Source organism: Sporocytophaga sp., assembly GCF_017745095.1.
Taxonomy (GTDB): domain Bacteria; phylum Bacteroidota; class Bacteroidia; order Cytophagales; family Cytophagaceae; genus Sporocytophaga.
The window spans coordinates 403,700-461,370 of sequence record NZ_JAGHZZ010000002.1; the positions used below are offsets into that span (position 1 = coordinate 403,700).

At 36.1% G+C, this 57,671-nt stretch carries 51 protein-coding genes (1 of these 51 cut by a window edge); 10 read left to right on the forward strand and 41 right to left on the reverse strand.

The features are described 5' to 3' along the window. Nucleotides 1-882: the 5' portion of a uroporphyrinogen decarboxylase gene (gene hemE, locus J7604_RS04500; RefSeq protein ID WP_293891688.1), read on the reverse strand. It extends 159 nt beyond the left edge of the window; only the first 882 of its 1,041 coding nucleotides appear in the window; its start codon is at nucleotides 880-882; its stop codon lies beyond the left edge, outside the window. A 54-nt stretch (nucleotides 883-936) separates the two neighbouring features. Beyond that, entirely contained in the window at nucleotides 937-1,263 is a 327-nt protein-coding gene (locus tag J7604_RS04505; protein ID WP_293891691.1) for a T9SS type A sorting domain-containing protein, read from the reverse strand. A 325-nt stretch (nucleotides 1,264-1,588) separates the two neighbouring features. On the opposite strand from J7604_RS04505, the gene J7604_RS04510 reads away from it, so the two are divergent. Then, nucleotides 1,589-3,049: a sugar MFS transporter gene (locus J7604_RS04510; RefSeq protein ID WP_293891694.1), complete on the forward strand. Its 1,461-nt coding sequence runs from the start codon at nucleotides 1,589-1,591 to the stop codon at nucleotides 3,047-3,049. 76 nt (nucleotides 3,050-3,125) lie between these two features. Here the strand turns inward: J7604_RS04510 and J7604_RS04515 are convergent, their stop codons facing one another. The 7 genes from J7604_RS04515 to J7604_RS04545 form a co-directional block, all read right to left on the reverse strand. Further along, nucleotides 3,126-4,304 (reverse strand): aminotransferase class I/II-fold pyridoxal phosphate-dependent enzyme, encoded by a 1,179-nt coding sequence (locus J7604_RS04515; protein ID WP_293891697.1) that lies wholly within the window; start codon nucleotides 4,302-4,304, stop codon nucleotides 3,126-3,128. Continuing rightward, nucleotides 4,276-5,124: a prephenate dehydratase gene (locus J7604_RS04520; protein ID WP_293891700.1), complete on the reverse strand. Its 849-nt coding sequence runs from the start codon at nucleotides 5,122-5,124 to the stop codon at nucleotides 4,276-4,278. Before J7604_RS04520 ends, J7604_RS04515 begins: the two co-directional genes overlap by 29 nt. Nucleotides 5,125-5,550: 426 nt before the next feature. Further along, nucleotides 5,551-6,072: a hypothetical protein gene (locus J7604_RS04525; protein WP_293891703.1), complete on the reverse strand. Its 522-nt coding sequence runs from the start codon at nucleotides 6,070-6,072 to the stop codon at nucleotides 5,551-5,553. 41 nt (nucleotides 6,073-6,113) lie between these two features. Then, entirely contained in the window at nucleotides 6,114-6,974 is an 861-nt protein-coding gene (locus J7604_RS04530; protein WP_293891705.1) for a ChaN family lipoprotein, read from the reverse strand. Continuing rightward, a complete protein-coding gene (gene folB, locus J7604_RS04535) occupies nucleotides 6,967-7,332 on the reverse strand; it encodes a dihydroneopterin aldolase (RefSeq protein ID WP_293891708.1) in 366 nt (121 codons plus the stop codon). The genes J7604_RS04530 and folB overlap by 8 nt, the downstream gene beginning before the upstream one ends. After that, nucleotides 7,332-8,048 (reverse strand): DivIVA domain-containing protein, encoded by a 717-nt coding sequence (locus tag J7604_RS04540; RefSeq protein WP_293891711.1) that lies wholly within the window; start codon nucleotides 8,046-8,048, stop codon nucleotides 7,332-7,334. Before J7604_RS04540 ends, folB begins: the two co-directional genes overlap by 1 nt. A 58-nt stretch (nucleotides 8,049-8,106) precedes the next feature. After that, nucleotides 8,107-9,015, reverse strand: a complete 909-nt coding sequence (locus J7604_RS04545) for a WD40 repeat domain-containing protein (RefSeq protein ID WP_293891714.1) — start codon at nucleotides 9,013-9,015, stop codon at nucleotides 8,107-8,109. A gap of 78 nt (nucleotides 9,016-9,093) precedes the next feature. Here J7604_RS04545 and J7604_RS04550 point away from each other — a divergent pair, with 78 nt between their 5' ends. Both J7604_RS04550 and J7604_RS04555 read left to right on the forward strand, forming a co-directional pair. Further along, entirely contained in the window at nucleotides 9,094-9,723 is a 630-nt protein-coding gene (locus J7604_RS04550; RefSeq protein ID WP_293891717.1) for a 4'-phosphopantetheinyl transferase superfamily protein, read from the forward strand. Nucleotides 9,724-9,749: 26 nt separating this feature from the next. Further along, the gene (locus J7604_RS04555; protein WP_293891720.1) at nucleotides 9,750-10,346 is read left to right on the forward strand and encodes a thioredoxin family protein; all 597 of its coding nucleotides are present in this window, start codon (nucleotides 9,750-9,752) and stop codon (nucleotides 10,344-10,346) included. Between the two features lie 11 nt (nucleotides 10,347-10,357). On the opposite strand, the gene J7604_RS04560 is transcribed toward J7604_RS04555, so the two are convergent. The 4 genes from J7604_RS04560 to J7604_RS04575 all read right to left on the reverse strand — a co-directional run bounded on the left by J7604_RS04560 (nucleotide 10,358) and on the right by J7604_RS04575 (nucleotide 14,913). Then, nucleotides 10,358-11,209 carry a transglutaminase-like domain-containing protein gene (locus tag J7604_RS04560; RefSeq protein WP_293891723.1) on the reverse strand — a complete coding sequence of 284 codons (852 nt, stop codon included), beginning with the start codon at nucleotides 11,207-11,209 and terminating at the stop codon, nucleotides 10,358-10,360. 71 nt (nucleotides 11,210-11,280) lie between these two features. Then, nucleotides 11,281-12,909: an acyl-CoA carboxylase subunit beta gene (locus J7604_RS04565; protein WP_293891726.1), complete on the reverse strand. Its 1,629-nt coding sequence runs from the start codon at nucleotides 12,907-12,909 to the stop codon at nucleotides 11,281-11,283. 283 nt (nucleotides 12,910-13,192) lie between these two features. Beyond that, complete coding sequence (locus J7604_RS04570; protein WP_293891729.1) at nucleotides 13,193-14,128, reverse strand: MlaD family protein; 936 nt, start codon at nucleotides 14,126-14,128, stop codon at nucleotides 13,193-13,195. 2 nt (nucleotides 14,129-14,130) lie between these two features. Next, nucleotides 14,131-14,913, reverse strand: coding sequence for an N-acetylmuramoyl-L-alanine amidase (locus tag J7604_RS04575; protein WP_293891732.1), 783 nt, complete (start codon nucleotides 14,911-14,913; stop codon nucleotides 14,131-14,133). Between the two features lie 158 nt (nucleotides 14,914-15,071). On the opposite strand from J7604_RS04575, the gene J7604_RS04580 reads away from it, so the two are divergent. Beyond that, nucleotides 15,072-17,663 carry a putative LPS assembly protein LptD gene (locus tag J7604_RS04580; protein WP_293891735.1) on the forward strand — a complete coding sequence of 864 codons (2,592 nt, stop codon included), beginning with the start codon at nucleotides 15,072-15,074 and terminating at the stop codon, nucleotides 17,661-17,663. 285 nt (nucleotides 17,664-17,948) lie between these two features. Then, a complete protein-coding gene (locus J7604_RS04585) occupies nucleotides 17,949-19,016 on the forward strand; it encodes a branched-chain amino acid aminotransferase (RefSeq protein ID WP_293891738.1) in 1,068 nt (355 codons plus the stop codon). A gap of 141 nt (nucleotides 19,017-19,157) precedes the next feature. Here the strand turns inward: J7604_RS04585 and J7604_RS04590 are convergent, their stop codons facing one another. The 3 genes from J7604_RS04590 to J7604_RS04600 all read right to left on the reverse strand — a co-directional run bounded on the left by J7604_RS04590 (nucleotide 19,158) and on the right by J7604_RS04600 (nucleotide 21,677). Further along, nucleotides 19,158-19,880 (reverse strand): 2-phosphosulfolactate phosphatase, encoded by a 723-nt coding sequence (locus J7604_RS04590; protein WP_293891741.1) that lies wholly within the window; start codon nucleotides 19,878-19,880, stop codon nucleotides 19,158-19,160. A gap of 10 nt (nucleotides 19,881-19,890) precedes the next feature. Then, entirely contained in the window at nucleotides 19,891-20,994 is a 1,104-nt protein-coding gene (gcvT, locus tag J7604_RS04595; protein ID WP_293891744.1) for a glycine cleavage system aminomethyltransferase GcvT, read from the reverse strand. Between the two features lie 74 nt (nucleotides 20,995-21,068). Then, nucleotides 21,069-21,677, reverse strand: coding sequence for a ribonuclease HII (locus J7604_RS04600; protein WP_293891747.1), 609 nt, complete (start codon nucleotides 21,675-21,677; stop codon nucleotides 21,069-21,071). Between the two features lie 106 nt (nucleotides 21,678-21,783). On the opposite strand from J7604_RS04600, the gene J7604_RS04605 reads away from it, so the two are divergent. After that, nucleotides 21,784-22,332, forward strand: a complete 549-nt coding sequence (locus J7604_RS04605) for an NUDIX hydrolase (RefSeq protein WP_293891750.1) — start codon at nucleotides 21,784-21,786, stop codon at nucleotides 22,330-22,332. Nucleotides 22,333-22,416: 84 nt separating this feature from the next. On the opposite strand, the gene J7604_RS04610 is transcribed toward J7604_RS04605, so the two are convergent. Genes J7604_RS04610 through J7604_RS04625 form a run of 4 tightly spaced genes read right to left on the reverse strand, consistent with a single transcriptional unit; the run spans nucleotide 22,417 to nucleotide 27,934 of the window. Continuing rightward, nucleotides 22,417-23,856 carry a LysM peptidoglycan-binding domain-containing protein gene (locus J7604_RS04610; RefSeq protein WP_293891753.1) on the reverse strand — a complete coding sequence of 480 codons (1,440 nt, stop codon included), beginning with the start codon at nucleotides 23,854-23,856 and terminating at the stop codon, nucleotides 22,417-22,419. Between the two features lie 16 nt (nucleotides 23,857-23,872). Beyond that, on the reverse strand, nucleotides 23,873-25,195 hold the full coding sequence (gene rseP, locus J7604_RS04615; RefSeq protein ID WP_293891756.1) for an RIP metalloprotease RseP: 1,323 nt from the start codon (nucleotides 25,193-25,195) through the stop codon (nucleotides 23,873-23,875). Between the two features lie 58 nt (nucleotides 25,196-25,253). Beyond that, on the reverse strand, nucleotides 25,254-26,420 hold the full coding sequence (locus J7604_RS04620; protein ID WP_293891759.1) for a 1-deoxy-D-xylulose-5-phosphate reductoisomerase: 1,167 nt from the start codon (nucleotides 26,418-26,420) through the stop codon (nucleotides 25,254-25,256). Between the two features lie 14 nt (nucleotides 26,421-26,434). After that, nucleotides 26,435-27,934, reverse strand: a complete 1,500-nt coding sequence (locus J7604_RS04625) for a GH3 auxin-responsive promoter family protein (RefSeq protein ID WP_293891762.1) — start codon at nucleotides 27,932-27,934, stop codon at nucleotides 26,435-26,437. A gap of 139 nt (nucleotides 27,935-28,073) precedes the next feature. Between J7604_RS04625 and J7604_RS04630 the strand changes: the two genes are divergently transcribed. Then, nucleotides 28,074-29,483, forward strand: a complete 1,410-nt coding sequence (locus J7604_RS04630; RefSeq protein WP_293891765.1) for a trypsin-like peptidase domain-containing protein — start codon at nucleotides 28,074-28,076, stop codon at nucleotides 29,481-29,483. A gap of 86 nt (nucleotides 29,484-29,569) precedes the next feature. Here J7604_RS04630 and J7604_RS04635 read toward each other — a convergent pair whose 3' ends face one another. The 20 genes from J7604_RS04635 to J7604_RS04730 form a co-directional block, all read right to left on the reverse strand. Continuing rightward, the gene (locus tag J7604_RS04635) at nucleotides 29,570-30,340 is read right to left on the reverse strand and encodes a hypothetical protein (protein ID WP_293891768.1); all 771 of its coding nucleotides are present in this window, start codon (nucleotides 30,338-30,340) and stop codon (nucleotides 29,570-29,572) included. Between the two features lie 9 nt (nucleotides 30,341-30,349). Next, a complete protein-coding gene (locus J7604_RS04640) occupies nucleotides 30,350-30,991 on the reverse strand; it encodes a hypothetical protein (protein ID WP_293891771.1) in 642 nt (213 codons plus the stop codon). A 7-nt stretch (nucleotides 30,992-30,998) separates the two neighbouring features. After that, a complete protein-coding gene (locus J7604_RS04645; protein WP_293891774.1) occupies nucleotides 30,999-31,577 on the reverse strand; it encodes a sigma-70 family RNA polymerase sigma factor in 579 nt (192 codons plus the stop codon). Between the two features lie 103 nt (nucleotides 31,578-31,680). Continuing rightward, nucleotides 31,681-32,355 carry a DNRLRE domain-containing protein gene (locus J7604_RS04650; RefSeq protein ID WP_293891777.1) on the reverse strand — a complete coding sequence of 225 codons (675 nt, stop codon included), beginning with the start codon at nucleotides 32,353-32,355 and terminating at the stop codon, nucleotides 31,681-31,683. A gap of 125 nt (nucleotides 32,356-32,480) precedes the next feature. After that, entirely contained in the window at nucleotides 32,481-32,825 is a 345-nt protein-coding gene (locus tag J7604_RS04655; RefSeq protein WP_293891780.1) for a hypothetical protein, read from the reverse strand. Beyond that, on the reverse strand, nucleotides 32,816-33,160 hold the full coding sequence (locus J7604_RS04660; RefSeq protein WP_293891783.1) for a hypothetical protein: 345 nt from the start codon (nucleotides 33,158-33,160) through the stop codon (nucleotides 32,816-32,818). Before J7604_RS04660 ends, J7604_RS04655 begins: the two co-directional genes overlap by 10 nt. Before the next feature lie 9 nt (nucleotides 33,161-33,169). Next, nucleotides 33,170-33,910, reverse strand: coding sequence for a DNRLRE domain-containing protein (locus tag J7604_RS04665; protein WP_293891786.1), 741 nt, complete (start codon nucleotides 33,908-33,910; stop codon nucleotides 33,170-33,172). Between the two features lie 115 nt (nucleotides 33,911-34,025). Then, on the reverse strand, nucleotides 34,026-34,769 hold the full coding sequence (locus J7604_RS04670) for a DNRLRE domain-containing protein (protein ID WP_293891789.1): 744 nt from the start codon (nucleotides 34,767-34,769) through the stop codon (nucleotides 34,026-34,028). A 32-nt stretch (nucleotides 34,770-34,801) separates the two neighbouring features. Further along, entirely contained in the window at nucleotides 34,802-35,482 is a 681-nt protein-coding gene (locus tag J7604_RS04675) for a DNRLRE domain-containing protein (protein WP_293891792.1), read from the reverse strand. Between the two features lie 25 nt (nucleotides 35,483-35,507). Further along, nucleotides 35,508-36,278, reverse strand: coding sequence for a DNRLRE domain-containing protein (locus J7604_RS04680; protein ID WP_293891795.1), 771 nt, complete (start codon nucleotides 36,276-36,278; stop codon nucleotides 35,508-35,510). Continuing rightward, on the reverse strand, nucleotides 36,275-36,964 hold the full coding sequence (locus J7604_RS04685; RefSeq protein ID WP_293891798.1) for a DNRLRE domain-containing protein: 690 nt from the start codon (nucleotides 36,962-36,964) through the stop codon (nucleotides 36,275-36,277). The genes J7604_RS04680 and J7604_RS04685 overlap by 4 nt, the downstream gene beginning before the upstream one ends. 117 nt (nucleotides 36,965-37,081) lie before the next feature. Further along, nucleotides 37,082-38,329, reverse strand: coding sequence for a T9SS type A sorting domain-containing protein (locus J7604_RS04690; RefSeq protein WP_293891801.1), 1,248 nt, complete (start codon nucleotides 38,327-38,329; stop codon nucleotides 37,082-37,084). Between the two features lie 66 nt (nucleotides 38,330-38,395). Beyond that, nucleotides 38,396-39,646 carry a T9SS type A sorting domain-containing protein gene (locus tag J7604_RS04695; RefSeq protein ID WP_293891804.1) on the reverse strand — a complete coding sequence of 417 codons (1,251 nt, stop codon included), beginning with the start codon at nucleotides 39,644-39,646 and terminating at the stop codon, nucleotides 38,396-38,398. A 450-nt stretch (nucleotides 39,647-40,096) separates the two neighbouring features. Continuing rightward, complete coding sequence (locus tag J7604_RS04700; protein WP_293891807.1) at nucleotides 40,097-41,185, reverse strand: alkene reductase; 1,089 nt, start codon at nucleotides 41,183-41,185, stop codon at nucleotides 40,097-40,099. 83 nt (nucleotides 41,186-41,268) lie between these two features. Then, the gene (locus J7604_RS04705; protein ID WP_293891810.1) at nucleotides 41,269-41,718 is read right to left on the reverse strand and encodes a MarR family transcriptional regulator; all 450 of its coding nucleotides are present in this window, start codon (nucleotides 41,716-41,718) and stop codon (nucleotides 41,269-41,271) included. 70 nt (nucleotides 41,719-41,788) lie between these two features. After that, the gene (locus J7604_RS04710) at nucleotides 41,789-42,190 is read right to left on the reverse strand and encodes a DUF2721 domain-containing protein (RefSeq protein ID WP_293891813.1); all 402 of its coding nucleotides are present in this window, start codon (nucleotides 42,188-42,190) and stop codon (nucleotides 41,789-41,791) included. Between the two features lie 271 nt (nucleotides 42,191-42,461). Further along, nucleotides 42,462-42,764: a hypothetical protein gene (locus tag J7604_RS04715; protein WP_293891816.1), complete on the reverse strand. Its 303-nt coding sequence runs from the start codon at nucleotides 42,762-42,764 to the stop codon at nucleotides 42,462-42,464. 212 nt (nucleotides 42,765-42,976) lie between these two features. Beyond that, nucleotides 42,977-45,535, reverse strand: coding sequence for a LysM peptidoglycan-binding domain-containing protein (locus J7604_RS04720; RefSeq protein WP_293891819.1), 2,559 nt, complete (start codon nucleotides 45,533-45,535; stop codon nucleotides 42,977-42,979). 71 nt (nucleotides 45,536-45,606) lie between these two features. Further along, entirely contained in the window at nucleotides 45,607-46,665 is a 1,059-nt protein-coding gene (locus tag J7604_RS04725; protein ID WP_293891822.1) for a PorP/SprF family type IX secretion system membrane protein, read from the reverse strand. Nucleotide 46,666: 1 nt separating this feature from the next. After that, complete coding sequence (locus J7604_RS04730; protein ID WP_293891825.1) at nucleotides 46,667-51,637, reverse strand: PKD domain-containing protein; 4,971 nt, start codon at nucleotides 51,635-51,637, stop codon at nucleotides 46,667-46,669. Nucleotides 51,638-51,788: 151 nt separating this feature from the next. Here J7604_RS04730 and J7604_RS04735 point away from each other — a divergent pair, with 151 nt between their 5' ends. The 3 genes from J7604_RS04735 (at nucleotide 51,789) to mgtE (ending at nucleotide 54,648) form a co-directional block, all read left to right on the forward strand. Continuing rightward, nucleotides 51,789-52,535, forward strand: coding sequence for a 1-acyl-sn-glycerol-3-phosphate acyltransferase (locus J7604_RS04735; RefSeq protein ID WP_293891828.1), 747 nt, complete (start codon nucleotides 51,789-51,791; stop codon nucleotides 52,533-52,535). Nucleotides 52,536-52,616: 81 nt separating this feature from the next. Beyond that, nucleotides 52,617-52,904: an Asp-tRNA(Asn)/Glu-tRNA(Gln) amidotransferase subunit GatC gene (gene gatC, locus J7604_RS04740; protein WP_045460892.1), complete on the forward strand. Its 288-nt coding sequence runs from the start codon at nucleotides 52,617-52,619 to the stop codon at nucleotides 52,902-52,904. 367 nt (nucleotides 52,905-53,271) lie between these two features. Then, the gene (mgtE, locus tag J7604_RS04745; RefSeq protein WP_293891836.1) at nucleotides 53,272-54,648 is read left to right on the forward strand and encodes a magnesium transporter; all 1,377 of its coding nucleotides are present in this window, start codon (nucleotides 53,272-53,274) and stop codon (nucleotides 54,646-54,648) included. Nucleotides 54,649-54,855: 207 nt separating this feature from the next. Here the strand turns inward: mgtE and J7604_RS04750 are convergent, their stop codons facing one another. Then, nucleotides 54,856-57,438: a TonB-dependent siderophore receptor gene (locus J7604_RS04750; RefSeq protein ID WP_293891839.1), complete on the reverse strand. Its 2,583-nt coding sequence runs from the start codon at nucleotides 57,436-57,438 to the stop codon at nucleotides 54,856-54,858. Between the last annotated feature and the right edge of the window lie 233 nt (nucleotides 57,439-57,671).

Here is a 57,671-nt window from a genome sequence, read left to right on the forward strand (position 1 = left end):
TGAGGCGTATAATACACAAGGGTCAAGATTTCCCTGAAGCGTTTTTGAATCTCCTATAATTGCCCTGGATTCTTTAATGTCCATATTCCAATCCAGACCAATTGTATTACACTTTAATGCCGCCATTTCCTTTCTTGCAAAGAAAGCACCTTTCGCAAATACTGTAATGGGCACTTCATTTATCGCATCGCAGATATCACTGATATACTTTAATGAAAATTCGTTATATACGTCTGGAGCGAGTATGCCCGCCCATGAGTCAAATATCTGGAGCATATCAGCTCCGGCAGCAACTTGTCTTTTCAGATAGGCAATTGTTGCAGAAGTAATTCTGCTCAATAATGCATGAGCCAGGGAAGGTTCTGCATAAAGCATCTTTTTGGTTTTGCTGAATGTCTTTGAGCCACCACCATCAACCATGTAAGCCATTATAGTAAAAGGTGCTCCCGCAAAACCAATCAAAGGCACTCTCCCATCTAGCTCCTTTTTGGTAATTTTTATCGCATCGTATACATACTGAAGCTCATCAGCTGCAGCCTCTTTTTCCTTCAATTGCTGAATGTCACTTTCAAATTGTATAGTTTTAGGAAACAGAGGGCCTTTTGCTTCAATCATCTCATAAGGAAGCCCCATCGCTTCGGGAATTACCAGAATATCTGAAAAAATGATTGCGGCATCTACCCCTAATATATCAACAGGCTGTATGGTAACTTCTGCTGCCAAAGCTGGATTTGTTACCAGTTCTTTAAATCCACTTAAACTTTCCCTTACTTTTCTGTATTCAGGAAGAATTCTACCTGCCTGCCTCATAAGCCATACAGGAGTTCTTTCTGTTTTTTCTCCTTTGGCTGTTCGCAGGATTAAATCATTTTTCAATTGCATGCCGCAAAGATATAAAAGAAAAATACAGATATCAGATTAAAAAACTAATAGCTTCTAATCCAATACCATTTTTTTCACAAAGGATTTTCCTTGAAATAGCAATTCGATAAAATAGACACCCCGTTCAAGCTTTTCAACACCAATATTGAAATTATTAAAGCCGGACTTAAAGTACTTTTTAGCATGAAAAACCGTTTTTCCTAAAACATTCAAAACTGAGAAGTTCATTTCACCCTCATTTTTTAAAGTAAGATCAAGGTTAACATTTCGGGTATTTTCCAGTTTTATCTTCTTCAAACAAAATGTTATCAAATCAGAATCATCAAGGGAAATACATTCCTGACCTGGTCTGGAAGTAATATATCTATATCTTTTATCCATTATTTAAGTAATTAGGCGTGTAATTTCATACAAAAGTTACCATAAAAAAGTTCGACAAAAACCTAATTATTCACATTTAACTAATTAAAAACTAAGATTAAATACAATTAAAAATGTTTCATAACTGTTTTTTTTCTTACCTTAGCTCTCGTAAAATTTTATCAATAATTAAATAAAACTGAAGTACTTATAAAGCTGATTTTTATAATTTATTTTGTATTTATTTGCATTTTTTCTCTTTGAGCTAAAGTGCAAAAATTGTAAGTTTGTAAAATTGGATTTGTAGAATCTAATCTTTTTCACCCAAAACGATCTAATAAATTTTATGGCCGGAATTAGTGCACCTGTGAGCAATGCTGTTAAAGACAATACCTCATCGTCCAATGTGCAGAAGGACAATAAAAACTATAAGGTACCACTTATAGTAATTACCTCGCTATTTTTCATGTGGGGGTTTATCACCTGCTTAAACGACATTTTGATTCCAAAATTCAAAAGTCATTTTGCTTTACAAGGTTGGGAAGCAATGCTTGTGCAGTCTGCCTTTTTCAGTGCCTATTTCTTAATATCATTTATTTATTTTATTGCCTCAGCAGGTGGATTCGATCTTATTTCTAAGATCGGTTACAAAAATGCTATAATCTTAGGTCTATCAATTTGCGGAGCCGGTTGTCTGCTTTTCATCCCTGCAGCGGACAATGAAAGTTTCTATCAGTTCCTTGGAGCTCTTTTCGTGTTAGCTTCAGGTATAACAATACTTCAAATGGGAGCTAACCCATACGTGGCACTTCTTGGCCCGGCGGAAGGAAGTTCTTCACGTCTAAACATGACACAAGCATTCAATGCCTTAGGAACAACTATCGCCCCTGTGATCGGTGGTATGCTTATATTTGGAGGTGGACTAGAAACAGTTAAAATGCCTTATGTTGGTCTTGCCTCTGCTCTTTTTGGTCTAGCTTTGATAATAGCTATTATCCCTCTACCTAAGGTAAGTGGAGAAGTTTCTTTGGAAAAAGGAATTGGCGCATGGAAATATTCTCACCTGATCTTGGGTGTGCTTTGTATATTCTTCTACGTTGGTGGTGAAGTTTCGATAGGCTCTGCAATAATCAATTTCCTTGAATTAGATAATATTGCTGGATTACCCGCTGAAAAAGCTGATAAATTCCTTTCATTCTATTGGGGCGGAGCTATGGTAGGTCGATTCTTCGGAGCTGTTTTCCTTGACGAAAAAACTGATATCAGTAAGCAAAAGGGAATTATCGTTTCTGTAATTATGCTTTCTTACGCCTTGGGAGTATTCCTGATGAACAAACACTTTATCATAGGCACACCTGAAGCTGGAGAAGTTCTTGATTTTACTACCCCAGTTATTTTCATGGGCGTTGCAGTTTTAAATTTAATTGCATTTTATATTGGCAAGAATAAGCCAGGATTCACATTAGGTCTTTTTGCTTCTATAGTTGTAGGGTTACTTTTAATAGGAATTGTTGGAAAAGGCAACATTGCAATGTGGTCAGTTCTTTCAATAGGGTTATTTAATTCTATCATGTTCCCTACTATCTTTACTCTTGCAATCAAAGACCTTGGAATTGATACATCTCAGGGAGCTTCACTACTTATCATGGCAATAGTTGGAGGAGCAATCATCCCTCCGATACAAGGATTACTTTATGGTGAAGCCAATAGTGGACTTCAGTTCTCATTTGTTATACCATTATTATGTTATCTGTATATTGCTTATTATGGCTTTGTTGGTTCAAAACCAAAAAGGGTTAGTCAATAGTAACAACTTACCAAAAATAAAAAGCGGCTCCTTTCTAATGAAGGGAGCCGCTTTTTATTTTAGACGATTTAAAATTCTAAGCCTTTGTCATCACTTTTTCCAGTCTTTCATAAGCTTCTTTCATTTTCTCAGCAGGTACGCAGAGAGATAGCCTCAGAAAGTTTTTTCCATTGGAACCAAATATTTCACCAGGAGTAAAGAATACATAAGAAGAGTACAGAATCTGATCCACAAAAGCTGCTATATCCGGAACAGCTACCGGATCCTTGGGCTTTGCCCAGATAAATAACCCTACCTGATCTTTGCTGTATTCGAAATTAAGTAAATCCAGAATTTTATAAACCCAATCTCTTCTTTCTCTATAAACGTCATTTCTTTTAGCATGCCAAGCATCATCATTATCCAAAGCTTTTATAGCAGCTTGCTGAATGCCAAGAAACATACCAGAATCAATATTGCTCTTAATTGCTAATGCGGCATCAAGATATTCCTTTTTTCCTAACATCATTCCAACTCTCCATCCCGCCATATTATGAGATTTACTGAAGGAATTCAACTCTACTGCAACTTCCTTAGCTCCTTCTATCTGCAAAATACTGAATGGTTCTTCTTTATTGAGAACAAGACTATAAGGATTATCATAACAGATGAGAATCTTTTTCTCTTTTGCAAATTCGATAAGCTTTTTCAGCATATCCTTATTCGCTACTGTCCCAGTTGGCATATGAGGATAGTTCACCCACATTATTTTAACTTTGGATAGGTCAGCCTTTTTTAATGTTTCAAAGTCAGGAAACCAGTTATTTTCTTCTTTCAAATCATAATAACGGATTGTACCTCCAGCAAGCATTGTCAGCGAGGAGTATCCGGGATATCCTGGATTCGGTACCAGTACCTCTTCGCCTGGATTCAAAAAAGCCATTGTAAGATGAAGAATCCCCTCTTTAGAGCCTAGCAAAGGCAATACTTCATCATTGGGGTTTAGCTCTATCTTATAGGTCTTTTTATACCATTCAGCAATTTTTTGTCTGAATTCTGGAATCCCTCTGTAGGGCTGGTATCCGTGGGTATTATCTTTTTCAGCAGTAGAAACAATTGCAAGTACAGTTTCTTTGGAAGGCGCTAGATCAGGACTGCCGATTCCAAAGCTGATTACATTTTTGCCCTCCTTGTTGAGTTTGGCAATTTCTTCTAATTTTCTTACGAAATAATATTCTTTTACAAGATTAAGCCTGTCTGCTTTTGGTATAATCATGAATAGTTTCTCCTTTTCTATACTCTCCCAGTATTCTGAGATTTTCTACGATATTTTTTATTTCAATTGACTTTTTGAAATCTTCATAATTGAAAAATTCACAGTCTACATAAAATGTGTATTCATTGGGTCTGCCGATAATGGGCAATGACTGAATTTTAGTCAGGTTAATATTATTCTCAACAATAACTCTAAGCACATCTGCCAAAGCTCCTACCCTATTCGGAAGATGAAAGCTAATAGTTGCTTTATTTTTATTTTCAGTTTTAAATCTTTTATCTCTGGAAAGAATAAGAAATCTTGTATAGTTTTTCTTTTCTGTTTCAATGCTTTCAGCCAGAATATCCAGATTATACAGCTCTGCGGCGTATCTTCCGGCTATAGCAGCAACATTCTTCTCCCCATTTAATCTGATATCACGAGCACTATCAGCTGTGTCATGGTACTCTTCCAGTTTTATATGAGGGTATTTCTGAAGAAAGTCCTGGCACTGAAGCAATGCCATATAATGAGATCTCGCCTTTTCAATTTTATCAATGGTAGTCCCAGGCAAGGCCATCAGATTTTGTTCAATCCTTAAATAAATCTCCCCAATTATTAAAAAATCAAATTTCTGCAACAGTGCATAGTTGGGCAGAATGCTTCCTGCAATCGAATTTTCAATTGCCATGACAGCATAATCTGCATCTTCGTTTTTTAAAGTCTCACATAAGATTGGGAAAGAGCCACATTCTATCATCTCCACCTCCTCTTTAAAATAATTTCGAGCCGCTATCTCATGAAATGATGCTCTGCCGCCTTGTATTGCAACTTTTACCATACTCTGTTTAAACCATATATAAAAAAAAAGTCCCTAACGGGACCATCAACAATAGCAATTCTGATCCCTCCGGTTAGGACTGATAGAAATAGTAAAATGCAAATAACATTAAACCCCGGACCATACTTTCAAATTTAATTTGTTCTTGTAAAGAAACCAAAATTTTCGTCTAAGATATAAGCTTATTTTTTTAAAACCTTTGAAATGAAATAGTCGATGAAAACGATTAGAATGAATGTAACCGGAACAAAAATCAACAAAAAAATATAAAATGACGCATAAGAAAAAAACGAATCTCCGGCAGTTTGAGAGTTTAAGAGGTCTCTTAGAAAGTCCATAGATATTGAAGTTTACTTGTTTAAAATTTTATAGGTGTAAATACATTATCACCTATAAAAAGTAAACTTCAATACTCCTATTTCTTATTTAAAATGCTTGTCTTATCTCATTTTTAAGGAATCTAAGAGCATTATTTACAGGATCTTCAGTTCTGGTAGATAGCAGCTCAAAAATATTTTTAGCAAGTTCAATGCTCCTCGATTGAGGATTGGTTTTATCTGCTGCCAAATTTATCGTTGAAATAATATCATCCATGGCTTTCTTCACATTGTCCCAAGCTTGATCGCTCATATACACCTGTTGAGAAAGGTTATGGCTGAATTCTTCACGGATTTCATGCAATAGTTGCTGATGGAAAGCCACAGAACTAAACGAAGCGTCATTAACCCTTACAACCAGATTTGCAGGCGAGATTCTTTCAAGGAATAGTGCCATTCTTTCATATGCCTGAAGTCTGATCGGCAGGACGGTCTCCGTATTTTTGATTTTTATATCAATAAGCTTTTTTTCAAACTCCTTATTCAAAAAAGCTTTAACGGTCAGGTACATACCATACAAAACAACTCCGGCAGGCAATAAAATTTTTAAAAGATCAACAAACTCTTGCATATTATTTACTTTAATTATCAATACTTAACCTAATATCTGATTTATTTAGTTCTGATCATGTCTTCAGGAAAACAAATTATATAATCTGCTATATTTAAATTCTCTTTATCCAGAACTGACAAATTTTTCTGTTCTTTAGAACTTACTGTAATTATTTTTTGAGAAGGATTTTTCTTTTTTAAATACCAATAAATTCCCTCAAAGCCGTCAGAATGGTAGCTCCCGTTGATATGGAAGAATATTTTTTCTGCTCTATTCAGATTGATAAAATGGGCCATCGTGGCATCCTTTATCGCTTGAGCTTCAATCATAAAAGGAAGACTAAATGCATGTCCTTGTGATGATGATTCTGCAAGCTGTTTGTATCCGGGTAAGTTTTTATCAATATCAAATGGCAAAGGAACAATCCATTTAAAAGCTTCACTTTGCAAGAGTTGAAGAGAATCTATCCCCTTTTTAGCTACCAGAGATGCATATCTTCTTGGGATATTCGTAGCAATAAAAGTTAGATGTTTTTCTTTAGAAAACTGAATGATCGGAAGATACGCCTGTTCAAAATTACTCCAGGTTTTTGCCTCATCTTTAAAATTGGTTAGAGAAAAATAACCCTTTAAATATTCATCAATGATGATCTGGTCATCTGCTTCAAAGAACTCTCCTCCCACAACTACCTTTCCTTTTTTAACTGCTTCAAGGCTCTTCAAAACCTGAAGTTGAAGCCAGTGACACAGGGCATTATCGTGAATCTCTCCAAACAAAATAATATCCGCGCTTTCCATCCCACTAAGAAATTTATCATAGGAAACCTTTTTACCCTGTTTATCAAACAAAGTATACGCATCCTGAGCAAATATATTTAATGGTAAAAGTGTAAAAAGTAAATAAAAAACTAACCTATTCATTGACTCTTCTGATAGTTACCTTTGACTTATTGCAAAGACTTCCAAATGGAGGATTCATTTTTGATACTGCTGCTTCTGCAGAGGTAATATTAGGATATAAATTAAAAATGGCATCTACGATTTTCTGAGCTACTATTTCAAGTAGCTTGCTTGGTATCTCCATTTCGCGTTTAACAATCTGAAAAAGCTTTACATAATCCACTACTTCACTTATATCATCCCTCAGATAATTGGTTTTAGGATAACTCACCTTCAGATCAACGATAAAACGATTACCCGTTCTGGTTTCTTCCTCATACAAGCCATGATAAGCATAGAACTCTAATCCTTCCAATGCTACCTCAATTTCTTCTTTCATCAGAGTGAATCAAAAAATGAACCGTCACCTTTTTTTCCCTGTTCCGGTGCATTATTAGCAGGTTTTGGAGGTTCCGCTTTCTTAACTGGATTTTCAATAGGTTTAATTTCAGGAAGAGGTATCTGATCCTGTTTCTTTTTCTCAAAACCTAAGCTTCTTCTGAATTCTTTCAGCTTTGTGTCAAGTCTTTCCTGAGAACCAGACTTGGCAATAGCTCTCGAAACCTTTTCATTAGTATCATTGACCAGACTTTTTAATTCGGAATGCAAGTTATCTCTCTGGTCAGCTATATAGTTGTATTCTCTTTCTACTGCTTTTACCTCATCCTGGAGTGAATCCATGATATCTTTGGCCTTCTCTTCTGCATCTTCCAAAATAGACTTAGCTTTAAAACTAGCATCATTCAGCAAAGCCTCAGCTTTCATCTGAGCTTCTCTCAAGTGTAGCTCTGCAGATTTATTAGCTGCATCTATCATATGAGCCCCTGTATCTTCGGCAGTCTTGAGTGTACGGAATAAAGAATGCTCAACCTCACGCAATCTGGAAACCTCTTTTTCAGAAGTGTCCAACCTTCTCTTCAGTTCTTTATTTTCTTCGAGCAGTCGCTCCCATTCCTGAGACAGAGAAAGTAAAAAAGCATCAACCTCTTCCTTTTCATACCCTCTGAAAGCTTTCTCAAATTCTTTCTGCCTGATTTCAATTGGGGTTATTTTCATTTTGGATACTTATTTAAAACTTAACTGTTCAGCCCTTCAACCTTTCGTCAGGGTATTTTTATAAATTTTTCACTTTCCAGACAGAGATTGATCTGTCATCACTACAAGAGACAATGGTATCTAAAGAAGACCAGAGTACTTTATTAACTGAAGTACCGTGTCCCGCATGTCTGGATTTATCAATAACTTTTATAAGGGAAAAAGTTCCAGCATCCCATACTTTCACTGACTTATCCATGCTGCAAGTAGCAAAATATTTTCCATCTTCCCTAAATGCGATATTGTTTATCGCAAACAAGTGAGCGGCTATTGATTCTACAAACTCCAGTTTTTTTTGCCTTATTGCCCATACTTTCAATTTGGCATCCCTACCTCCGCTTAGCAAATATATCCCATCAGGAGAAAATGCCAATGTAAAAACAGAATTTTCATGTGCTTCTTTCTGATCAGTCAATTGTAATGATGGAAGATCAAAAACGCTGATTGTAAAATCACTGGATCCTACCACAAGCAAATTATCAGCTTCATTAATGGCAATTGTTCTAAGGCTTTTATCAGAGACTTTAATCTTTGCAATGGTAGACAAATCTTCAGCATCCAAAACAACCAAAGTACCATCGCCACAAGCTAAGTAGACATTCTTTCCCGCAGATTTGACATCAAAAATCTGGGAACTGCTCACAGAAGTGGAGAATTCCTCTTTTTTAATGTCTGGATTTATGAGATGGATACCATTAAAATTATGCCCGACCAACAGTTTTCCCTGCAGATATCTGAGAGCGTAAACAGAGTTTTCTACCTTCGCTACCAACTTACCCAAATCTGGTTGATCAAGGTCCCACTTGACAACCATTCCATCTCCACCTGCAGAATAAATCACCTTATCTGATTCGCCCTTTTCAATTGTATAAATGCAGTCTTTATGACCAGTTAAGGAAGCTATCTTTTCTACCTCAATTTTTGTCATGGAATGTACTTTTGGAATTTTGTCTAAATTTAGCAATTAAATAAACGATTTTACACATATAAAAAATTCAACTTCCTGATGCCCTTAGTTTCTATTTCTTCTATTGATGATAATTCCTGCTGGGGAATCTGGAAAATTGAAGAAAATCTTGATGAACTCCTCCAAATGTATACTCCAGAAAATAAATGTGATGAAACCTGGAGTGAAAAAAGAAAAAAAGAATGGCTAGCTTCTAGAATACTTTTAGAGAAGTTATGCTCATTTAGCGGGATTGAATTCCATGATATTCATAAAGACGAGCTTGGAAAACCGGTTTTAGTACCGTTCAATGCGGAGGTTTCCTTAAGCCATTCAAAGTCAATGTGCTGTGCAATTTTAAACAAATCGGGAAAAGTTGGTATAGATATTGAACTTTCTTCAGAAAAAATTATACGAGTCAAGGATAAATTTCTGAGTGAAACAGAATTAGCAGAAGCAGGTGATAACCTTGATGTATTGTCTGCGTATTGGTGCGTGAAGGAAGCAGTATATAAAATGTTTTCCGAACTTAAGCTGAATTTTAAAGAGTCAATCAGAATTAAACCTTTTGATTTTTCTAATAAAGATGCGTATTGTTTATGTGAGATTAAAAGTAATGATGTTGTAGTCAACACAATTCCAATGAAAATTTCAAGATTTGGAAATTACATTTTAGCTTTTAATTATTAAATTAGTAGCACTAATCCGGGAAAAAGATGAAAATTATCGGGACTATTTTCTTTTCTTTTTTTACCTTAAATTTATTTGCTCAGACAGGTTACAATGTTGGAGACAAGGTAAAAAACTTTACTGCAAGTAATGTAACAAGTCAGAATAAGATCAGTTTGGCTGAGTATTCAGAAGACAAAGGTATAGTCATTGTTTTCACAAGTCAGGATTGTCCTTATTCTAAATTATATGAAGAAAGGATTATTCGTTTAGCAAGTGAATTTGAAATCAACAAAGTTAAATTCATATTGGTAAACCCTAACAATCCTGCAGCTTGTCCATCTGACGGAGTAAACGAGATGACTAACAGGGCTAAGGAAATGGCCTACAATTTTCCATATTTACCAGATAAAAATTTTGAAATTTCTAATGCATTCGGTGCCACAAAAACACCGGAGGTATTTGTCTTAAAAAACATCAACAAGTCCTTCGTACTATTTTATAAAGGAGCTATAGATGACAATCCTCAGGTCCCAAAAGATGTTCACTATCATTATCTGAGAGATGCTTTACTTGCATTGGTTCAGGATAATGCACTTAAGGTTTCAGAAAAAAGAGCTATCGGTTGTATTGTTAAAAGATAAATACTCAGAAATTAATCTATTATTTCTCTTCCATCAGAAATGGAATCTAATAACTGTTTAATTTCTTCCACTTTTACTGCGTCACCCAGTTTTTCGAAAGAAACTGATAGATTTCTTAACATTCTTCTAACAATATCCAGGTTTGAACATGGTTGGTAAAAAATATCCAATGGATTAATGTTAAGGTGAGACAAATAGTTGTCAATATCAGCTTTAGAAAAAATCAATCCCTTGTTAAATGCATTAATATAAAACTGAACAGATTCAGATTTATATGTGAGTATGAATAAATTAGGGAGATTTACCCCATATACTGGCATATTCAGTTTTTGTGCAATTAGAAGATAAATAACACAAAGCGTAATTGGATTTCCCTTTTTACTTTCTAAAACAATGTTAATCATTGAATTAGAGGGAGAATGAAAGTTTTTAGTATTAGCTGAAAACCTATATTGACTGAAAATTACATTGTTTAAAATTTTGACCTGATCAAACGGATGAATTTCATTTTTCATATTTGTCCAGGCTTCAAAGTATATCTGATCAAGCTCTGACTTTAGCTTGCCTATTTCAAGATCAGGATATTGGTAAGTAGCAATAATCCACATCCCTTCAAGCAAATCCTTACCTCCACCATCTTTCCAGGCAGCGAGTCTCACCTTCAACAAATCATAATGTACAGTATGAATCAGTTCTTCAATTCTTTTCTGAACAATAGGGTTAAAATTATTTTCCCATTCATTTTCCAAAAATGGAATAATTCCTTCTCCCAAGGCAAGAATTTCTTTCTCCACATGCAATAGCACCTCTGTATCTTCATCATCCAAAAGTGAAATTAAAGCTTTGATCTTCTTATTGTCCATTACTAACTACCTTCTTACCTATATATTAACCAATTTTCAAACTATAAAGATATACAGGAAACCTGAGAACATCATGTTTGAAGGATTCCGGGGTTGAACTTTTTTTCAATTGGAGCATTGTTAGAAGCTTCAATGCCCATGGAAATTGATGTTCTGGTTTCTTTCGGATCAATTATCCCATCCACCCAGATGCGGGAAGCTGCATAATAGGGAGAAAGCTTTTCATTATATTGAGCCAATATTTCATCAAGGATTTTCTTCTCCTCTTCTGGAGTAATGGTTTGACCTTTTGCTTTCATTGAAGATACTTTAATCTGCAGAAGCGTTTTGCCAGCCGAAGCCCCACTCATAACCCCCAATTGCGCCGTTGGCCAGGCAAATATCAGTCTCGGATCATAAGCCTTCCCGCACATTGCATAGTTTCCTGCACCAAAAGAATTACCAATGATCAACGTAAACTTAGGTACTACAGAATTTGCCACTGCATTTACCATCTTAGCACCATCTTTTATAATCCCACCATGTTCGGATCTGCTCCCCACCATAAATCCTGTAACGTCCTGAATGAACAATAATGGAATTTTCTTTTGATTACAATTCATGATAAAACGAGCCGCTTTATCAGCGGAATCTGAATATATAACCCCTCCCATCTGCATCTCATCTTTTTTATTTTTGACCATTTTGCGCTGATTGGCTACAATTCCCACTGACCAACCATCTATTCTCGCAAGTCCGCACAGAATCGTCTTTCCATACAATTCTTTATATTCTTCAAATTCAGAATTATCAACCAGGCGCTCTATTATCTCCCGCATGTCATAAGGCTTTACTCTATCCGCAGGCAAGACTCCATATATCTCATCAGGGTTCTTTGCTGGTTGTTTTGGTTCTACCCTGTCAAATCCTGCTTTGTCCGAATGCCCAATTTTGCCGATGATGCTTCTTATCTTCTCCAAGCACTCCTCATCATTGGCACACTTATAATCTGTCACTCCTGAGATTTCCGAATGAGTAGACGCGCCGCCAAGTGTTTCATTATCTACTGTTTCACCAATGGCGGCTTTTACCAGGTATGGTCCGGCAAGGTAGATGGAACCTGTGTTCTCAACAATTAAAGCTTCGTCAGACATAATTGGAAGATATGCTCCACCAGCGACACAGCTGCCCATAATGGCTGAAATCTGCACAATTCCTGATGAAGACATGATGGCATTGTTTCTGAATATACGGCCAAAGTGTTCTTTATCCGGAAAAACTTCATCCTGCATAGGCAAGAAAACACCTGCACTGTCTACCAGATATATAATAGGTAATTTATTTTCCATTGCTATTTCCTGAGCACGGAGATTTTTCTTCGCTGTGATTGGAAACCAGGCTCCGGCTTTCACAGTAGCATCATTGGCAACAATCATACAAAGACGTCCATGAATATAACCCATCCCAGTTACCACGCCAGCAGAGGGACAACCTCCCACCTCTGAATACATGCCGTCTCCCGCCAAAGCTGCTATTTCAAGAAACTGAGAATTCTTATCAATTAGCTTTTCAATTCTTTCTCTTGCTGTAAGCTTCCCTTTTTCATGTTGCTCCTCTATCTTCTTTTCTCCTCCACCTAGTTTTACTTTTTGCAATCTTGTTTTTAACTGAAAGGAAAGTTGTTTGAAAACGTCTTCATTTTTGTTGAACTCAATATTCATGACCTTTAGGGTTAAAATGAAATTATCTGAAAATTTACTATTTAGGATTAACAGTGTGAACTTAACAGAATTTTAAACAAGCCACACATCCTACTTTAAAATTGAAAATGCTGAATAAAAATTTTTATCTGACTTTTCAAAGTCCAAGTTATCCTTAGGATACTTTTATTGAATATTTACTTAGTATAAAAAATTTTGTTCTCTTTTAAGTCTAGTAATTTAAAACAAAAAATCCCGCAGATGCGGGATTCTTAATTTCTTTTCAATAAATAATCTCTTGTAACTATTCAGGAGCTACATAGCCCTTTTTGGGTTTTTGGCCTAAAGGAGAGAAGTAATGCTTTGGATTATTTCTAAGATCTGTAACCAGTTTATCCATATTCTTTACTGCATTATTAAGATTATCAATAAATGCTTTGTCATTAACCAGGGCACCGATGCTACCTTGCCCTGAGTTAATTTTATTGGTAATAGAGCTAAGATTTGCCATTGCTTTGTTTGCATTTGCTACAGTAGCCTTCAACTCAAGGTCATTTAATGAATCAGCAAAGTGATTCATTTTAGCAATCAGTGGCTTTAATTCTTTCTCTGTTTGCGCCAAAGAAGTTGTCATTGCTGACAAATTTGAGGTCATAGCATAAAGATTCTTTCTGTTTTCACCGATTAGTAATTTCAAATCTCCGGAGGCAAGTTCAAAGTTGTGCAAGGTCGTCTTTACACTCATTCCCAACTCATCCCCAAAAATCTTGTTAAGATTTACAACAGTGGAATCAAGGTTAGTTAAAATAGGAATAGCTTTTTCGCTAAGCATCTCAGTGATATTTTTTTCGATGTTACCTTTAAGCGTATCACCGTTTTCAAATGTCCTGCTATTCTTTCCAAGTTTAAGGTCAATAGATTTACCTCCCAATAAATCGGTGTTAGAAATGAAAGCGCTTGTAGAATCTCCTAAAACTATGTGTTCATCTACCTGAATCTGAACAACAATCTTATTGTTTTGGGAAGTCACCATTTTAAGTCCATCTACACGGCCGATCGTCATACCATTCAGAGTAACAGGATTTGAAACAGTGAGTCCGTCAATCTGATTGTAAACGATGAAGTATTTTTTTGTAGGAGAAAAAAAGTCAACTCCTTTTAAAAAATTAAATCCGATATATAGTATCACACCAGCAACCAAGGCCAGGAGTCCTACCTTTACTTCTTTAGATATTTTCACTTTTATTTATTCATTGATTCAAGTTCGGATTTATATTCTTTCAAAGCTCTATAAATTCCTGAAGCTATATAAACCTGACTTGTTTTGTTTTTTAAATACTTTTCTTCAGCAGGGTTTGTTAAAAAACCAATTTCTATCAAGGCGCTTGGCATAGCACTTTTCCACAACACTACCAATCCTGCCTGTTTTACCCCTCTGCTAGTTCTTCCGATTCTTGAAGAGAATTGTTTTTCTACCTTTTGTGCAAATCTAAGACTATTTTCGATAAAAGCATTCTGGTAAACTGAAAACAGGATATGTGCCTGAGGAGAGTTTGGGTCAAAGCCTTGATAATTTTTTTTATAATTTGTTTCTTTCAATATTACAGAATTTTCCCTTTTGGCCACTTCCAGATTATCTTCTGATGTATGCAACCCCATTGTATATGTCTCAGTACCAAAGACATGCTTAGGGCCGGAGTTACAATGGATTGAGATAAACAAATCTGCATTGTTCCGGTTTGCAATACCGGCGCGGTCGTGAAGCTCAACAAATTCGTTTTTTGTTCTGGTATAGATTACCTTTACGCCCGGAAGATTCTCTTTGATGATTCTGCCTAGTTCAAGTGCAGTAGCGAGAGTGATTGCCGACTCATGGGAGTTTTTTCCATGACAACCGGGATCTTTGCCTCCGTGACCTGCATCAATTACAACTGTCTTAAGCTTGTATTGTTTGACCTCAACAGGACTGAAGGAAGTTAGCACAATAATTGCTGAGAGGAGGATGGTCAATACAATATTGTTCAAAATATTCGATTTTAAAAGTTATTACGATAACTTTGCACACAAAAATTGTAAATTTTTAATAAATTCTGAAAAAACTAGTACAAAATTTAGGGGTATTTTTTCTGACGATCTTCCTGCTTTCTAGCAGAACTGCTTTTTCTCAGTCAGATACTACCGAGGTGCTGGCTCCGGCAGAGAGCACGGAAGCCGCTGCAGTAACGGATACTACAGGCACTTCTGATTCGCTTAATGTGAAACACAAAGGCGACATTGAAACTACTATTAAATATTCTGCAAGAGATTCCATACGTCTTGACGTAGTAACTCAAACAGCATATTTATATGGTGATGCAAAAATTAATTATGGGGATATTACTCTGGAAGCCGAGCAGATTGAAATTAACTGGGCGACTTCTACTCTGACAGCAGTTGGTGTTCCTGATTCTTTAGGAAAGGTAAAAGGAGTTCCTTTATTTAAAGAGAAGGAAGATAAATATTCTGCAAATATCATCAAATACAACTTCAAAACCCGCAAAGGAATTATATCCGACATTGTCACTCAACAAGGTGAAGGTTATATCCAAGGTGAAAAAGTTAAAAGGACAGATGAAGCACTGTTTATAAATAGCGCTATTTATACGACCTGTAATCTCGCTCATCCGCATTTCCATATAAGTGCAAACAAATTAAAAGTAATACCTCAGGACAAAATTGTAACAGGACCATTCAACCTTTATGTTGCGGACGTCCCTACCCCTTTGGGTTTTATTCTTGGAATATTTCCTGTACCTAAAAAGAACAAATCCGGATTGATTTTTCCAATGTACGGAGAGTCTCGCGACAGAGGATTTTTCCTGAGAAACGGAGGATATTATTTTGCAATTAATGACTATATCGGTTCAAGGCTAATTGGGGAAGTTTATACTTTAGGTAGTTATGGATTGCAATCTCAAACAGATTATATAAGCAGGTATAAATTCCGTGGAAATTTGGATTTGGCATTCAATCACAGAAAAAGCACCAATCCTAATTTTGGTGTAGCAGAGGGTGCCAAAGAATTCTATTTTGTTGATGATTATAAAATAGTCTGGAACCATCAGACTGTATCTAAGAAAAACAGTAAACTTTCCGCCGGGGTTAATTTTGGAAGTACAACTTTTAACAGAAATAACTCTTACAACCCGGCAGCTTATTTAACTAATACAATGACCTCCAGTATTTCTTATTCGAAATTCTTTGGAGGAACACCTTTCAATTTATCACTTGCTGCAAGATCTACTCAGAACAATAATACTGGTGTTTACGATTTTACATTCCCGGATTTTGCATTTAACATGAACAGGATTTATCCATTCAAGAAAAAAATCGGAGATGGAAACAGTTGGTATGAAAAAATAAACATCTCTTATAGTTCTGTAGGTTCAATCCAGGCCAGGAACGTGAGTGGTGTACCAAGAGGTAGAAATGCAGAAGGTGAAAATCTTGATACCCTTAAACTAAACTTTAACAATCTTGGTAAAATATTCGCTCCTCCTTACGCCAAAAGCGGACTTAGACATTCTGCAAGCTTAGCTACCACTATTAAGGCTTTGAAATACTTCAACCTGAACCCTTCTGCGAACTTTAATGAGTACATGTATTTTAACAGACTTAATTATAGAACAATTGGTCCTGATACCAATCAAACCATAACCTTTGATACTCTTAGAAGATTTTCAAATGCATATGATTTCAATTTTAGTACTGATTTAACTACAAGAGTTTTCGGATCTGTTTATTTCAAAAAAGGACGATTAATGGGTGTTCGCCATACATTGATCCCTACATTAAATTATACATACCGTCCTGATTTTTCAAAACTATTTGGAGGTCCGTCCTACCAGGTTGTTCCAGTAGGAACTTCCGCTGGCGAAGTTACCCAAAGTCTTTCCAGATATAATGGATTTCTTTACGGCGCACCCGGCCAAGGAACATCCAATCTTTTATCTTTCAGCTTAAATAATACATTAGAAGCAAAAGTAAAAACGAAAAACGACAGCGTTAATCCTACTAAAAAAGTACCAATTCTGGAAAACGTATCTATGAATGGTAGTTATGACTTCACAGCAGACTCATTAAATCTTAGTCTGATCAACTTTTCTGCAAGAACAAAGCTATTTAACAGGTTAGATATAAACTTTAATTACACCTATGATCCTTATGTTTATCAGTTGGATAGTATAATCGGAACCACTGTTTATCAAAGGAGAGTCGATGAATTGCAGACTGTAAAAGGTTTTAGGTCAAGATCTCAGCTGTATTCCCTAATGCTTAGTACCAACCTGAACCCAACAGCTAAAAAGAAAAATTACAAAGACCCTAAAGCCAGTCAGGCCGACCTTGACGTAATCAACGCCAATCCGGAAATGTATGTAGACTTCAATATTCCATGGAGTATGTATGTAAGCTATAACCTCAGTTATTCGAGAGTTGGTTTTAATCTAGGCAATACGATACAAACACTTTCTTTCAATGGTGACTTGAGGATTTCAGAAAAATGGAAAATCGGTTTCAACTCCGGATATGATATAACCAATGCAGCTGTAACCTATACTCAGATTAATGTTTACCGTGACCTGCACTGCTGGGAGATGCGTTTTAACTGGATACCATTCGGATACAGACAATCCTATAGTTTTGACATAAATGTAAAAGCTTCCGTGCTTCAAGACTTGAAGCTGAACAGAAAACGTGACTGGTACGACAACTCACTCAGAACGGCTCCACGGTAATCGGGAAATATACTTACGATCTATTGTAACTACTAAATCTTCAAACTGTTTTTCAACAACTTGCCCCCAAAGAGGATTAAACAATTCTCTTTTTGGGGGTTATATATTGAAAATAACAGGATGAATTGATACCATAAATTTTCTAAAATCCGTTATTGAAATAGCATACCTTCATAAGGCTTGCTAAAAAAATTTCAGGTTGATCTTGTAAAAAGTCAGTTTTGATTGATTTTGGATCACCAAAATAATAACTTTACCGTTTAACATTGAGAATTTCCCCTTTTTATGATTAATACTCAGAATATCGCGATTGAAAAGACCAAACAGTCAAAGTTAAGTCAGACGGATTTTAAAAATCTTGAGTTTGGAGCAGTATACTCAGACCATATGTTTGTCATGGATTACAAGGATAAGCAATGGTGTGGATTGAGAATTGTACCTTTCCAGAATATATCAATGAGTCCTGCCACCTCTGTTTTGCACTATGGGCAGTCGATATTTGAAGGTCTTAAAGCATATAGAGCGGACAATGGCGACATTCTTCTATTTCGCCCTCTTGATCACCATAAAAGGTTAAACAAATCTGCGAAAAGGCTTTGTATGCCAGAACTGGATGAAAAAGCATACCTAGATGGAATCACTGAACTTATCAAGCTGGACAGAGCATGGATTCCTAACCTTCCTGGATGCTCTCTTTATCTGAGACCTTTTATGTATGCTGCAGATGAGTTTATTGGGGTAAAACCATCTTCTACGTATAAATTCATTGTATTTACTTCACCTGTGGCTGGTTATTACAAAGGGACAGTTAAAGTAATTATCGAAACTGAATATGTAAGAGCTGCTGAAGGTGGTACAGGTTTTACAAAATCAGGAGGTAACTATGCTGCATCTCTTCTGCCTGCGAAACTTGCTGCAGAAAAAGGGTACCAGCAAATTATGTGGACTGACAGCAAAGAGCATAAATATTTTGAGGAATCCGGAACGATGAACCTTATGTTCATCATCGGCGATACTCTTGTTACACCTCCTCTATCGTCTTCAATCCTTGCAGGTGTTACAAGAGATAGCATTCTTACATTGGCTAAAGACTGGGGTGTAAAAGTTGAAGAAAGAAGAGTATCTGTAGATGAGGTTGTAAAAGCTCATGAAAACGGAACGCTGAAAGATGCATTCGGAACAGGAACTGCAGCCACTATTACTCATATTTCAACTATCAATTACAAGGGAGCTGACCTTGTTCTTCCTGGTGAAGAAACAAGAGAACTTTCTAACAAATTGAGTAAAGCACTGAATGATATTAAGCTTGGAAAGACAGAAGATAAATTTGGCTGGATATATAGAATAAAATAAATCTGAAGATTTATATCAAAAAAGAGTCCTGAATGCGAAGTAAAGATTATTTCAAATTCAGGACTCTTTTTTATTTGGGGTCAAAATAATACTTTTATATAATCCTTCTCAAGAAGAAAGACTATATAATGATGTAAAATATTATGTCAGAACCAATTTTTCCATATCAACCAGCGCATCTTCCTTAAGCACTGGTATTACATTAAACTGATCTTCATGTAGGCAAAATTCTATATCCTTTTGAATATTCAGATTTTTCAGTCTTTTCACGTGAGAGCATGCTGAAAGATAAGCCAGCATGTCTTTTTTTGCATGATTGTACAAAGTAGCAGAAGCAATAACAGAATCATTTTCAATTTCAAAATAACCTTTCAAACCTTCTACCACCGCACCTGCAAATAACGTATCTTCAAGATTTACTTTACCCTTCCATCCGGCACATACTATAAGTACATCATTCGGCTGGGCTATCAGGTAATTTATAACAGCAGTTTTATTTAGAAAAGAACCTACAATTACTTCCTCTGCATCTTTTGATTTTGCAATGGCCAAGGTACCATTGGTGGTGGTCATGGCTATGGTTTTACCTGCATAAGCGTTGTTAAGATAAGCAAGAGGAGAATTTCCAAGATCGAAACCTTCTGGCATTTTCCCATCTCTTTCAGCTGCGCCAACACACCCCTTCTCCCTGAGTGACTGACATTCTTCCAACTTCGCGACAGGTATAATTTTCTCTACTCCATTGGCAATGGCTACTGTCATACACGACGTTGCCCTTAGAATATCTACAATTACTACTACTCGCTTTTCCACTTCATATAAGTGAAGCAGTTCAGGAGTAAGGCATACATCCACTTTTCTCATATTCTACCTTTTACTTCTTCAGGAAAGGAAGCTTTACAACCTTAGCCTTATGTTTTTTATTTCTTATTTCAATAAATATTTCCGAATCTATCTCTGTATACGGAATTGAAACATACCCCATTCCAATCCCAACAGACAGAGTTGGGGATTGTGTTCCTGAGGTCACCTCTCCTATTTTATTTCCATCCGCATCGACAATGGAGTAATGACTTCTGGGGATACCTCTCTCCTGCATCACAAATCCTACCAGTTTTTTTGATACACCCTTGTCTTTTTGTTCTTTTAATGATTTAGAATTGATAAAATCCTTGTTAAATTTTGTAATCCAGCCAAGGTTTGCCTCTATTGGAGAAGTATTATCATCTATATCATTTCCATAAAGACAGAAACCCATTTCCAGTCTTAATGTATCACGGGCGCCCAGACCAATTGGCTTTATACCAAACGCCTTTCCCGCCTCCATAATTTTACTCCAAACAAATACCGCTTTATCATTTGGGACATAAATCTCAAAGCCTCCAGCTCCTGTATATCCTGTTGCAGATACTATTACATTGGCAACATCAGCAAAATCGACAATTTCAAATGTATAGTATTCCATTGCGGACAAATTCAGACTTGTAAGTCCTTGAAGTGCTTCGGCAGCTTTTGGTCCCTGAACAGCAAATAGAGCCGTTTGATCGGAAATATTTTCCAGCTGAGCTTCAAATGAATTGTGACTAGATATCCAATTCCAGTCCTTATCAATATTTGATGCATTTACAACAAGCATATATTTCTCATTGTTTATTTTATAGACGAGGAGATCGTCTACAATGCCACCATCAGAATTTGGCAAACAGGAATACTGAATTTTGCCGTTGAAAAGCTTTGACGCATCATTGCTGGTAACCTTCTGAATCAAATCTAAAGCTCCCTTTCCTCTCACCATAAATTCGCCCATGTGAGACACATCAAATATACCGACAGCTTCTCTCACAGTATTATGTTCATCCAGATCAGATGAATAACGAACAGGCATATTAAACCCTGCGAATGGTACCATTTTAGCACCTAATGCAGTGTGAAGGTCATTCAAAGGGACCTTTTTGAGTATTGTTTCAGTGTTTTCCATTTAAAAATTGTATAAAAATACGATTTTTTATCTTGTGTTTAAAATGCTTGATAATATTGCCTGTCAGTGAATGGTCAAAATAAGTTCAATTGAGAATCGGCGCTTGATTTATCAAGTTTAAAAGAAAGTCTGTGAAATGGAGATAATCCATTCAGGAAAATTGCTTCTCTGTGTTTCGGAGTTCCATATCCCATATTGTTTTCCCAATCATAAACAGGAAATTTTGAAGCAAGTTTAACCATAAGATCATCACGATAGGTTTTAGCCAGCACCGAAGCAGCAGCGATGCTCAGATATTTTGCATCTCCTTCAACTATACAGTGGTGACTGGTTTTTTTGTAGGGCTTAAACCTATTGCCATCAATCAGAAGAAGCTCAGGCTTGGTTTTAAGTTTTCCAATAGCCTTGTGCATGGCAAGAAATGAAGCATTCAGAATATTGATTTCATCAATGACAGTATGTGAAACTTCAGCTATTGCCCAAGAAATTGCATCACGTTTTATTTCTTCGCGCAAAAGCTCCCTTTGCTTTTTAGAAAGCTGTTTAGAATCATTGAGTACAGGATGATGGTAATCTTTAGGCAAAATTACGCTGGCAGCAACAACGGGCCCGGCAAGGCAGCCTCTTCCCGCTTCATCAACCCCTGCTTCCACTAAGTCTTCAGTATGGTAGGATTTCAGCATCAATAACAAATTGCTATTATAAATGTAAGGAATAATAATGACTCTCTGAAATCCTTCTTTTAATTATATTATGCTAAATTTATCCACAAATACAAATTCAGAACATATGGAACTAACTCAAAACCCGTGGAAAACAGTTTCTTCCAGGCCTATTTATGACAATCCATGGATTTCTGTCCGAGAAGATCAGGTAATTAATCCAAAAGGAGGAAATGGTATTTACGGGGTAGTAACTTTTAAGAATATAGCCATCGGAATTATCCCGGTGGATGATGAGGGTTATACCTACCTTGTAGGTCAATTTAGATATACACTAAACGAATACTCCTGGGAAATTCCTGAAGGAGGCGGACCAATAGGCATTGACCCGCTTGATTCTGCAAAAAGAGAACTCAAAGAAGAAACAGGTTTTACCGCTGATAAATGGACAAATATCTGCACTATCCATACTTCAAATAGTGTCACATCTGAAGTTGGATATTTATATCTTGCTCAAGGTCTGAAAGATGGGGAAAGTGAGCCTGAAGATACTGAAGAATTGCAGGTAAAGAGGGTTCACCTGAAAGACGCAGTGGAAATGGTGATGAACAATGAAATTACTGACAGCTTAAGTATAGCAGGTATTTTAAAGGCGGCAAGAATTTTGAATATCTGAAGAAAATTCTGAATGAGTCTACTCAAATAAAAAAGGCTGATTCTATGTAGGAATCAGCCTTTTTTTTATTTTCTTACCATTACTTTATTTCTGATCCGGAGCAGGAAGTTCGGATAATATTCTCTCTGCTATTTTAGGGCAATTATCTGCTACGATTTGGTAGACGTAGTTAGAATTGGAATTATAGTGTGTCTTAAATTTGTTTCCAGCAACTTGCTTTCCTTCACTGTCATATATAGAGAAATGAGTGGTAAAACTTCTCTCGAAATTTAAAGCAGCCCTGTCCAAACAATGCTCGTAGTCTGTTTTAACCTCAAACTGATTAATAAAGACATAATAGTCTACACTGTATTTGGAGTTAAAGTAATCAAAGAAATCCTGAGGATTTTTGATCTTTACTCCGAAATAGCTTCCATAGTCTTCAGGCACATCGTATTTTTTCTCATTTTGGGGAATCAGCTTTTCTTTCTGTTTCTCGATCCAGTTCTTAGTTGATTTTGCTTTTGCTTCTTTTACTTCCTGCTGTTGAACGTTAACAGTCGTAACAGATTCCTGGTATGCATAGCTCACTGAGCTATAGATTTTATTTAAATCACCTATTGAATCTTTGGCTTTCCCGCCTACCAGGTATATCATTTCATACCCCGGCTTATCTAATAAAGCATTTAATCTTCTTCTGAATACCTGACGTACTTTTGTGCGTGGCATATTAGACTTTGCTGCAATTTCATCGTCTGCATCACTGAAATACAAATAAGGGTCAAATGGAATGACAAGGATTTGCTTCATCTCCGGATCATATCTGTATTGTTCAGGAGCACTGGTTGGCCAAGCTGTAGCTGCATTATTTGACTGTTCGTTTGTGCTGGCAGCCATGGGTTGTGGCTTGGCAGATTTTTCTGCTGGAGTAGTTTTTTCTGCAACAGCAATTTGTTTTACAGGTTCTTTTGTTTCTGCAGCAGGAGCAGGCTTTGCAGACTGAGCATTAGTCGTGTTCACTGTAGGTGTAGTTTTAGGCTGCTCTGTAGTTATGCTTTGCTTCACAGGTTCCGACTTAGGAGTTGCATTATGGGCAATCGTCGATGAAGCATTTTGCTGACTTTTATAACCTACAACAATCTCCTGACCGGCTTTAAGTTCCATGCCATTCCATTTCAGAAGGTCATTCATGGGGATGTTATATTTTTTGGAAATCCCGAATAACGTTTCACCAGCTGCCACTTTATGTACTATAGCATCTTCACTTTTTCTAATCTGTTGAACAATCTCAGGGTTATAAGGAATATTAATGATTTGACCGACTTTCAAACCATTTTCCAACTGAGGATTGATTTCCATCAGATCATTAACCGAAACACCATATTTTGTAGAAATACCATATATAGTTTCGCCCGGAGAGACCAGATATTTTACATGGAGCTTGTCGTCTATTTTGACGACTCCAAGAGAATCAAGCGGGGATGAAAAAACAGGAGTATTTCCCAACAAGAACAACAGGCAAACCTGAAAAAACCTTTTAGTCATACTGGCTAAGTAAAATTTATTGAAACTTTTTAAATATGTCATTGCCAAAGGCAAATACCATTAAAGACAATAGAATGACCATTCCCACTTTCTGAGCCACTTCAAGAAATTTGTCTGATGGCTTTCTACCTGAAACTATTTCATAAGTAAGAAACATTACGTGTCCCCCGTCCAATGCAGGTATTGGAAGGAAATTCATAAATGCTAGGACCATAGAAAGTAAACCTGTCATAAACCAGAATCTCTGCCAGATCCATTGACTTCCAAATTTCGAAGCAATACCAATCGGGCCGCTAACAGATTTGCTTAAAGGAACTTCTCTTTTAAATATCTTCCCAAAACCTCTCACAGTATTGGTAATTACTGCAAAAGCTTCAGTTGTGCCTTTAGGAATAGACTGCATAAAAGTATAATAGTCAGTTTTGGTCTCCAGAAGCATTTTAGGCTGGAATCCGATCTTTCCTTCTTTTGATACTTCTGGTTTTAAAGTCAATAACTTTCCATCTCTTTCCACAACAACTTCAGCCCTTTTATTCTTCAATGTTTCCAATTTGGCTGTCAACTCATGAAAATATCTTATTGAATCTCCATTAATAGAAATGATCTTGTCATTTGGCTTAAGGCCAGCCTTTGCAGCATTAGATCCGTCTTCAACGGCTTCTACACCGAATGGAGTGATCGCTGAAATGAAATTGTTTTTATCTTCTGAAAGTTTGCCGGCAATATTGCTTGGTATTTTAATAGTAACTAAAGAATCGCCTCTTTTTACGGTATAAAAGTTATTGTCGGTTAAAAAAACATCTGCATTGATAACATCTTCAGGAAATTTTTCATAAGGTTTTCCATTAACATTGATGATTTTATCACCTGTTTTTAATCCGATCTCGCGGCCTAATTCATGAGCAACTATACCATTTTTGTTGATTTCAGAAGCAGGAAAATATTCTGAACCATATACATATGTAGCTACAATGAAAATAATTATACCAACAACAACATTGACAATGATTCCACCCATCATCACGATTAATCTTTGCCAGGCTGGCTTAGCTCTAAATTCGTAAGGTTTTGGTTCTTCCGATAGCTCTTTTGTATCAAGCGACTCATCGACCATCCCGGAGATTTTTACAAAACCACCTAGCGGTACTGCTCCAAAAGAATATTCTGTTTCACCTTTTTTAAATCCGAAAATTTTTGGAGGAAAACCAATCGAAAATTTTTCGACACGCATTCCGAAATATTTAGCAGCAAACATGTGCCCTGCTTCGTGAACTCCCACCAAAATAGAAAGTGCCAGCAAAAGCTGACCAACCATAATTAAAATGCCTAATACATCCATTATCTCTAAGTTCCTTTAAACAATAGTAATCAATAAATATGAAAAATATAAGTAAAATTTATACTTTATAAAGCTTTCTTTTAGCAAGCTGTCTGGTTTCAAGATCAGTCTGTACAAAATCTTCATAGGTAGGCCTGCAAATAAATGGAATACTGGCCATACAATCTTCTACAACATCAGGAATATCCAGGAAGTTTATTTTATCTGCCAAAAATTCCTGAACTGCAATTTCATTAGCAGCATTCAAAATACAAGCCATATTGCCTCCTTTTTCCATTGCTTCATAAGCTAGCTTTAAATTTTTGAATGTGTCCATGTCTGGCTTTTCAAAAGTCAGAGTAGGGTAATCAAGAAAATTGAATCTTGGAAAATCTGAAGAGAGTCGTTCTGGATAAGCAAGTGCATATTGAATCGGCAATTTCATATCTGGCAGTCCCATCTGGGCCTTCATAGAGCCGTCATTAAACTGAACAAGAGAATGAATGATAGACTGAGGGTGCACAATTACTTCAATTTGTGAAGCTTCTAGACCAAACAGCCACTTTGCTTCAATCACCTCCAGCCCTTTATTCATCAATGAGGCAGAGTCTATAGTTATTTTTGCTCCCATGCTCCAATTAGGGTGCTTTAAGGCATCTTGTCTGGTCACATTTTTAAGAAAATCCAATGATTTTCCGCGAAATGGTCCTCCTGAAGCTGTGAGAATTATCTTTTCGATTTTTGTATATTCCTCTCCAGCGAGACATTGAAAAATAGCTGAATGTTCTGAATCAACGGGATAGATATTTACCTTACTTATCTTAGCAGCATGTGTAACTAACTCACCGGCAACTACAAGAGTTTCTTTGTTTGCCAATGCTATGTCTTTTCCAGCAGCAATTGCCTTCAATGTCGGTAATAAGCCTGAGTATCCCACCATCGCTGTTAATACCAGGTCTATTCTTTCAGACTGGACCACATCAGCAAGTGCGTCTTTACCGCAATATACCTTGATATTCGAAGGTTCCAGGGCAGATTTCACTTTTTGGAAATGTTCTGCATTCCCAATTACTATCGTTTCAGGTAAAAATTCAAGCCCCTGACGTATAAGTAATTCTGCATTATTTTCTGCAGAAAGAACATCTATTTTAAATTTATCATGATGGGCTCTGACAACATCCAGAGCTTGTGTTCCGATAGAACCTGTGGATCCTAATATTGCAATATGCTTTTTTAAAATACCCATGAAATCTGTAAAATTTACACTTGCTTAAATTGTTCTATCTGGTCTGCAATCTTGCGATCATTAGCCAGTCTTGGAAGTTTGTTTTGACCACCAAGCTTTCCTATTGATTTCATGTAATCTATAAATGCACCTTTTTTCATTGGAGTGATTTCCAGTTTTCTTAAAATATTTCCGGAAATCAAATCGTCATAGTATGTGTTTAGCCTAACCATCTCAGCATCCAGGTCTTCTCTGAAAGCATTGATATCGTTAGGATATTTATTAAATTCTATAAACCATTGATGATATGGAAGCCCTTCTTTTGGAGTTACCTGGGGCGCTACTGTAAACTCTATAACCTCTGTTTCTGGATGTTTCGAGACAGCAAATTTTAATGCTTTTTCAACTTCCTCTCCTATCACATGTTCTCCAAATGCAGAAATGAAATGTTTAATCCTGCCGGTGACAACGATTCTGTATGGATCTTTGGAAACGAATTTAATCATATCTCCGATTGAGTACCCCCACAGACCTGCATTTGTATTCATTATCAATGCATAATTAACGCCCAACTGCACTTCATCAATATTTAATCTGGTAGGATTTTCATTAAAATACTCATCTGCCGGAATAAATTCATAGAAAATACCGCTGTTAAGCAATAACAAAAGCTGATTGCTATCTTGTTGGTCCTGAAAAGCGATAAAGCCTTCAGATGCAGGATAAGTCTCTATAGAATCTATCTTTTTCCCAATTGATTCAAATAATTTGGCTTTGTATGGTTCAAAATTAACACCACCATAAACAAACAAAGAAAAATCAGGGAATACGTCTTTGATTTTCTTACCTGTTTTAGCAGTAATACGATCAAAATACATTTGCACCCATGGTGGAATACCCGAGATAAGAGTCATTCTCTGATCTATGGTTTCTTCAATGATTGTATCAAGCTTTTCTTCCCAATCTTCGATGCAGTTAGTTTCATAACTGGGTTTTTGATTGGTTCTCAGGTAGCCAGGAACATGATGATTCACAATACCAGAAAGTCTGCCTACATGGATGCCGTTTTTCATTTCCATTTCAGGACTTCCGGAAAGGAAAATTAATTTTCCATCAAGAAAAAGTGATTTACCTGTATTGTAAACATAGTTTAACAAAGCATCTCTTGCTCCGCTGATATGATAAGGAATGGATTCTTTGCTGATTGGGATGTATTTAATACCACTGGTAGTGCCGGAGGTTTTGGCGAAATAAAGAGGTTTGCCCGGCCAAAGTATATCCGGCTCTCCATCTACAACCTTCTCAATATAAGACTTTAACTCCTCATAATCTCTTACAGGTACCCTTTTTTTAAAGTCCTCATAAGATTTTATTGCAGCAAAATCATGGTCTTTACCAAATGCAGTATGTTTTGCGTTATCGATTAGGTATTTAAAGACTTTCTGCTGAGTTCCTGACGGATCGGATGCCCACTTTTTTTGTTTTGATACTACAAAATTAGCGAATGGCTTACTTAATATTGCTCTGATTCCCATATACGTGTCTCTACAAATTTAATAAATAAGAGCAATTATCCTTGTTAAATATTCCTATGTTCCAATTTTAGAAGAAACTTCTTCAAAAAATTGCAGGAATTTTATAATTTTTCGGTCCTAGTTGCGTCAGTTTATTATTATGAAAAAGTTTATACCAATAATTTTTATTGGGTTCGCTTCGGGCTTAGCGGGCTCATATACTTTCGGATTGTTTCAGGAGAATGAACCCATTATTGTTCAAGCCTCTAATCCAGCAAATAATGTTTTTGCCAACTACAAATCTCAGGAAACTATAAATATGACCGGAGATTTTGTAGCAGCTTCTGCGCAAAGTACCCCTTCTGTGGTATTTATTCAAACGGTGGGAACTAGTACCCAAACCTCCTGGTTTGACTGGTACTTCAATGGTAATAGTCAGGTTGCCAGCTCCGGTTCGGGAGTGATCTTTTCTGACAACGGTTATATCATTACCAACAATCATGTCATTGAAAAGGCTGATAAAATTGAAGTAATTCATGAACGAAAAACTTATCAGGCAAAAGTGGTTGGTACCGATCCAAGTACAGATCTGGCGATTCTTAAAGTAGAAGCAGAAGGACTTCCGGCAGTTAAAATTGGTAATTCTAAAAATCTTCAAATTGGAGAATGGGTACTCGCTGTGGGAAATCCATTTAATCTGACTTCCACAGTAACTGCGGGAATCGTAAGTGCGAAAGCTAGAAATATTAATGTAGTGAACAGCCAGTTTCCTCTGGAATCTTTTATACAGACTGATGCAGCTATTAATCCGGGTAATAGTGGTGGAGCACTTGTAAACTCAAGAGGTGAATTGGTAGGAATAAATACAGCCATACTTTCTAAGACTGGTTCTTATACAGGATATGGATTTGCAGTTCCTGTTGATATTGTGGTTAAAGTGGTAAAGGATCTTATAAAATATGGATGTGTCCAAAAAGCTTTTATAGGAGCAGAAGTTTCTGAAGTCAATACCTCTGTGGCAGACAAGTATCATTTAAAAGATTTGTCTGGAGTAATTGTAACCTATCTTCAAAAGGAAGGTGCTGCTGAAAAAATTGGTTTAAAAAAAGGTGATATTATTTTAAAACTGAATGATGTTCCAGTCAATACCAGAAGTGAATTTGAAGAATTGCTTGCATACCATAATCCGGGAGACAAAATAAAGATTACTTTTAAAAGTGACTCTAAACAGGCTGATGAATTTGTAACACTTACCAACCGGGAAGGAACTACAGGGATGCTGGTAAAACAAGTTACCATTTCTCAGAACCTAGGAGCTTCATTTGAGACTGTTTCAAAAGTTGAAAGAGACAAGCTTGGTATCGCAAACGGAGTTAAGATATCCGGAATTAAAAATGGGCTCATTGCAAGAATGGGATTACCTGAAGGTTTTATCATCACTTCTATCAACAAGGTTGCGATCAATTCTCCTGAAGAGTTGATTGAAATATTAGAAAAGATAAAAGGAAGGGTTATGATTGAAGGGTTATCCTCAAATGGTGCAAAAAGCTACTATAACTTTTACTTTTAAACAGGTAGAATAAGTTAATTAATAAAAAAGCTGATGACAACTTCATCAGCTTTTTTTATCTTAAAAATAAATAAATGCTAGCCCTGTCAAAATGCATACGAAACTCCCATTTCAGCTGAGAATAGATTTCTTTGTTGAATATATGGTGTTTTACTTTTTGTTACTGTAGTAATATTGCCCCTGTATCCTGGCTCAACAATGAGCTGCAGCCTTTCTGAAAGATTGTATCCAAAGCGTAATCCAACACCTAGGCTGAATACATAAGTTTTAAAATTATCAGTTTTTATAGGAATTACAGATTTAAAATTTTTTGTTGAAATAATTTTACCTTCTGCTTCCATTAATCTGCTAACAATTCCATATCCTTGAATGATACAGCTCAGCTTTCCATTTCCGAGCTTATACCCTGCTGCCAGAGATACATCCAGATAATTATAATGGTTTATCAGATCAAAATGGTCTAAAGAATCATTGGCAACAAATCCTTCACGTATTGAAGTAAACGCAAGTCCTGGAGTTATGTATATTTTTTTCTTTTTGAAAGTAAGATTCAGTCCAACCCTATAGCTGAGCAAAGGATCAATGGCTTTTTTTTGATTTGTCAGAAAATCCTTGCAGTCCTGACATACATCATAGTAACTCGTATAATATACTGGGGCTCCATAAACTGTTAAAAATCTTGAATTACCTTGTGGTTCATCAATATATACTTCTTTCCTGATAATATAATCTGCTTTCTTAATAATGACAGTATCAACTTCTTCTTCCGTGGAGAGATTAGTTGAATCTTTCTGAGCAAAAGATAATCCGGCAACAAATAAAAATACAATAGAAATTAAAAATGACTTTATATACATGCCAATAGCTTAATACTTTCTTTTGGGTCTTCTTTTACTCAGCGTATCAATAACAACAATAGTATCCTGTTTAGTAATGTAAACTATTCTTTTATTCTTAACATTTTTTTTCTTTTGTTGCTCAGGCTGACTTAAATCAGTTAATGTAGGATTATCTATCTTTATTGATTGTTGCAATTTTTCCTTATTCCCCACTGTGTCCTGATTAATGCCTTGAGGAGTAATTGGATTTAAATTTTCGTTATTTTTATTTCCAGTTAAATCTTTAGTTTTTATTACTGATTTAGACTTAACCTTTTCTTCTGATACTTTTTGTGATGCTAACGCTTTGTCTTCTTTAATTATTTGCTTTAATCCTGTTTTATCTTCTTTATGAAATGTCGGATATTCAATTATCCCTTTTTCTCCTGCAACAACTGTCTGAGTTTTAACATTTCTTCCAGATAGAGTATAAATCAATGACAAAGCTGAAAATAAAAAACATAGAACAATCAGAGAACAATAATAGATATTGAAATTAACAAAAGAAAATCTGAAAAAATTTAACCTGGGAAGAGCTAGGTCTACTGCAGACCATTCATCTTCATCCGGCTGAATTTCATAATTTTCAAGCCCTTGTCTAAATATATTTTCTATACTACTTTTTTCCATTTCAAATTCACCTTTCCGAAGAATTTACCCATCGTTTGCCAGACAGGTTGATCAGATAATCCTTTAACAACTTTTTCGCTCTGAACAGTCTGGTTCTCGAAGTCTTTTCATCCAGAGACAATAATTGAGCGATATCTGCATGAGAATGATTTTCTATGCAGAACAGGTTAAATACCAATTTGTATTGCTCAGGTAAGCTATTCAAAGCTTTCATTAAATCTTCAGAAGTATATTCTGAATATATTTCTTCAACTTCTTCTTCCTGCTCCAATCCTATCTCTTTTGAATTCATCAGAGAGATATCTTCCACTGCATATTTATTTTTACTCTTTTTATAATGAGAAATAGCTGTATTGATCATTATTCTTTTAATCCAACCTTCAAAGCTGCCCTTTCCGTTATATGATTTGATGTTTGAAAATACTTTTATAAATCCCTCCTGCATCAGATCTTTTGCCTCTTCCTCATTAGCTGAATATCGTACACATAAAGCTTTCATTTTAGGTGCATATGCTTTGTATAGAGCATTTTGAGCAACTGAATTATACTCTTTACAACCTTTAATTATGTCTGCTTCCTTCAGCATCAGTTTTCTGATTCCGGATTATTTTAGTATGATATTAATACTAAAATAATTTAATTACCTGAAATAAAAAACATTTGCAGGCTCAAAGAATAACCTTCATTGTCTATTTTTCATAACTTATTGCTAATTCAGGATGTAAATTTTGATTTGGGTGATCTGAGGAACAGTACCTCATATTTTTCATTGTTTGTTCAGGTAACATTTCAAAATAATCCCGTTTCATAAAAATCAAAAAACCAAAATAATACTGAGGTTTCTCATATTGCTTTTGTACCAGCTTTGTAATATCTATGTTACAGGAATAATCCGGATTATTGGATGGAAAATCAGTACGAAATTCACCTGAGGATAACAATCGATCATCTATATCCATACTGTCTTCCTTCCATGGTTGTGTCACCCCCTGAATCCCAAACAAATTTGGATTAATTTTCTCCTCAGGAGTAAAATTATTAAAACCTGGTGCTGTGGTGTCGGCATAAAGAGTAAGTATAGCTTTATCAATCTTTGCTCCTTCAGGAATCCTGGATAAATCAAAATCGAGATAGCCAACATCTATATATACCTGCCTTTTATTCTTCTTATAATAGCCCGTGAGGAAAGGATCATTACCGAAATAAACTCCACCATATATACTGGTCACAGCGTCTTTGCCTTCAGCTCCAGGTTTGAGATTTAATATCTTTTTCTTTATCTCTATCGCACAATATGGATCAGAGCATCCTGCAAGCAAAAACAGAGTAGAGATTATAATACAATGTGATATCAAGGACTTCATATAATTCTTAATATTCAATTTCATATTCTACGTACAATTCAGTTCAAAGATCACCCTTCTGGTGATCCCCAAAACAGACTCTGATCGAATCACCTTAATTCATTTAGTTAATGTATTCTTTTCCTCTATTCTTCATAACTTATAGTTAATTCCGGATGTAAATTTTGATTTGGATGATCAGAGGAACAGTATCTCATATTTTTCATTGTTTCTATTGGTTCCATATTCAACCCTCCACTTTTAAGAAAAATAAGATATCCGAAATAGACTTTAGGATTCTGAAATTGCTTCTGTACCAGTCTGGTGATGTCAATGTTGCAAGAAAAGTCAGGATTGTTGTATGGAAAATTAGTACGATTATCTCCAGAAGACAATACTTGATCATCAATATCAAAGCTGTCTTCCTTCCAGGGCTCTATTAATGATTGAATAGCAAATTTATCCGGGTTAATTTTTTCTTCTAAAGACATATATTAAATCCAGGAGCGGAAGTATCTGCATAAAGGGTCAGAATAGCCTTATTAATCTTTGCTCCTTCAGGAATTTTATACAAATCAAAATCGATATAACAATAATCTATATAAATCTGCAAACCATCTGTTTCATAGTAACCGGTCAGAAATGGATCATCGCCAAAATTAATCTCTCCAAAAATTCCTCCATAAGAACTTATCGCTAAATCTTTACCTTCAGCACCAGGCTTTAGTTTCACAACATATTGTTCAATCAAGCAATAAGGATGTGAACAACCTGCAAAAAGAAACAGAATAAAAACTATAATGCTATTTATACTCAAAAGCTTCATAAAAAAACTTTATTGTTCAATTTCAAATTCGACATACAATTGCGGCCTCAATTCACTATTCTGATGGTCAGAAGTGCAAAATCTGATGAATCCTTCCCACATTGTGTGATAAATAATATCAATTACTAAACCATGCACATTAGGATCCTGCTTTACCTTCTCATCTACATAACTGGTCACATCTATAAGAAAAGCCTGATCATTTCTTTCCGCACCATTAAAAATCTCCAATGCCTCTATTGAAGCTTCAGGCTGGTTTATCCATGTTATGTCTTTTTCAGTCCAAGTATTAGTCACTATATTGATCTCCCAGGGCAAGTAATCGGCCTCGTAATGCCCTTTGGGAAGATAACCTTCATCAATTTGATTTACAGTATCTGCAAAAAGCTTAAGTGTAGCTTTTTTGATTTTGGCATCTGAAGGAATCAGATTAGGAAGATCAAAGTCTATATAACCTTTTTCTATATACCTATTTCTATCTTTGCGCCAAAGCACAGCATTAAGAGTCTTGCTATTTTCAAAATTTGTTTCAGGAAAATAGGAAGAAACGATTGCATCTTTCCCTTCTTTTCCCGGTTGAAGTGTTATACTTTTTAAGATAATCTGCTTCCCTGGATTTTTATTTATTATCTCTTCACAAATCGGGTGAGAACAGCTTAGTGGCAAAATAATACTTACAATAAAAAGTGCCTTTTCAATTATATCTAGTGTTCTACAAGCAACTATTCTAGACTTGGATGGACTTAACATAAATATAAAAGAGTAATTGGCAATAATTTCATTTTACCAAAATACTAATTTTATCATTCATAATCAATGATCAGCTTTGGGTGAAAGCTGCTATCAGGAGAATCAGGTGGATGGTTCATCTTTCATATTCAATATGCAGTTCAGGCCATAGTTCTTTATTCTGATGATCAGAGGAACAAAATCTGATCGTACTATTAGCAATAACAGAGGGGCCATAATCAAAATAAAATGTTACCCCATACACACCCGGTTCCCGATTTACTTTCTTTATTGCATATTCCGTTACATCTATATTTATAGCTTGAGAGGCAATTTCAGGTCCATTCAATACTGCAAATTCTTTGTCTGTTTGGGGTCGATTAAACCAACTTATATTAAGCTCATCCCAAAATGTTGATATTATACTAACCTTCCATTGCTTACCTGAAGCATAATAATGTCCTATGGGACGTAAGCCACTGCCAAGAGCATTAACTGTATCTGCAAAGAGTTTCAGAGTTGCTTTTTTAACTTTAGCTTTAGAAGGAATTGCTTCAGCTAAATCAAAGTCAATATATCCTCTTTCAATAAATTGATTTGGAACCCCACCCAACTGAGTACAACTAATAGTTTTGCCATTTCCAAAATTCTCTACTGGATAATAAGTAGACACAACAGCATCTTTACCCTCCTTGCCCGACTTTAGTATCATGTTATATATTCGTATTTTTTCAGTAGTATCTTTCGGGGTGATATCTTCACAAATTGGATGTGCGCAACTCCATGAAAATAATATCCATACAATAAAAAGCAGACTTATAATAGCTTTTTTAATGCTAATGTTAGCAATACCATATTTCTTAATATTTAAATTAAACATTGGTAATTTTAAAAAAACTTAAAAAAAAATTCTTATTCATAATTAATAATCAACTCTGGATGAAGCTTGCTATCCGGGTGATCAGATGAGCAGTAATTAACAAGGTTATCATTTTGATCATCTACCGGAACAATTATAAATCCATAGTAATTATTAGATCTTTTAAGTTTCTTCTCTATTAATTTCTTTACATTAATACTACATGATAAGGTAGAATCAATCGGAGGAAACAAAATCTTAATTTCTCCGGAAGTTAATGGTTCAGTTCCACTTTCTTTGCCGTATAGTCTGATATGTTCATCCCAAGGTCTGATTACTGCTCTAAGCGACCATCCGTTAGATTTAAAAACATTAATTAGACCAACACGATGAAAGTGATAATCATTTGAATCAATAAATAATCTTAAAGTCGCGTCCAGTATTTTTGCATCAGATGGCAAAGAATCAAGATTAAACTCAATAAAACTATTCTCTGCAACTGTCTTCCCTGCTTCTTCATACAACACCATAAGAGAACTTGTATCTCCCAGATTTTTTCCATATTGGGCAGACATTGAAAGAGCGTCTTTCCCTTCTGCTCCTGGCTTAAGAATCAAACTTTTTTTTGGAGGTCTAATTTCCTCTTCAGGACAAAATGGATGTACACAACCGATAAGAATAATACAAGCCAATAGAATAGCTCTTTGTATAACTAATGAATTAAAAAGCTTCAACCAATTAATATTATTAATAACAACCCTACATTTCATATTCAACCCAAAGCTCTGGTCTTAATTCTTTTTGCTCACAATCAGAAGAGCAAAAAATTACGCTCTGATAAGCATTTTCTGATCTGAGCCTGATCATAAAACCATGATATCCTTCCACACCTTCGTACTCTTGCTTTATATATTCTGTAACATCTATAGTATAACCCTGAGAAGAAAATTCGGGAGCGGACAAATTTAAAACGTCTGTTTCAGAAGTCACCGGCTGATCAAACCATGTGATTGTTGATTCATCCCATGGATTTAATACTCTGCATAACTGCCAGTTATTTTTCAAATCAAAATTTCCATTATTTACGTTTGAATGCCCTGTATTTCCATAATAACTTTTCACGGTATCCGCAAATAATTTCAGATGAGCACTAGTTATTCTTACACCTTTCGGCAAATATTTTTCCAGATTAAAATCAATAAATCCTCTTTCAGTATAAGATAGTCCGTTTTCCTTCCAGGACAAGGCGTTCAGATCCCTTCTATCACCAAAATTCTTTTCTGGATCATAATGGGAAACTTGTGCATCTTTACCTTCACGTCCTGGTTTTATGATTATATTCGATGGCAATAAAGTCCTAGTAGAACCACCATTCTCACGTGGTACACATTCAGGATGTGAGCAACTCATCATTACCAGATTCCAGATTAAGACTAGTGTTACCCCCAATACTCTATTCGAATTACTTCTTATCATTGAATGAAGTAAGCAATACTTTGAAATATCTAAAGGTCCTTTCCTTTTTATCATCTATATACTATAGTTAACTGAGGACGAAGTTGAGGATAGCTATAATCGGAAGAACAAAAACTGATTTTCCGTGTAGATTTTTCTTCTTTAAGCTTTAATAAAAAACCATAAGAACTTCCTTTGAATCTGAATTGATTGGTTATAGCCTCCGTTACATCAACTTCATATGCCTGATTGAATGAGGTAGAAGAAGGAAGTTCAATAGGTGATGTTGAGCTTGTAGAGGGCACATTAAACCAACTAACAGTATTCTCTTCCCATGGAGAGATAACTTTTTCCAATATCCAGGCATTTGACGTGTTATATCCTGAAGTACCAGACACGGAATGTCCTGTATAACCTGCGACATTTACAACAGTATCAGCAAATAGCTTCATTTGGGCATAAAGTATATCTGCATCACCAGGAAGAGCAGAAAGGTCAAAATCAATATATGCTCTTTCTACATATGGAACCCTATCGACACTGGCTGCAATCGCATTTAAGAGTTGTCCATCACCATTATTATTTTCGGGATAATATGAAGTTACTATTGCATCTTTACCTTCTGGTCCAGGCTTGATAATAATAGTATCCACCACCATACCGGTAGGCCCCCTCCCCATAGGATCTAGATCTGACTTACATCCGACTGTCAAAAATGTTAATACAAAAAGTAGAAAATGAAATTGTAGAAATGATTTCATATTAAATGTTTGAATGAAAGAAACCTTAGAATTTTTAGCGTAAAAATCAGGATCGGATAATTTAAGAATTCAGAATTTCCCTTCTTGATAATGCCTATTTATAAACTTCTATTTATGCTAATTAACAATGATTTTTCCCGAGGCTTTGACGACATTATTTTGCTCAAGCTGATAGAAATACAGCCCATTCTTTAAAAGATGATTGAATTCAACATCTGTATTATTAATTAAAACTTCCTGCATCTTATTTCCCTTTTGATCAAAAACGCTCAATGTCGCATTATTCATTTGGGAAAAAATATGTAAAATATTATTTTCCATCACAGGATTAGGAAATATATTAAACACATCCCTTGATTGTTCTTTTGTGACCTGCAGGATATCCGGGATGGCTTTGACTAGTATCGTGCGATATCCATCAACCTGTGTAGAGCATACCATGATAACTTCATCATCAGGAGTCACTTCAACTGAACGAACAAAATTTGCCAATGCAGGCTTTTCATATTCCCGATTGATGTTTCCATAAAAGTCAATCTTCGTCACACCTGATTTCCCATTTCTAAAATATCCTCCTTCCAGTTGATATATATAAAGCCAATTTCCGGTTGCCAGGCTTCCTTCTATAAATTCAGAAACCTTTTTTGTCCACAATGTATCCAGTTCATTATTCAGAGCTATGAGCCGGCCTTGAAGTGTAGTTGCAATATAACCCTGGTAAGTTTTATGCAGTCCAACTATATCATCGTTTATATAAAATTGCTTTGTTTTAATTATTTCACCTGAAGGATTGTACTTTGTAAATTCAATCGGATCTGTTCCTTGCTCATTTATTCTATGAAGGCCAACTATAAAGCCATCTGGTACAGCTAATGGTTTGGTAATATTCTTGCAATCCGGAATAAAATTACTCCAGATTTCCTGACCATCAATACTAAGTTTCAAAATTTTAGCATCGTAATTACCGGATTTACCTGAGACAATGAATTGTCCCTGATTATCCTGAATAAAGTCTCCACCAGGCTTATAAATAGGATCTAATAGATCTCCGTTAAAATTAAATCTTTTTAATTGATTCTGATCCCAAATGAAAATTTCGTCATTGGCAGAAACGAAGGATCCAGAATACCATGGTAAGACATCTGTTGTTTCTTTCCTAAAATAAATTTCTCCGAAAGAATTTATTTTTATAAATTCTACTTTAAGTTCATCACGATAATTGTAATAATAATTTATAGCCAACATATCGCCAGTACTAGAGATATGGACTTTATAAAATAGCTCTTTGAAGTATTTTTCAAATGACTGAGCCCTAAGTGATATACTTAAAGTTATTAGAACCAGAAGCGAAAAAAACGATTTCATACTTTTTACAATTTATATGAATCTACATATTCTTAAATAATAATATAATTCATATTTTATTAAAATTCAATTCACTATAATTTTTCCGGAGGTTTGAATTGCATTGTTCTGATAAATCTGATAGAAATACAATCCTTTGCTTAAAGAATGTTCAACGTCTACATCCTGATTATCTATTAATACTTCACGTACCTTATTTCCTCTTTGATCAAAGATCATTAATGCCCCATTTGCAAATTCAGAAGTGATATGAATTGAATTACTCTCAGAAACAGGATTAGGGTATAACTTGATTGTCTGAGATAATTTTTCTGTATTACTCAAAATCACATTCAATTGAGGTTTAATTAATATTGTTCTAAAGTTATTTACATGTGTTGAACATGACATGATAACCTGATCATCATTAGTAACAGTAACATTACGAACGAAACTTCCAAGATCTTCCGGTCTTTCATATTGCCATATAACATTTCCATTAAAATCTACCTTAGTAACTCCTGAACCTGCAATCCCAGCCCCTTCTTGCAATTGATAGAAATAAATTCCATTCTCATTACTCTGACTTCCTTCTATCATTGAAGTCATTTCTTTTGACCACAAGGTATCCAGATCCATGTTAAGTGAAATAAGCCTTCCATTCCACGTTGTCGCAATAAATCCGTTGGGACTTTTATGCAAGGCCACGAGGTCTTCATTAATAGTGTACTGTTTTTTATTTACAACTTCTCCATTGCTGCTGTATGTAATGAATTCTATAGGATTGGTTTCCTGAGCATTTATTCTATGCACACCTATGATATACCCATCCTGAATTTCCAATGGTGCTGTCATGTTCTTAGTGTCGGCAATAAAATTATCCCATATCACTTCCCCGTTTTTGTTAAGCTTTATAAAATTAGAATCATGAAGCCCTTGTCTGGAAACAATGAATTGGTTTAAACTATCTATAATAAATAATCCTCCATTCTGAGTGTAGACAGTTTCCAACAATTCTCCATCAAAATTAAATTTTTTATAAGCTCCTGGAGAATTGGTGTAAATGACAATCTCATCCTTAGCTGTGACATATGATGCTGAATAAAATGGCAATACTTCTGTTGTCTCTTTTCTTAAAATAATTTCTCCTGCAGAATTTATTTTAAGAAATTCCACCTTCATTTCATCTCGATAATTGAAATAATAATGAATCGTCAGCATTTCTCCTTTACTGGAAACGTGTACTTTACCAAACAATTCCTTAAAATTTTGTATAGTCTGTGCCTTCACAAAAAGGCAAAAAAATAAAAGTGTGAGTGTTCCCCAAAAATTTTTCATTCGATTTACAATGTTTACCTATTAGACTTCAAAAGTGAAAATCGTTCCCATAAACACTTCAATGAATCTAATTTCGTGCAAAATTAAATTGACATTTTTTAAAACATATATTTGCAATTGAATTTGAAATACTAAAAATCAATAGGTTCCATAAAAAACCATAAATTTAGGCCCTCAGTTTTTTATTTTTTTAGAAAAAAAAACGAACTTAGATTTAAGTGACGGTTAAAGAAGCTCCTTTCAAGGTTTAATTTCATCAAAACTAACTCTTTCGTCGCTAAATAGCCTCTGTGCGGAAATGTATTTCACTTTTTATTTCCATGGGACTAAAAGGTTTAATCGCTGGAAGTAATTAAATTCAATAATATTACAGAGGCTATTTTTTCCCTAAAATAAAAAAACGCACCGGATTGCTCCGGCACGTCTTTTCAACTTCACGTGGCGTTAATATTAATTTAGAGAAGTATAATCTGTATATCCCTCGTCACCCGCTGCATAGAACAATTGCTGATTACCTTCTGCAAGAGGAGCATTTTTCCTGAAGCGCTCTGGTAAATCAGGATTAGAAATAAAGAACCTGCCAAATGAAACCAGGTCTCCTCTACCCTCTTCTAATGCTTGCTCTGCGCTGGCTTTGTCATAACCACCTGCAAGGATCAGTGTATTTTTAAAAGTACTTCTGATAGTAGAAACCAATGAACGTCCTTCCTCTGAAGCATTTGCAAGAACATCTATCAGGTGTAAATAAAGTATGTCCAGTTTATTTAACTCTTCTGCCAGATACTTATAAGTTTCAGCAGTTTCAGGATATAGCTCCAGATCATTAAATGTATTGTATGGAGAAAGTCTGATACCAACTTTATCTTTACCTATTGCTGCAATCACTGCTTTGGTTGTTTCAAGTAGAAATCTGCTTCTGTTTTCGGCTGAACTACCATAAGCATCAGTTCTCTTATTGGCTGTAGGATTGATAAATTGCTCAATAAGATAACCATTTGCTCCATGCAACTCCACACCGTCAAAACCCGCTTGTATAGCATTTTTAGCAGCTTGAGCGAACTCGGCAATGGTCTGTTTGATTTCCTCTGCGGTAAGCTCTGATGGCTGAGGCATAGGTTGCATACCCAATGTATCTGTCCACATTTCACCTTTGGAAGCAACAGCAGAAGGAGCGACAATTCTGGCTCCTGGCAACATGTTTGCCGGATGGGCGATTCTACCAACGTGCATCAATTGCACTACGATTTTCCCACCTTTATCATGAACAGCCTTTGTTACTTTCTTCCAGCTTTCAATTTGTTCTTTTGTAAAAATACCAGGAGTTCTAGCATAACCAATACCATTAGCAGATGGAGCTGTCCCTTCTGTAATGATAAGTCCTGCAGAAGCTCTTTGAGCATAGTAGGTTGCTACATTTTCTCCAGGAATGGAATTGATAGCTCTTGACCTTGTCATAGGAGCCATAACAATTCTATTTTTAATTTCGAACCCACCGATTTTGGTTGATGTAAATAAAATGTCTTTTACTGTTGTTTCCATAAATTTAGTTTTAACGTAATTCGTTTAAACAATTAATTAACTATAAAAATACCCTTTTTGTTAAAAGGGAGAAAATCAATGCTCTAACCTCTTAGTTTATCAAGCAGATCAGATAAAGTATTTGCTTCTTCCTCAGTGAGGTTTTCAGCGATTTTATTATTCTCCTTCATAAAAGGCTCCATCTCTTCAAGGAGCTTCAAACCTTTTTCAGTAATACCGATGTTGACCTGCCTTCTGTTTTCCTCATTGACAAAACGATCCACAAGGCCTTTGCTCAATAACCTATCACACAGCCTCGTGAGGTCAGGATTTTTATCTATCATCACTTCCTTAATAGCTCCGCAACAAGCTGACTCGGGATGTCTGCCACGGAGAATTCTGAGTACATTATACTGTTGATGAGTAAGGTCAAAGCGTTTGAATAATTCTTCAAGCTGCCCGTTTAACTGATTGTAAGTATAAATCAGATTCACCCATGCTCTTTCCTGGGAATTATTAAATTTTTTCTGCTTTATCGCCTCCTCAATTTTCATATTTCAAATTTATAGCATTTTTTAAACAAACAAAATTTGTTTAAACAAAGTTTTAAAAATTTCGAAAAAATTAATTTACCAGGTGTTCAATGTCCTTTAGGAGAATTAATAATGCTTTATTGGATAAATACACTTCCACAGCGCAAAGTGTAAGAGATATCAGCATCATAATCAGGCTAATTCCGAAAACAGTATGCACCAAATGCGTAACACCGTTATAGATTAAATACATCGTAAAAGCAGCAGAAAACATTCCTACTATCCCTACAAGCTGCATATTCCTTATGAGCATTATCCTTTGCCTTAGGATTTTTATCTGTTTAATAATGACATCAGACTGTTCGGAAGTGTATTGACTATGCAGTGCTCTGATTCTATTGCTGATTGCAATATACCTATTGGTATAGGCTAACAGCAATAGGGAAATTGTCGGAAATAAAAGTGCAGGTGTTGTTAAAGCTAGGTCGTTCATCTGAATTATTCATGAGTCTGGGATTTTCAGCTCAGTTTAAAGATAACTATTGGGAGAGAGATTTTACTCACTGGTTTTAAAAATTATATGGAAGTAGAGAAATTGATTCAAAATGTGATTTGCCAAACCGACTATGAAGTGTCTGCCTTCCTCTTTTATAGATAACATTAAAATGTACTGATTTAATGTTCCTTTTCATCTCTGCACACTCACCCAACTTCAGAACATTACCATTGAATTTTGTTCCAATCATCCTTTAACTTTAATTTTTTTATTCATTCTCCGAACATATTTTATAATCAACTTCTAGCTCTGAATAATTTTGTTCTGACTTTGGTTTAATAGCTACATAATATATCTCTTCTTTTTCCGATAAAAACATAATCACTAATCCAAGCTTGTTTTCTGAATACTGAATTAGTTTTTTAACACATGGAGGATAATTTCGTGATCGTTGAACCATTTTTAAAGAATCATTACATCCTAAACTTGATTCCCAAATTATAGGATAACCATTTTTGTCATTTATTGAATAGTGTGTTATTAAATTAATGATTTGTAAATCATATGGCATTTCTTGACATGACACTAATGTGAAAAAATCAAACTAACAAATACTAGTTTTATGTCTATCATTATAATTTTAAAGATTAAAATTGTTTTAGTTATTAGATAATAGATAATCGACACTGTAGGATATGCTTGGCTATATAAACTTACACTTTCCCAAAAAAAAGGCTATCTTTTTCAAGATAGCCTCAAATCAATATTCGATTTAATTACTTATCATTTATTAATCCTTAAAATCATACCCTTCTTCACTGAGTAGCCATCCAGCTTATTAAGGTCTTTGAGCTCTTCTATGGTCAATCCGAATTTTTTGGCAATGCTATCTATAGAATCACCTTCCACAACGGAATACTTACCTGCTCCGGAAACACTTGCATTCATCTTAACCTTCAGTTTTTGTCCTGCAAAAATGGTATTGTCTTTTAACGAATTTAACTGAATTAATTCTTCAGGTGTCATACCAAACAAACGGCTTATGGAAAACAATGTATTGCCTGACTCTGCTATATAATAATCCTCCCCTTCGTTTAGCGGTGCTGTTTTTTTATTAAGATTAGCGACAAAACCATTTGGATTTACATCGTCTTCATCTCTGTCTACCTCTGACATGGTAGATGGAGCAACGATGTCTGCATCTCCTGTTCTTCTCACTCTTAATGGAGTGAATGCTTCAAGGTTCTGCCCGTTAAGGTTGTTCAGTTTTTTAATCTCTTCAACAGACATCTTATATTTTTTGGCAATCTCCTCAATTGTAACCTTTGGCTCTATAATATAGGTCATGGCCTTAGCCTGATATCCCGGTCCTCCGATGATATGAAACTCTACCCTTCTGTTCAGCTGTCTGCCTATAGCATTTTTATTTGCTACCATAGGTTTGCCTTCTCCCATAGCATTTACAACAAGGGCACTTTTATCAAGTCCTTTTGATTTAAGATAATCCAGAGCTTTAGTTCCTCTTTTTTCTGACAAGGCAACATTGTAGGCATCCGAACCATAGCTGTCAGTAAAGGCATTCATTTCGATCTGTACCTCCGGATGTTTTTTGTAGTATGCACAAAGATCATCCAGTGTCTTTTTAGCTTCCGGTCTTAACTCAAATTTATCGAAATCGAAATATATGTTTTCAAACAGAACTCTTGATACTGGCTGGTCGGAAGATTTTACTTTTACATCTTCCACGAGGTATTTTATCTCAGCTGTGATCTTTGCATCTTTATCTTCAAGAGTTACTTTATAGTTATCAGGCTTAAGATTTTCGTATCTGAAAGTACCCTTTTCATTAGTCGTCGTTCTTTTCAGCGTTTCATTCTTTTCGTTTTTAAGGATAACTCCTACATCCGAAGCAGGCTTATGAGTTTCTTCATCTACAAGAGTACCTACTATCGAAATACTCTGAGCCTCTTGTAAAGAATCTTTGTCAACTTGTGCAATAAGGGCTTGTTTACTTTCAATCATAAACATGTAGATGTCATCGTTTCCGATACCACCATCACGGTTTGAAGCCAGGTACCCTTTTTTCTCACCTACTACAAAATAGAAATCATCTTTACTGGAGTTAAATGGTAGACCCACGTTCTGAACTTCTTCTGTGAAGTTCTTTCCTTTTGCCATAAATATATCCAGTCCCCCAAAGCCTTCGCGACCGTTGGTTGAGAAAAACAATGTCCTGTCCGGAGGATAATAACATGGAGACATATCTATCCCAGGAGTGTTAATCTCTGCTCCCATATTGATTGCTTTTCCCCAATTATCATCACCGCTACATGTGCTATAGTAAATATCATGCATCCCCATTCCACCTTCTCTTTTTGACACAAAGAACAATGTATCCGAATTTGGTGACACAGAGGGCTGAACGTTGTATGTTTTAGGGTAATTGATATTTTCATTAAGCTTTACAGGATTGGTCCATTTGCCACTTTCCTGTTTGGTCATATAAATAGCACATTCATAAGCTATGATCTTTCCTGTTTTTACAGGTTCATCACATCTAGTAAAGTAAAATTTTGATCTGTCTTTGTTAAAAGAACCGCCGGACTCATTGAACTTGGAATTTACCACACTGAATTTGTCCTTGTCATCCATTTGCTTCCAGGTCAAACCTTCTTTTTTGAATCTGAAGTTATCACTGTATTCACCGCCAAGCATTCCATATTCGCTTTCACCAATAGATTCCGGTCTAGCCGAAGTAACAATGATGGTACTGTCATTTTCGAATATAACCGGAGAATAATCTGATTCTGCTGAGTTGACAGGAGATTTCAAATTAAAGAATTCGTAATCCCTTACAGGCTTTTTCATTTCATCAATGGCAAGCGTACAGCCATTTTTATCAATTTCAGCCTGGTCTTTGTATTTCTTTGTTTCTGAATCAGGATTAGGGTTTTCATTGATAAAATCCTGAAACTGCTTTTCTGCTTCCTCATATTTACCATTAAGCTTAAGCATTAGAGCATACCAATATCTTCCCAGAGGAAAATCCGGGAGTGCCTTTTCAACGGAAATTTTATAATATTTTTCTGCCGAAGGATAATTAAAATGGAATCTGTAAGCTTCAGCAAGCCTGTAGCCAACATAATTATTACTTGGTTCTTCTGCATACACCTTTTCGTATTCCTGAGAAGCCAAATAGTAATCCATATTTTCAAAATACTTATCTGCAAGCTCTACAGAAGCTTTCTCTTCTTTCTTTTTTCCTTTTTTCTGCGCCCAAAGATCATTATGCTGAAAGCACAAAAAGAAAAGGATAAACAGAAGTGTGAGCGTCTTTTTCATCGCTGATAACCTCCCATAATTCTAAATTGAATTTAAATAATTTGAAACCTGTATACGAAAGTAGAAAAAAATCAGATTCTAGGTGTGTAAAACCTTCTAGATCTGCCTTCCCTTACTTTCATGAGTGTGAGAGAAATTTCATAAGCTCCCCTTCCGCGACTGATACTCTTGAGAGCTGAGGCGTTATAATCATAGCTGAAACCAATCATGTAATTGTCATTACCTAGGCCCAGCGAAGCTATAAACGCGTCCTGCAAACGATACCATCCTCCGAAAATAACGTCACGTGGAGCCAAAAATTTCTTTTGGTCGTTGAATACATACGTAAAATATGCTCCTGCGTTTATTTGTCTGTAAGGGTTTTGACTTAAAACCAGGACATTTGGAGAAATATTTAATCTTTCTCCAGCTTTTACTTCGAAGCCTGCATGTAATTTGAAAAGATAAGGTACTTTGTTAGTTACTCCTTTCACCATCGATTCATTGGGTGATGAAAGATGGTAGGCTGCAAACCCAGCATATGCGCTGTAGCCTTTATCAGAATAATCTCTGCCTGCATTGTAGTAGTATATTGCACCGGCAGAAACATCGGCATATATTTTAGCTGTATTGACACTTTCCTCGCTTACGTACTCAGTAACATCGTAACCGATATAGGGATTGAATTGAGATCCCCATTGTAAATTCGTGAAGTCTATATTCCTCTGAACAATACCTCCCTGAAGACCGAAAGTAAGGCAATTCATTTTATTGCTACTTAGCCAGAGGTTATATGCTGCATTAAGATTGATTCCAATGGTTTTAAAATTTCCATCTCCAGCCCTATCATTATAAATAGAGAGACCTATACCACCAAGGTGAGAGTCTTCAATTCCCTTTTTACCATAAATAGGGTTAATCAAGGAAATCTGATTTGTAACATAAGGAATGTTGGCAACAGATCTCCACTGATTTCTATAATTGGAATTAAAAGTAAGATTGGAATAAATCCCTGCCATAGCAGGATTCAGGTAAAGTCCGGATGCATAGTATTGGGAAAATGTCGCATCCTGGGCCTTAACCTCTCTGAAACAAAGGGATACAATAAAAACACAGGCCCAAAAGCCGACATATATCCTCTTCAGTTTCATATTATCTCACAAGTGTAACCGTTCCGGATTTTTCAAATTCCGATCCGTCGTTAAACTTACCAACAACCATATAGGTGTAAACGCCCATCGGAGCGTTTTGCCCATCCCAGCCTTTTCTGTTAGCCATGTTAAAGTCAGAAGTTTCGAATACCACCTCTCCCCATTTATTGAAGACCTTAAAAGTAAAGCTTTGGGAAGAAATATTCAAACCATATACCTTACAAACCGAATTCTCAGGATTTCTTGAGTATGGATTAAATATGTTTGGCACGAATAAATATTTGCTTGAAAGCACTTCAACTCCCAGACTCGCCACAGAAGAACAGCCGTCTTTGTTAACAACAGTAAGCTCTACATTATACTTACCCGGGTTTGAGTATGTATAACTACTGTTAAAGAGGTTACTGGTATTACCATCTTTAAAATCCCACTTCCATGTGCTTATATTTTGCGCCACTGTGTCTACTGTATTTACAAATGATATGATGTCTCCTGAAATAGCATCCATCGTTTCTTTACTGGTGTTATCCAGACTCTTAGATGGACCATCGGCTCTGAATGATGCCTCAGGAGAAGGAACAAACGTAACATCCTTATCTAAAGTTACATTTCCGCACTGATTACTAACCTTTACGGTAAAGGTTTTCACTCCGGATGCTAGTGAGGAGTTGTCTGATTTGAAGAAAGTGGAATCTTTTTCCGGAGTTGAAAACACTCCTGTAGAAGAGGCTACAGTCCATTCGTAAACCAGCACACCATCCCCCTGAGATGTAACAACTTTTAAAGGTATCCCATCCGCCATACACGATTTCATTGGAGATTCAATAGAACTTATTACCGGAGGCGCCATAAAATCTATGGTGTACTTGCTGGTATCATAACAACCGTTTTGTTCAAAAATTGCATAATAGGTACCATCAGTATTTACACTATGAGTCGCTCCTTGATCCAGAAGGGTATTTTCATCATCCATCCAGGTTACTAAACTTGAATTTGGGTTAACACTAAGTGTTACATCCGTTCCGTCACAAGCCTGAGGTGTATTTGAGACAATTTCATCTTTTACAGGTTTGGGTCTGATTGTCAATTCTACAGTATCGGCCGCAGTACAGTTGGTTACATTATCTTTAACTTTCAGGATGAAAGTATTGATTCCGTCAGTAGTCGGCGTGACAGATGGTCTGGCATCAGTATAGTTACCGGGAGTCCAGCTAAAGCTATAGGTGGATGGTAATGAAGGATTTCCTACGCCACCTAACATAAAAGTATTCCCAATACAGTCTCCTGTATCTTCTCCTGCATCAGCTGTGGGTTTTGTGCTTGCTGTAACTATAATGGAATCGACAACCGAACAGCTATTACTGTTAGTAACCTTCAAATAATACTTTTTAGATGTTCCCTCAGCAATTTTCACAAATGCATGAAAATCCTGAATATCAGAAACGCCAGTAGCATTAGAAATTCCGTCGATATCTTCTGACCATTTTTGGGATGTTAATGCACTTACTGACTGATATGTACCATTAAACTTACCGCTATCACCAGGACAGAATATAATATCCGTACCTGCATCTACTGAAATTTTATCTACAATAACTTCAACTGAAGAAGTATCAGAACAACCATCTCCAGTAGTAACCTTTACCTTATATCTGGTAGTTACTGAAGGTTTCGCAGTCGCAATCCATAGGGTACTATCATTCAGCGTTTCTGCAGGCCACCATGCAACTTTATAGCCAGGTGTTGATGCCACTTCGAGGCCTATTGCATTTCCTGGACAGATTCCAGTTGAGTTGTCAGGAAGAGTTTTCGCAACTACATTGGTCGGCTTAGATGAAATTTTCACCGTCACCTTTGCTGTATCTGAACACACGGGGGTTCCTGAAGCATCCTTCATCGTAAGTGTATAAACTGTCCCTGAAACAGAAGGGGTGGCCTTAGGATTAGGACTCAGATAATTATCCAGTCCTGCAGCAGGAGACCACTCATATTTGTAGTTTGAAGAAGGATTCTGCGGACCAAGAATTGCCGGATCACCATCGCACATACCAACTACTCTGTCCATGGCAGTTTTCGGAGGAAGGGATTTTAAAGATACTTTGATTGTATCGTAGTTAATACATTCTCCCAGTGTTTCTATAACCTTAAGAACATAATTCGTAGTTGCCACTGGGGTTGCAATGGGAAAGGCAGTTTGATCACCTACAAGTGATGGATCCTTATTCCATTCATACTGATATTTCGGATCATTTTCCTTACCAAGCATAACACTGCTCCCTTTGCAAATAGTAGTATCATTTCCAAGATTAATTTTAGGTTTGGGGAAAATTAAAATATTTACTATATCGGATGAACTACATCCATATTCATTGGTTGATATCAAATTATAGGTATTTCTGACAAATAATGTAGGTGGAGTCACAATTACATCATCAAACAAAGTTTTACTTACTAATGGTAAATTTTCTGTAATATCTATTTTTTTCGCACCATATGAAGGGTCAAACTTCCATGTATACGTAATGCCATCCGTTGGCGCATTTTCAAATCCAATAAGTTTTTCAACTAAGGGGCACATTCTAATTACAAGAGGAGAACTAGATAGCGGACTTGGTTTAGGTTTAATTGAAACTTTTACCGAGTCTATACCTGTGCAACCGTTAACACTCATTTGTAATTTGAATACTGTAGTAGAAGGCACAGAGTCTGGTTGGGTCATAAAAAGCTTATCTCTGTCTTCAGAAAACAATTGAGCTGGACTCCAAAATTGTTCAATAGTTCCTCCAGTTTGGATACTAATAAGTGTCGGTTTTAAAGTAATACTATTCCCCTTACAAATAGTTGTATCACTTGGCATTTTAAATCTTATTCCTTTATATGTGGCAGGCACACTTTCGCTAGTATAGGAACAAGCCGGATTTTTTGCAAAAGCGCTGTATGTAGATGCTTTAGCAACCGTTCTTATATCAAGAGTATCAATACTTCCAGCGGCAACTTTAATAACTACTCCTTTGTCATTCTTCCAGATAATGGTGTCCATTGGAGATGCCACGGCATCTTTTATTTTAGCTACAATTCCATAATTTCCACAAAAGGCATCTGTAAGCACTTCCAATGGTTCCAGCTCGGGTGTCGTAAAGACATATACATCTTTACTAAGTGAATCAGTGCAAGAAATTCCTGACGTAAAATAATATTTAACAGCATATACACCTGGAGTCTTTCCTGCTGGGCTGAATTGCCATTTTCCACTAATGTATTCTGCTGGTTGTGAATAACTGCCTGCTCCAAGATTTTTGGTACAAATGGTAGATGAGACTGTAGAAGAAGTTGTTTCTGTATTACAGTAAAAATTTTTAAGACCTGTAAACGCTGATTCCTTCCAGCCTTTTATCGCTGATCGGGTTACGGAATTTCCGCCAAAGTTAGCAACATCAAGATATCCTCTATTATAAATTGAAATTGAAGAGGGAGCGTCCAACCCACTCACACCTAAATTCGCAATACTTCCGGAAGTGGATACTTTAAAAATATTATTACTATTAACGTCTGAATAATAAACATTACCATCACAGTCAATTGCTAGACCTGAAATTCTTTCATCGCTTCCTTTTCTATTAACTGCAACTGATACCATATTAGTCGCCAGGTTTAGTTTCTTAATTACAGACCTGGAAGGATCTGCAATATATAAATTACCTTCCGCGAAAGTTAAGTGTCCGAGCAAACCAAATTGCGCTGCAGTGGCCGCTACAGGGCCAGGGACAGAGGCACCATCAGGAACATCACCGGTAGTTGATCCGGCGACAGTTGTTACCTGCTTTGTCGCAATATCAATTTTTTTAATCTTAAAGTTTCTGGAATCGCTCACATATAATGTTTTTCCCAAATCATCAATTGCAATTCCATAAGGATTTCGGAATCTCGCAGCAGTTCCAATGCCATCAAGGTCACCGCCAACAGGAGTTGCGGCATTTTCACCTGCAATAATCTGAACTCCAGTCGAAGGATTATAAGCTTTTATATTGTGATTGACCTGATCACAGAAATATACGGTATTTCCAAATGACACAAGCCCTGTAGGAAGATTTAACTTTACAGTTGTCGGGTCTGTCCCCACTGTATTCCCCTTTGTTCCTGCTGTATTGATAATCGCACTTGCCCCATTTTCATCGATGACCCAGATTTTATTATTATTACTGTCACTGAAATAAATCTTACCTATACATGTTGTTGTAATACCCTGAGGTTGAGCAATAAGACCCACTGATCCTGATCCCGCGCCTACCAATACTGAAGAACAAGGAGCTGGATCTATTGTAACTGTTTGCTGTGCCGGAACAATACAACCCGCTGAATATTTTATAACATGTTTACCAGGACCAGAAATGGCAGGATCAAAATACCAGATATCTTTTCCACCTGAAACCACTCCCGGGCCTGTAAATATTCCACCTGCAGGTGTACCATATATTCTCGACTTCAAGCCTGAAATACAATAGGATGACTTAAGATCTGTAATAGTAGCTTTGCCATTGGCCGCAGCAGTTGTGGCATAGATCTGAATAGAACCCTTTTCAGTACAATTATTATTAGTAATTAGAAAATAAACAGTAGTTGGTTGAGAAACACTTACCAAATAATTGGTACCCATGGAAGTACTTGTAGGAGTGCTTGTAAAAGGGGTTAAGCTCCAAAAGACACTATAATTAGATGTTCCTTTTTTAAATTTTATATCAACAAGAGAAACTGTAATTCTGGCAGGAACGCATACTGAAGTATCAGGCGTTTTCCGATAAGAGACACAATCATTGGAATTTAATAGCCACCACCACCAATTAGTTGATGACTGTGCCGAAGCCGATCGCGCAGACAAACACAATACACTGATTATCAGAGTAAGTGAATATAAAAATGTTTTCAAATTCGGTTTCATAACGCCATCTGAAGAATTAAGTAAATCGAAATTCATTAAATATGAATCCAAAATGAACTTGTAAAGTAAGCTGTTTTAATCAAATTCATTAATTTAAATCCCGTATAAACAGTATTTTTCAAATAAATTTTACGTAAAAATTAAGGACTGGTTCTTCTTACTTGTTTTTTTAATTTAATTTTGTCTCATGAGTTTCGGAAAAAGATTATACCAAATCTGGGTTTGGTTTTGTTTCATTGTTGTATTTCTGCTGATTTATCCATTTTTCGTTTTATTCTCTTTAAGAGACAGCTGGAAAAAATATGGCCATTTCTTTAATAAGGTGTGGGCATACACCGTTTTTGGAAGTTGTTTGCTGCGGACTAAAGTGGAATTTCGTTTTAAACGGAATAAAAAACAAGCCTATGTATATTGCGCTAACCACTCTTCTTACCTAGACATCCCGACTCTGTGTTATTCATTATCAGGATATTACCTTTTCATAGGTAAAGCTTCCCTTGCTAAAGTACCTTTGTTTGGCTACATGTTCCGCAACTATTACATAGCTGTTGATCGCCACAGCAAATTGAGCAGGTATGAGACAATGCAGAAATCCATGGAAGCAATAGATAAAAAACGCAGCCTTGCTTTTTTCCCGGAGGGAACGATTCCAAAAAATGCTGGCTATCAAATGATCCCATTCAAAGATGGTGCATTTAGGATAGCAATTGAAAAACAGGTGCCGATTGTGCCTGTTACGATTCCTTATAACTGGTTAATCCTCCCTGATGATGGTAAATATGTGCCCAATCGTCGTCTTATGAAAGTAATTGTACACGAACCGATTGAAACCAAGGGAATGACACTTGATGATGTTGACGAACTAAAAGATAGGACTTTTGATATCATTCAAAGAGAATTGATTCTGCAAAATAAAGAAGTAGTATTGGTTTAAAAACTTATCATCTCCGGTTTCAAAAACTTTATTGGAATTCGGAATTTTAGTACTTTTGACAAAATTGACATTACTTATTATATGCATATAGATAAAGAAACCATCAGAAAAATTGCTCATCTGGGAAGATTAGAGTTTGAGGAAAAAAATGAAGAGCACATTTTGAAAGATTTTAATAAGATTCTTGACTGGATGGATAAACTCAATGAGCTTGATACTTCTAATGTTGCGCCGCTTATTCACATGTCTTCTGAAGTAAATGTGCTTAGAGAAGATGAAGTTAAAGTGACTTTGAAACATGAAGAAGCTTTGTATAATGCTCCGAAAAAGGATTCAGATTATTTCAGAGTTCCAAAATTCCTTGGATAAAGATTTTCATACCCATATAAAAAAGCTGCCTCAAAAGGGCAGCTTTTTTTTTGAATGCTAAAAAGAATTATCACAAATCCGCCTCTTTCAGAAAAGGCAGTAGCTTAGCGAAAAATCATACAGAATTTAATAAGCACCGGAAATTCAGGCTTAAGCAATGAAGATCAAGGAGTAAGTACGCAAGATCCGGGAGTAAGCACGGAAGATCCGGGAGTAAGCGCGGAGATTCGGGAGCAAGCACGGAGAATCCGGGAGTAAGCACAGAAAATTTTGACATACACCATGCAAAAAAAGCCTTATCCTTTATAATTTCTAATCTTTTCCTTCACTGAAAGGTTATTGCTATGAAGCCATCATTTTTTCAAGAATGGAGAAATCAGAATTATTGCAGAATGAGACTGGAGAAGCATTTCTTTCATTTGCCGAAGAAGCACCTCCTGAGGAAATCGGTAAATTATTTAATGAACTTCAGAAGGATTTTATTCAGGAAGATGAAAAGTTGAAAATACTTTTTTCCGCCATTCCTTTTCCAAAAAATGCCAGAACTTTCGAGCATCTTGATTTTAACCTGCAAAATAAAATTCTTGAAATAGCGCCACTAAACCTTACCTCTTCCCTACTCAATGAGCTTTCTCCTGATGACAGGACAAAACTGTTCAGTGAAATGCCAAAAGAATCTCTGGCAAAATGGCTGAGCATGCTCTCCGTGCAGGAAAGGAAAGATGCCCTAAAGCTATTGGAATATCCCCCTGAAAGTATAGGGAGACTTATGACGACAGACTACATAGCTGTTAGGCCTGAGTGGACCTGCGAGAAAACCATAAAATTTATAAGAGACTTCGGACTCAATAGCGAAACTATCAATTTCATTTATGTGGTAGATAAGGACAACAAACTGATTGATGATTTAAAAATCAGGGAGATACTACTTGCAAAGCCCGAAGCAACTATTGGTGATCTTGTAGACAACAGGTTTGTAAGTCTGGAAGCCACTTCTGATCAGGAAAAAACAATAACCACATTTATGGAAACGGACAGATTTGCGTTGCCCGTCACGGACTTTAATGGCAAGTTACTAGGTATAGTAACAGCAGATGACGTATTGGATGTAATTGAACGTGAAGATACCGAAGACATACAAAAACTTGGTGGTAGTGAGGCTTTGGATGAACCTTATCTAGAAATAAATCTGACAAACCTTGTAAAGAAAAGAGCGGGCTGGCTGATCATATTATTTATCGGTGAAATGCTAACAGCATCAGCAATGAGTTTTTTTGAAAATGAAATTGCAAGTGCAGTAGTGCTGGCTTTATTCATTCCATTAATTATATCAAGTGGCGGAAATTCCGGTTCTCAGGCTGCCACCATTATTACAAGGGCACTGGCATTGGGAGAAGTCAGCAAAGGAGATTGGTTGAAAGTTTTCAGAAGGGAGATTATATCTGGCGTAATGCTTGGGCTCATCCTAGGCATCATTGGTTTTTTAAGGGTTATTATATGGAGCACTTTATTTGATGCTTATGGAGCCTATTCATTAAAAATTGCAGCTACAGTTGGCTTTTCCCTTATAGGTGTAGTACTATGGGGAACACTTTCCGGATCTATGCTTCCGATTTTTCTAAAAAGCCTTGGCTTTGACCCCGCTGTATCTTCTGCCCCCTTTGTAGCGACTATAGTGGATGTGACCGGCATTATTATCTATTTTTCCATGGCATTTTTATTTCTAAAAGGAACGCTTTTGTAAGCTGAAAGCTGAAAGCAAAAAGCTTAAAGTTGAGAATTGAAAAAGCACAAGATTATAGTAATTGCCCGTTTCCAACAGCTAAAGATCCATTACTATAGAAGAAGGATTCTGGATATGATCATTTTTAAAATAAAAAAGTTGAAAGTTAAAAGTTATTAAAACTTTCAACTTTCAACTTTATACTTTCAGCTTTAAGGCTTTCGCTTCTTACAAGCCGAATTTGTAGTTAAGTTTTACAGCAAATGAAGTTCTGTCAACACCATAAAGATCTGTATGTTCCATTGAGTTACCTGACTGCTGCCATCTCAGAGAATTGATAGACCTTGCTCCTGAAAGGATGTCGTAAGCATAAACAGAGAATGATAATTTTTCATTAGCCTGAATATTCACACTCAGATTCCATTTAACCATTAGACTGTTATGGATTCCAAGATAAGGATATTGATTATTATATGCGTAAGCAGAGCCATAGTCAGCAAGGATTGGATTGTTCTGATTAGTGGCACTATATGTATGAATATCACTACGTCCTGTTAATCCCCAGAATAATCTTGCATCTGTATGAAGTGTCAACCAGTTGGTTGGTTTGTAATCAAGATAAATCTTAGTGATGTTCGTAACAAGGTTCAGGAAGTTCTTTCCATCTACAGTAATCTGGTCACGGATAGAGTTGATACGAACCGTTGTTACAGAGTCTTTAGTAGGATCTATGTTGCTTTTCACTGGTTTTGGAGTATACTTATAAACACCATTACCAACAGATACTGAATCATAACCTTTAAACACATTCAACTGATATTCTTCATAATAATCAGCAACTTTAGTATTCGCAACTTTTGATAATACATGGTTAATTCCTAAAGTTACATTTGAAGAATTGTAACGAATATCAAGTTCAGCGTTCGTAAAGCTATAAGAGCCTGAATTAACAACTCTGAATATTTGCTGATTCCATGTAAACAGATCCTTAACTGTATTATAAGAAAGTGATGGCAATATGCTAAGGCGATTATCAAATAAAGAATGTACAGAAGTTAATTCAATTGAGCTGGATCTTTCAGGCTTCAATTTATGAAGGATTTCAGCGGTTACAGGAGGAATCGGATTTGAATTTGGCCCTGGTTTCTCATAAGGTTTTTCGTAGTGATAGTCACTTCCTGCAAATGGCTGTCCGTCATCTCCGATTGTGTTTCTGTTAAATTCATAGTTATCCGCATTACCATTGTTCGCAGAAGTCTGATAGATCAGTTTAATAACATGATTTTCGCTGGCTTTCGCAACTAAGGCAATTTTTGGAGTTACTACACCGCCAAATTGGGCAGTACGTGTATGTCTGTCGTATCTTAATCCAAATTGAGCATTTAACTTTTCTGTCAATTTGTAAATACCTTCTGCGAAAACTGCATGGTTGGTATATATAACATCAGATACAATTGGGTGATTAGCTTTCTCATCCTGAGAGTTGTAACCTGCCATATCCTTACCGATATCAAATAATCTGAACTGATACCCCACTGCAAGTTGTAATTTAGGAACAGTCTTTAGCAAGTACATTGCAGAAGCATTATATCTGCGCTCACCAAAAGTTTCAACCCTCCAAGGATGTCTGTCTGATGAATAACTATTTGCGGTTGCAACTACAGCGCTATTCATGTCTTCAAGTTGAATACGGTTTGTATTCATATCAAAGCCTGCATTCAGTATTACACTGTTATCTTTAACTGGAAGTTCGTATGAAAATTGATTAGTAAAGTTGTTTATTACATATTGTCTTCTGTTTGTGTTACCAGGTTCGATTTGTCCATAAAATCCTTTGATATTTTGCAGCTGTCCGTCTATCATTCTATCCGGAGCAAGTGAATCTGTATTTACAAAATCCGGCCATCCGTCAACAGGGAAATAACCCGATGCATTAGTTACCTGATGAGTGTAACGGCTATAATACCTGAAATTTTTGTAATTGAAATCAACCCCAAATCTATAGTTACCAGGAGTTGACCAGGCACTTCCTGAAGTTGGTACTCCATCTGCAGGAGGATTTTCCACCCACTGAGGATAAGGCCAGTGTGGTCTTCCGTATAGACGGCCTCTTTCCGTACCTATACCGTCAGACTTTCTGAAACCACCAGTAATTACAATATTTGAATGTTCATTGATCTTTTGAGCAACAGAGCCTTCATACTGATGGCTGAAATTATCGCCATTCCAGGTTCCCTGAGTAATAGATGCTTTGACTTCATCTTTCTTGTAACGCTCTGTTACAATGTTTACTACACCTCCAATAGCTCCGGAACCATAGATAAGACCAGATGGACCACGGATGATTTCAACTCTTTCAATATCTCCAAGCATACCAAGATCAAGTTCCATATTGGCTCCATCTCTAGCTTCGGTATTCATTTTGTGACCATTTACAAGGAAAATGAATTTAGTATTTCTATCGGCTGCAACACCACGCATACCCCAGATAACACCATTCCATTTATTGTACATGTATTGAAAACCGGGTACATAAATTTCAAGCAATTCGGAGAGATGTCTAGCTCCTGAAAGATGGATTTGTTCCTGGTTAATCACAGTCAAACTCAAGGCTGAGTTTTTAAGATCCAGATCCAGGAATGACCCGGAAGTTACTTTCATGTTCAATAATTCTTCCAATGAAAGTTCGAGTAGGTCTCCCTGAGCTGCTTCTGTGCTTTCGGCCGGGTTTTGACCGAAAACCTTTGTAGGTTCTAAACTTGTCAGTGACGCTATTGCTATAGCCATTCCGACAATTCTTTTCTTACTCATATTTGCTATCTGGTTAATTTTCTGATACTTGTTCGTGGTCGGTTTTTACGCTGCCCTATAGCAATGGTTAAATAGGGGTTAAACAGACGCTCAAATACCATGTAAGAAAAATTTAAATTATGTAAAAAAATAAAGCTCAAAAATTCCAAAATCGTCTTCAAAATTTCCCTGTTGGTCTATTCAGAGCTCAAATTTGAAAGGCGAAAGAAAAGGTTGTGTGAAAAAAAAAGAAA

What these genes read in the sequence shown, in the direction of transcription:
- J7604_RS04505 (WP_293891691.1), bottom strand. Translation starts at nt 1,263, where the DNA reads ATGGATAAAAGATATAGATATATTACTTCCAGACCAGGTCAGGAATGT.
- J7604_RS04510 (WP_293891694.1), top strand. Translation starts at nt 1,589, where the DNA reads ATGGCCGGAATTAGTGCACCTGTGAGCAATGCTGTTAAAGACAATACC.
- J7604_RS04515 (WP_293891697.1), bottom strand. Translation starts at nt 4,304, where the DNA reads ATGATTATACCAAAAGCAGACAGGCTTAATCTTGTAAAAGAATATTAT.
- J7604_RS04520 (WP_293891700.1), bottom strand. Translation starts at nt 5,124, where the DNA reads ATGGTAAAAGTTGCAATACAAGGCGGCAGAGCATCATTTCATGAGATA.
- J7604_RS04525 (WP_293891703.1), bottom strand. Translation starts at nt 6,072, where the DNA reads ATGCAAGAGTTTGTTGATCTTTTAAAAATTTTATTGCCTGCCGGAGTT.
- J7604_RS04530 (WP_293891705.1), bottom strand. Translation starts at nt 6,974, where the DNA reads ATGAATAGGTTAGTTTTTTATTTACTTTTTACACTTTTACCATTAAAT.
- folB (WP_293891708.1), bottom strand. Translation starts at nt 7,332, where the DNA reads ATGAAAGAAGAAATTGAGGTAGCATTGGAAGGATTAGAGTTCTATGCT.
- J7604_RS04540 (WP_293891711.1), bottom strand. Translation starts at nt 8,048, where the DNA reads ATGAAAATAACCCCAATTGAAATCAGGCAGAAAGAATTTGAGAAAGCT.
- J7604_RS04545 (WP_293891714.1), bottom strand. Translation starts at nt 9,015, where the DNA reads ATGACAAAAATTGAGGTAGAAAAGATAGCTTCCTTAACTGGTCATAAA.
- J7604_RS04550 (WP_293891717.1), top strand. Translation starts at nt 9,094, where the DNA reads ATGCCCTTAGTTTCTATTTCTTCTATTGATGATAATTCCTGCTGGGGA.
- J7604_RS04555 (WP_293891720.1), top strand. Translation starts at nt 9,750, where the DNA reads ATGAAAATTATCGGGACTATTTTCTTTTCTTTTTTTACCTTAAATTTA.
- J7604_RS04560 (WP_293891723.1), bottom strand. Translation starts at nt 11,209, where the DNA reads ATGGACAATAAGAAGATCAAAGCTTTAATTTCACTTTTGGATGATGAA.
- J7604_RS04565 (WP_293891726.1), bottom strand. Translation starts at nt 12,909, where the DNA reads ATGAATATTGAGTTCAACAAAAATGAAGACGTTTTCAAACAACTTTCC.
- J7604_RS04585 (WP_293891738.1), top strand. Translation starts at nt 17,949, where the DNA reads ATGATTAATACTCAGAATATCGCGATTGAAAAGACCAAACAGTCAAAG.
- J7604_RS04590 (WP_293891741.1), bottom strand. Translation starts at nt 19,880, where the DNA reads ATGAGAAAAGTGGATGTATGCCTTACTCCTGAACTGCTTCACTTATAT.
- gcvT (WP_293891744.1), bottom strand. Translation starts at nt 20,994, where the DNA reads ATGGAAAACACTGAAACAATACTCAAAAAGGTCCCTTTGAATGACCTT.
- J7604_RS04600 (WP_293891747.1), bottom strand. Translation starts at nt 21,677, where the DNA reads ATGCTGAAATCCTACCATACTGAAGACTTAGTGGAAGCAGGGGTTGAT.
- J7604_RS04605 (WP_293891750.1), top strand. Translation starts at nt 21,784, where the DNA reads ATGGAACTAACTCAAAACCCGTGGAAAACAGTTTCTTCCAGGCCTATT.
- J7604_RS04610 (WP_293891753.1), bottom strand. Translation starts at nt 23,856, where the DNA reads ATGACTAAAAGGTTTTTTCAGGTTTGCCTGTTGTTCTTGTTGGGAAAT.
- rseP (WP_293891756.1), bottom strand. Translation starts at nt 25,195, where the DNA reads ATGGATGTATTAGGCATTTTAATTATGGTTGGTCAGCTTTTGCTGGCA.
- J7604_RS04620 (WP_293891759.1), bottom strand. Translation starts at nt 26,420, where the DNA reads ATGGGTATTTTAAAAAAGCATATTGCAATATTAGGATCCACAGGTTCT.
- J7604_RS04625 (WP_293891762.1), bottom strand. Translation starts at nt 27,934, where the DNA reads ATGGGAATCAGAGCAATATTAAGTAAGCCATTCGCTAATTTTGTAGTA.
- J7604_RS04630 (WP_293891765.1), top strand. Translation starts at nt 28,074, where the DNA reads ATGAAAAAGTTTATACCAATAATTTTTATTGGGTTCGCTTCGGGCTTA.
- J7604_RS04635 (WP_293891768.1), bottom strand. Translation starts at nt 30,340, where the DNA reads ATGTATATAAAGTCATTTTTAATTTCTATTGTATTTTTATTTGTTGCC.
- J7604_RS04640 (WP_293891771.1), bottom strand. Translation starts at nt 30,991, where the DNA reads ATGGAAAAAAGTAGTATAGAAAATATATTTAGACAAGGGCTTGAAAAT.
- J7604_RS04645 (WP_293891774.1), bottom strand. Translation starts at nt 31,577, where the DNA reads ATGCTGAAGGAAGCAGACATAATTAAAGGTTGTAAAGAGTATAATTCA.
- J7604_RS04650 (WP_293891777.1), bottom strand. Translation starts at nt 32,355, where the DNA reads ATGAAGTCCTTGATATCACATTGTATTATAATCTCTACTCTGTTTTTG.
- J7604_RS04655 (WP_293891780.1), bottom strand. Translation starts at nt 32,825, where the DNA reads ATGTCTTTAGAAGAAAAAATTAACCCGGATAAATTTGCTATTCAATCA.
- J7604_RS04660 (WP_293891783.1), bottom strand. Translation starts at nt 33,160, where the DNA reads ATGAAGCTTTTGAGTATAAATAGCATTATAGTTTTTATTCTGTTTCTT.
- J7604_RS04665 (WP_293891786.1), bottom strand. Translation starts at nt 33,910, where the DNA reads ATGTTAAGTCCATCCAAGTCTAGAATAGTTGCTTGTAGAACACTAGAT.
- J7604_RS04670 (WP_293891789.1), bottom strand. Translation starts at nt 34,769, where the DNA reads ATGTTTAATTTAAATATTAAGAAATATGGTATTGCTAACATTAGCATT.
- J7604_RS04680 (WP_293891795.1), bottom strand. Translation starts at nt 36,278, where the DNA reads ATGATAAAAAGGAAAGGACCTTTAGATATTTCAAAGTATTGCTTACTT.
- J7604_RS04685 (WP_293891798.1), bottom strand. Translation starts at nt 36,964, where the DNA reads ATGAAATCATTTCTACAATTTCATTTTCTACTTTTTGTATTAACATTT.
- J7604_RS04690 (WP_293891801.1), bottom strand. Translation starts at nt 38,329, where the DNA reads ATGAAATCGTTTTTTTCGCTTCTGGTTCTAATAACTTTAAGTATATCA.
- J7604_RS04695 (WP_293891804.1), bottom strand. Translation starts at nt 39,646, where the DNA reads ATGAAAAATTTTTGGGGAACACTCACACTTTTATTTTTTTGCCTTTTT.
- J7604_RS04700 (WP_293891807.1), bottom strand. Translation starts at nt 41,185, where the DNA reads ATGGAAACAACAGTAAAAGACATTTTATTTACATCAACCAAAATCGGT.
- J7604_RS04705 (WP_293891810.1), bottom strand. Translation starts at nt 41,718, where the DNA reads ATGAAAATTGAGGAGGCGATAAAGCAGAAAAAATTTAATAATTCCCAG.
- J7604_RS04710 (WP_293891813.1), bottom strand. Translation starts at nt 42,190, where the DNA reads ATGAACGACCTAGCTTTAACAACACCTGCACTTTTATTTCCGACAATT.
- J7604_RS04715 (WP_293891816.1), bottom strand. Translation starts at nt 42,764, where the DNA reads ATGCCATATGATTTACAAATCATTAATTTAATAACACACTATTCAATA.
- J7604_RS04720 (WP_293891819.1), bottom strand. Translation starts at nt 45,535, where the DNA reads ATGAAAAAGACGCTCACACTTCTGTTTATCCTTTTCTTTTTGTGCTTT.
- J7604_RS04725 (WP_293891822.1), bottom strand. Translation starts at nt 46,665, where the DNA reads ATGAAACTGAAGAGGATATATGTCGGCTTTTGGGCCTGTGTTTTTATT.
- J7604_RS04730 (WP_293891825.1), bottom strand. Translation starts at nt 51,637, where the DNA reads ATGAATTTCGATTTACTTAATTCTTCAGATGGCGTTATGAAACCGAAT.
- J7604_RS04735 (WP_293891828.1), top strand. Translation starts at nt 51,789, where the DNA reads ATGAGTTTCGGAAAAAGATTATACCAAATCTGGGTTTGGTTTTGTTTC.
- gatC (WP_045460892.1), top strand. Translation starts at nt 52,617, where the DNA reads ATGCATATAGATAAAGAAACCATCAGAAAAATTGCTCATCTGGGAAGA.
- mgtE (WP_293891836.1), top strand. Translation starts at nt 53,272, where the DNA reads ATGGAGAAATCAGAATTATTGCAGAATGAGACTGGAGAAGCATTTCTT.
- J7604_RS04750 (WP_293891839.1), bottom strand. Translation starts at nt 57,438, where the DNA reads ATGAGTAAGAAAAGAATTGTCGGAATGGCTATAGCAATAGCGTCACTG.